Source organism: Paucilactobacillus wasatchensis (assembly GCF_000876205.1).
GTDB lineage: Bacteria > Bacillota > Bacilli > Lactobacillales > Lactobacillaceae > Paucilactobacillus > Paucilactobacillus wasatchensis.
On record NZ_AWTT01000010.1, the window covers coordinates 1 to 46,523 of the forward strand.

At 39.7% G+C, this 46,523-nt stretch carries 39 protein-coding genes, 5 tRNA genes and 1 pseudogene; 42 read left to right on the forward strand and 3 right to left on the reverse strand.

Annotation, left to right across the window (positions count from 1 at the left end; genetic code table 11):
* Positions 1–5: 5 nt before the first annotated feature.
* The 30 genes and pseudogenes from WDC_RS02810 to WDC_RS02955 all read left to right on the forward strand — a co-directional run bounded on the left by WDC_RS02810 (position 6) and on the right by WDC_RS02955 (position 31,031).
* A tRNA-Asn gene (locus tag WDC_RS02810) sits at positions 6–78 on the forward strand.
* Positions 79–123: 45 nt separating this feature from the next.
* Positions 124–196: transfer RNA gene (locus tag WDC_RS02815), tRNA-Thr, on the forward strand.
* A 264-nt stretch (positions 197–460) separates the two neighbouring features.
* Positions 461–1,960: a peptide MFS transporter gene (locus WDC_RS02820; protein WP_044010302.1), complete on the forward strand. Its 1,500-nt coding sequence runs from the start codon at positions 461–463 to the stop codon at positions 1,958–1,960.
* 55 nt (positions 1,961–2,015) lie between these two features.
* Positions 2,016–2,837, forward strand: coding sequence for a metallophosphoesterase (locus WDC_RS02825; protein WP_044010303.1), 822 nt, complete (start codon positions 2,016–2,018; stop codon positions 2,835–2,837).
* A gap of 68 nt (positions 2,838–2,905) precedes the next feature.
* Positions 2,906–2,988 (forward strand) — tRNA-Tyr (locus tag WDC_RS02830).
* Positions 2,989–2,995: 7 nt separating this feature from the next.
* Positions 2,996–3,067 (forward strand) — tRNA-Gln (locus tag WDC_RS02835).
* 186 nt (positions 3,068–3,253) lie between these two features.
* Positions 3,254–4,006 (forward strand): IclR family transcriptional regulator, encoded by a 753-nt coding sequence (locus WDC_RS02840; protein WP_044010304.1) that lies wholly within the window; start codon positions 3,254–3,256, stop codon positions 4,004–4,006.
* A 469-nt stretch (positions 4,007–4,475) separates the two neighbouring features.
* Positions 4,476–6,032: an MFS transporter gene (locus WDC_RS02845; protein ID WP_044010305.1), complete on the forward strand. Its 1,557-nt coding sequence runs from the start codon at positions 4,476–4,478 to the stop codon at positions 6,030–6,032.
* Between the two features lie 105 nt (positions 6,033–6,137).
* A complete protein-coding gene (locus WDC_RS02850; RefSeq protein ID WP_044010306.1) occupies positions 6,138–7,079 on the forward strand; it encodes a pectinesterase family protein in 942 nt (313 codons plus the stop codon).
* Between the two features lie 29 nt (positions 7,080–7,108).
* Positions 7,109–8,932, forward strand: coding sequence for a GDSL-type esterase/lipase family protein (locus tag WDC_RS02855; protein ID WP_044010307.1), 1,824 nt, complete (start codon positions 7,109–7,111; stop codon positions 8,930–8,932).
* A 225-nt stretch (positions 8,933–9,157) separates the two neighbouring features.
* The gene (proC, locus tag WDC_RS02860; RefSeq protein WP_191978635.1) at positions 9,158–9,952 is read left to right on the forward strand and encodes a pyrroline-5-carboxylate reductase; all 795 of its coding nucleotides are present in this window, start codon (positions 9,158–9,160) and stop codon (positions 9,950–9,952) included.
* A 70-nt stretch (positions 9,953–10,022) separates the two neighbouring features.
* Positions 10,023–11,156 (forward strand): N-acetylglucosamine-6-phosphate deacetylase, encoded by a 1,134-nt coding sequence (nagA, locus tag WDC_RS02865; protein WP_044010309.1) that lies wholly within the window; start codon positions 10,023–10,025, stop codon positions 11,154–11,156.
* 53 nt (positions 11,157–11,209) lie between these two features.
* Positions 11,210–11,911: a GntR family transcriptional regulator gene (locus WDC_RS02870; RefSeq protein ID WP_044010310.1), complete on the forward strand. Its 702-nt coding sequence runs from the start codon at positions 11,210–11,212 to the stop codon at positions 11,909–11,911.
* Positions 11,912–12,218: 307 nt separating this feature from the next.
* A complete protein-coding gene (locus tag WDC_RS02875; protein ID WP_044010311.1) occupies positions 12,219–13,685 on the forward strand; it encodes a nicotinate phosphoribosyltransferase in 1,467 nt (488 codons plus the stop codon).
* A gap of 15 nt (positions 13,686–13,700) precedes the next feature.
* Positions 13,701–14,528 carry an ammonia-dependent NAD(+) synthetase gene (gene nadE, locus WDC_RS02880; RefSeq protein ID WP_044010312.1) on the forward strand — a complete coding sequence of 276 codons (828 nt, stop codon included), beginning with the start codon at positions 13,701–13,703 and terminating at the stop codon, positions 14,526–14,528.
* Positions 14,529–14,732: 204 nt separating this feature from the next.
* Positions 14,733–17,396 (forward strand): calcium-translocating P-type ATPase, PMCA-type, encoded by a 2,664-nt coding sequence (locus WDC_RS02885; RefSeq protein ID WP_044010313.1) that lies wholly within the window; start codon positions 14,733–14,735, stop codon positions 17,394–17,396.
* 151 nt (positions 17,397–17,547) lie between these two features.
* Positions 17,548–19,740 carry a Tex family protein gene (locus tag WDC_RS02890; RefSeq protein WP_044010314.1) on the forward strand — a complete coding sequence of 731 codons (2,193 nt, stop codon included), beginning with the start codon at positions 17,548–17,550 and terminating at the stop codon, positions 19,738–19,740.
* Positions 19,733–20,191 (forward strand): annotated as a pseudogene (locus WDC_RS02895) (SprT family protein). The gene WDC_RS02890 and the pseudogene WDC_RS02895 overlap by 8 nt, the downstream one beginning before the upstream one ends.
* A 90-nt stretch (positions 20,192–20,281) precedes the next feature.
* Positions 20,282–20,367: transfer RNA gene (locus WDC_RS02900), tRNA-Leu, on the forward strand.
* A 230-nt stretch (positions 20,368–20,597) separates the two neighbouring features.
* Positions 20,598–21,575: a beta-ketoacyl-ACP synthase III gene (locus WDC_RS02905; RefSeq protein WP_044010315.1), complete on the forward strand. Its 978-nt coding sequence runs from the start codon at positions 20,598–20,600 to the stop codon at positions 21,573–21,575.
* Positions 21,576–21,583: 8 nt separating this feature from the next.
* On the forward strand, positions 21,584–21,958 hold the full coding sequence (locus WDC_RS09365) for an acetyl-CoA carboxylase biotin carboxyl carrier protein (RefSeq protein ID WP_191978636.1): 375 nt from the start codon (positions 21,584–21,586) through the stop codon (positions 21,956–21,958).
* On the forward strand, positions 21,958–23,289 hold the full coding sequence (locus WDC_RS02915; protein WP_044010316.1) for an acetyl-CoA carboxylase biotin carboxylase subunit: 1,332 nt from the start codon (positions 21,958–21,960) through the stop codon (positions 23,287–23,289). Before WDC_RS09365 ends, WDC_RS02915 begins: the two co-directional genes overlap by 1 nt.
* Positions 23,270–24,058 (forward strand): acetyl-CoA carboxylase carboxyltransferase subunit beta, encoded by a 789-nt coding sequence (locus tag WDC_RS02920; protein ID WP_044010317.1) that lies wholly within the window; start codon positions 23,270–23,272, stop codon positions 24,056–24,058. The genes WDC_RS02915 and WDC_RS02920 overlap by 20 nt, the downstream gene beginning before the upstream one ends.
* Before the next feature lie 4 nt (positions 24,059–24,062).
* The gene (accA, locus tag WDC_RS02925; RefSeq protein ID WP_044010318.1) at positions 24,063–24,821 is read left to right on the forward strand and encodes a carboxyltransferase subunit alpha; all 759 of its coding nucleotides are present in this window, start codon (positions 24,063–24,065) and stop codon (positions 24,819–24,821) included.
* Between the two features lie 241 nt (positions 24,822–25,062).
* Positions 25,063–26,010, forward strand: coding sequence for an AEC family transporter (locus tag WDC_RS02930; RefSeq protein ID WP_044010319.1), 948 nt, complete (start codon positions 25,063–25,065; stop codon positions 26,008–26,010).
* An 11-nt stretch (positions 26,011–26,021) separates the two neighbouring features.
* A complete protein-coding gene (locus tag WDC_RS02935) occupies positions 26,022–26,978 on the forward strand; it encodes a DMT family transporter (RefSeq protein WP_044010320.1) in 957 nt (318 codons plus the stop codon).
* Positions 26,979–27,209: 231 nt separating this feature from the next.
* Positions 27,210–28,061: a C40 family peptidase gene (locus tag WDC_RS02940; RefSeq protein ID WP_225349610.1), complete on the forward strand. Its 852-nt coding sequence runs from the start codon at positions 27,210–27,212 to the stop codon at positions 28,059–28,061.
* 149 nt (positions 28,062–28,210) lie between these two features.
* Complete coding sequence (locus WDC_RS02945) at positions 28,211–29,152, forward strand: serine hydrolase (RefSeq protein ID WP_044010321.1); 942 nt, start codon at positions 28,211–28,213, stop codon at positions 29,150–29,152.
* A 70-nt stretch (positions 29,153–29,222) separates the two neighbouring features.
* A complete protein-coding gene (locus tag WDC_RS02950) occupies positions 29,223–29,894 on the forward strand; it encodes a 2,3-bisphosphoglycerate-dependent phosphoglycerate mutase (RefSeq protein WP_044010322.1) in 672 nt (223 codons plus the stop codon).
* Between the two features lie 180 nt (positions 29,895–30,074).
* Entirely contained in the window at positions 30,075–31,031 is a 957-nt protein-coding gene (locus WDC_RS02955; protein WP_044010323.1) for a ketopantoate reductase family protein, read from the forward strand.
* A gap of 493 nt (positions 31,032–31,524) precedes the next feature.
* Here WDC_RS02955 and WDC_RS02960 read toward each other — a convergent pair whose 3' ends face one another.
* From WDC_RS02960 to WDC_RS02970, 3 genes are all read right to left on the reverse strand, one after another.
* Entirely contained in the window at positions 31,525–32,856 is a 1,332-nt protein-coding gene (locus WDC_RS02960) for a C1 family peptidase (RefSeq protein ID WP_044010324.1), read from the reverse strand.
* Between the two features lie 153 nt (positions 32,857–33,009).
* Positions 33,010–33,693: a ribose-5-phosphate isomerase RpiA gene (gene rpiA, locus WDC_RS02965; RefSeq protein WP_044010325.1), complete on the reverse strand. Its 684-nt coding sequence runs from the start codon at positions 33,691–33,693 to the stop codon at positions 33,010–33,012.
* 18 nt (positions 33,694–33,711) lie between these two features.
* On the reverse strand, positions 33,712–34,005 hold the full coding sequence (locus tag WDC_RS02970) for a GNAT family N-acetyltransferase (RefSeq protein WP_044010326.1): 294 nt from the start codon (positions 34,003–34,005) through the stop codon (positions 33,712–33,714).
* 143 nt (positions 34,006–34,148) lie between these two features.
* Here WDC_RS02970 and WDC_RS02975 point away from each other — a divergent pair, with 143 nt between their 5' ends.
* The 12 genes from WDC_RS02975 to WDC_RS09370 all read left to right on the forward strand — a co-directional run bounded on the left by WDC_RS02975 (position 34,149) and on the right by WDC_RS09370 (position 46,456).
* The gene (locus WDC_RS02975) at positions 34,149–34,685 is read left to right on the forward strand and encodes a dCTP deaminase/dUTPase family protein (RefSeq protein WP_044010327.1); all 537 of its coding nucleotides are present in this window, start codon (positions 34,149–34,151) and stop codon (positions 34,683–34,685) included.
* An 88-nt stretch (positions 34,686–34,773) separates the two neighbouring features.
* Entirely contained in the window at positions 34,774–36,141 is a 1,368-nt protein-coding gene (gene radA, locus WDC_RS02980; protein ID WP_044010328.1) for a DNA repair protein RadA, read from the forward strand.
* A gap of 22 nt (positions 36,142–36,163) precedes the next feature.
* Complete coding sequence (locus WDC_RS02985; protein ID WP_044010329.1) at positions 36,164–37,309, forward strand: PIN/TRAM domain-containing protein; 1,146 nt, start codon at positions 36,164–36,166, stop codon at positions 37,307–37,309.
* 86 nt (positions 37,310–37,395) lie between these two features.
* On the forward strand, positions 37,396–38,886 hold the full coding sequence (gltX, locus tag WDC_RS02990; RefSeq protein ID WP_044010330.1) for a glutamate--tRNA ligase: 1,491 nt from the start codon (positions 37,396–37,398) through the stop codon (positions 38,884–38,886).
* Positions 38,887–39,018: 132 nt separating this feature from the next.
* Positions 39,019–40,425, forward strand: coding sequence for a cysteine--tRNA ligase (cysS, locus tag WDC_RS02995; protein ID WP_044010331.1), 1,407 nt, complete (start codon positions 39,019–39,021; stop codon positions 40,423–40,425).
* A gap of 1 nt (position 40,426) precedes the next feature.
* Positions 40,427–40,846, forward strand: coding sequence for a Mini-ribonuclease 3 (locus WDC_RS03000; RefSeq protein WP_044010332.1), 420 nt, complete (start codon positions 40,427–40,429; stop codon positions 40,844–40,846).
* A complete protein-coding gene (gene rlmB, locus WDC_RS03005; protein WP_044010333.1) occupies positions 40,830–41,585 on the forward strand; it encodes a 23S rRNA (guanosine(2251)-2'-O)-methyltransferase RlmB in 756 nt (251 codons plus the stop codon). The genes WDC_RS03000 and rlmB overlap by 17 nt, the downstream gene beginning before the upstream one ends.
* A 153-nt stretch (positions 41,586–41,738) precedes the next feature.
* Complete coding sequence (gene rbsD, locus WDC_RS03010; RefSeq protein WP_044010334.1) at positions 41,739–42,134, forward strand: D-ribose pyranase; 396 nt, start codon at positions 41,739–41,741, stop codon at positions 42,132–42,134.
* A gap of 22 nt (positions 42,135–42,156) precedes the next feature.
* The gene (locus tag WDC_RS03015) at positions 42,157–43,647 is read left to right on the forward strand and encodes a sugar ABC transporter ATP-binding protein (protein WP_044010335.1); all 1,491 of its coding nucleotides are present in this window, start codon (positions 42,157–42,159) and stop codon (positions 43,645–43,647) included.
* Positions 43,640–44,608, forward strand: a complete 969-nt coding sequence (locus tag WDC_RS03020; protein ID WP_044010336.1) for an ABC transporter permease — start codon at positions 43,640–43,642, stop codon at positions 44,606–44,608. The genes WDC_RS03015 and WDC_RS03020 overlap by 8 nt, the downstream gene beginning before the upstream one ends.
* A gap of 15 nt (positions 44,609–44,623) precedes the next feature.
* A complete protein-coding gene (locus tag WDC_RS03025; protein WP_044010337.1) occupies positions 44,624–45,571 on the forward strand; it encodes a substrate-binding domain-containing protein in 948 nt (315 codons plus the stop codon).
* Between the two features lie 309 nt (positions 45,572–45,880).
* On the forward strand, positions 45,881–46,456 hold the full coding sequence (locus tag WDC_RS09370; RefSeq protein WP_052497776.1) for an RNA polymerase sigma factor: 576 nt from the start codon (positions 45,881–45,883) through the stop codon (positions 46,454–46,456).
* The last annotated feature ends 67 nt before the right edge of the window (positions 46,457–46,523 follow it).

Consider the following 46,523-nt stretch of genomic DNA (forward strand, 5'->3'; position numbering starts at 1 on the left):
AATATTCCGGCATAGCTCAGTTGGTAGAGCGTCTGACTGTTAATCAGAGTGTCGACGGTTCGAGCCCGCCTGCCGGAGTTATGCTTTTGATGTTAGCTGAATGGTTGACATCTTTTTGTTTATGCCGACTTAGCTCAGCTGGTAGAGCATCGGTGTCGTAATCCGGGGGTCACAGGTTCAAATCCTGCAGTCGGCAATACCAATCGATAAAAAAGTTTATAAAATAGTGTTTTTTGCTATTTTTATAAACTTTTTTTCTATGTAAAATAACCATGAATTGACATTATTTTTTTTAGTTAAGTGATAGCTAAAACTGGTGAATATTTAATCATTTGTTGACGACCATAGATTTACCGGGGTATAACAGTTGTCATACTTCATTACTAGATGAAGCAATTTTAATTTATTCAAACTATTTTGATAATAAGTTGAAAGATTCATATGATTCGGAGGAAAAGTTTTGGAAAATAAAAGCAATGCAGATAAATTTTTTTTAGGGCAACCTAGGGGATTATCCACATTATTCTTTACTGAAATGTGGGAGCGGTTTAGCTATTATGGTATGCGAGCCATTTTATTATTTTACATGTATTATGCTGTATCAAAGGGTGGCTTAGGCTTTGACCAAGGTACTGCAGCCTCAATTATGTCGATTTATGGTTCCTTAGTTTACATGTCAGGAGTTGTTGGCGGCTGGTTGAGTGATCGTGTTTGGGGTAGTCGAAGGACAGTTTTCATTGGTGGGATTTTGATCATGTTTGGTCATATTGCGTTGTCTTTACCTTTTGGATCTTCAGCACTGTTTGCATCAATAGCTTTAATTGTAGTTGGTACAGGGCTATTGAAACCAAATGTTTCCGAAATGGTTGGTGGTTTGTACTCAGAAACCGATCATCGTCGTGATGCTGGTTTTAGTATGTTTGTGTTCGGTATTAACTTGGGTGCTGCTGTTTCACCCTGGGCTGTACCGTTTGCAGCCAATGGATTTGGTTTTCACGCGTTTGGTAATGAAATGAATTTCCATGCTGGTTTTTCGCTTGCCGCAATCGGGATGTTTTTGGGATTACTCCAATACTATTTCGATGGTAAGAAATATTTATCTAAAGAAAGTTTATATCCACAAGATCCAATTGAAAAAGAAAACTTGCGTCCAATCATTACTTGGAGTGTAATTGGAGTTATTGCCCTGGCAGTTGTCATTGCGTTAATGGGTGTGACAGGTAATTTGGATATCAATAATATTATTTGGATTATCACAATTGTGGTGATTGCATTGCCGATTATTTATTTTGTGATGATGTTGAGTAGTAAAAAGGTCAATAAGGTTGAACGCTCACGTGTTTGGGCTTATGTGCCACTATTTATCGCAGCTGCAATCTTTTGGGCAATTGAAGAATCTGGTTCAGTTGTGCTGGCCCTCTTTGCCGCTGATCGAACTGTGTTACACATTGGCGGTTGGCACTTCGCAGCTGCTAACTTTCAGACGTTAAATCCTTTATTTATCATGATTTTAACTCCTTTCTTTGTTTGGCTTTGGAGCTCATGGAAGAAACAACCAAGTTCACCAGGTAAGTTTTCTGTTGGACTTGTCTTCGCTGGTGCGTCATATTTATTCATGGCATTGCCGGGAATTATCAATGGTACAACATCAGGTCGTGTTAGCCCATGGTGGTTGGTTGGTTCTTGGTTCATCGTCGAAATTGCTGAAATGTTAATTTCGCCAATTGGCCTTTCAGTTACGACTAAATTAGCGCCAAAAGCTTTCCAGTCTCAGATGATGAGTATGTGGTTCTTGGCAGATGCAGCTGGACAAGCCGTAAATGCGCAAATTGTTAAATTGTATAGTGCCAACACTGAAGTAGCTTACTTTTTGATTGTTGGATTGGTTAGTGTAGCATTTGGTATCTTATTGCTGTTCTTTGTAAAACCAATTCACCGATTAATGGATGGTGTTGATTAAAAAAAGAAAGACTAAGCCGTTTGGGTTTGGTCTTTTTATTTAGGGAAGTGACAAAATGATAAAGGTAGCAATGAGCAGTGATAACCATTTTGATATTAATCGAGTTGATGTTGCTAAGATGATGCAAAAGCAAGCTGAATACTTGTGGGCTAATCAAGTTGATTATTATTTGATTGCCGGTGATTTATTTAATGACTTCGAGAAAAGTGTGGCCTACGTTAAAAATTTATCTCAATTGTTAGCTGGGCTGGTCCAGGTGCGGTTTATTGCAGGTAACCACGACATGCTACGTGGCATCTCGTTTCAGGAACTTGAAACTCTGCAGCAGCCCAATTACCTCCATCACCAATTTGAGGACGTAGTGGGCACAAACTGGCGTCTAATTGGCAATAATGGTTGGTATGATTATTCATTATCTAACCAAAACGTCTCGAGTACCGATTTTGCTCGCTGGAAGAATGCGTACTGGGTTGATCAAACGATTGTCCAGCCAGGTAGTGATCGGGATCGACTAGAACTGGTATTACAGCAAGTGGAAAGCCAATTGAAACAGGCGAAAAAGGATCACAAAAATGTTTTATTCATGACGCATTTTGTTCCTAAAAAAAATTTTATTATTGACTCGCCTGATCAGAGAATGTGGAATATGAGTAACGCAATGATGGGCAGCGTTAAAATGGGAGAATTATTAGAAAAATATGAGGTCGCTTACGTTTTATTTGGGCATTTGCATATTCATCCAGCGCCCTTGAAAAGTAATCAAACAAGCTACTATAATCAATCAGTGGGCTATCATAACAAGCATAGCAATGAATGGCTTGAACCTGATTTTTTTGCTCAATGGAAGCGCCGGTTAGGGATGCTTTTATTAGAATAATAATTTTTTTCAATAATTCTCTTGCACTTTTAATTTGATTTAGGTATCATATAATAGTTGATTGTTATGGAGGGGTAGCGAAGTCTGGCTAAACGCGGTGGACTGTAAATCCACTCCTTCGGGTTCGGTGGTTCGAATCCACTCCCCTCCATTGTTATTGGGCTATAGCCAAGCGGTAAGGCAACAGGTTTTGATCCTGTCATGCGCTGGTTCGATCCCAGCTAGCCCAATTGTTACGCCTTTCGAAGTCGCTACCGACGATAAATCGTTGAAGTAGGGGCTTTTTATTTGGTATAAATTGTGTTATTTTTCACGATGTGTTATCTTTGAATGTAACCGATAACATTATGTAATCACGACAGACGAGCAATTTATTGATATTCTGCTCACCTTTTATTTTAGGAGTATACATAGTAATGGAAAAAAAGATGTATGGAACAGTTTTACTGAAGGCAAACAAAATCTTAGATTGTTTGGCAGATGGTAAAAGTAGGTTGGTACAAGAAATAGCGCAAGAAACTGACATCACTGCGCCGACTGTTTCTAAGATATTAACTACATTGCAATACATTAATTATGTTTCAAGGACTGCATTTACCAAGGAATACTACCTTGGTTCTAAAATAATAGGCTATGGAAACATCAATACTGGGGCCACTAGCCTGATTGAAACGACAAGAAGTTATTTAAACCAACTTCAAAGTGATGTCAACGAAACAATCCATTTGTCGGTTCCAGAAAACGACAGATTTGTTTATGTAAGAAAGATTATTCCCAAAAATCCAAGTATTTACCTGTCTTCTGAAGTCGGGCTTGCTCGGCCACTATACTGTTCAGGAATGGGCAAGGCAATTTTGAGCTCGTGTTCTGATCGGTGGATTGAAGGGTATTTAAACCGAACCAAGCTCAAACCATATACAGACCACACGATAACAACTCCAAAAGAGCTAAAAGACAACATTAAAATAATTAGGGAAAAGGGCTACGCAACTGATATCGAGGAGCAAGAAAACGATTGCTGCTGTATTGCCACAAGTTTAACAAAAGAAGACAGGATTATTAGTGCCTTAAGCGTCAGCTTGCCAAAAGGAAAACTAACTCCTGAATATAGTCAGTTTATTATTAACAAGGTGCTGACTACCAAAAAAGAAATTGAAATAGTTTTGTAAATCTGACGTTAATGAGAAACCTAGTAACTTAGTTGCTAGGCTTTTTCGTATTCATTTTTAAACACTATAAGGTCCAATTGGCCAATTAATAAAGATTAGTGACTAAGTAGACTTGGACAGCAGAGTTGGACTGGCAAATTTTAAAAATGGAAACGTTGACATTGTGATGTTTTTGCTCTGAGACCAATGATTGGTGAGCAAGATGCAAATTAGTTCCAGATTTGTAGCATAGTATAAAAAATATAAAACGCCAGATAAGAACATAAATTTTACGAACATTCCTATTTGGAAATTATTTATTCAAAAAAAATTAAAACCAATTGAAAGCGGTTACTTTGCGTGATATTGTAATCTTGTTGAATATGTTAGCGCTAACATATATCTTTTATTGAGAAGCTGGTGATCAAAACTTACTTAACTACACATAATTCAGAATATTTATTTTTCAAATTTAATTGGAGGTATTCTCATGGAAAACGCGATTACACCAAAGGCTCCAAGAAAAGTTACACTTATTAATCGACTTGGTTATGGGATGGGTAATTTCATTGGTGGCGGTGCATTGTCAATTAGTTCAGCATGGCGAATGTTTTTTTACACTACGTATTGTGGTTTGAAAATTTGGCAGGCAACATTAATTTTTGCAATTGGAACGTATATGGATGTATTTGATAACCCAATTATGGGATTCATTACTGATAATTTTAATGCAACGAAGTTAGGCCAAAAATTTGGGCGACGTCGTTTCTTCATTGCAATTAGCATTCCGTTGATGCTATTTTATCCAATCCTTTGGATCCGTGGTCAATCATTTATTTACTATATTTTAACGTATATTATGTATGAACTTATTTATACGGTGTTTAACGTGCCTTATAAGACATTACCTGTTGAAATGACTGAAGATTATGAAACCCGTCAATATTTATCAGGCTACATGTCAGTGTTCGGCAAAGTGGCCGGTTTTGTCACAGCAGCATTACCTGGTCTTTGCTTTATGTGGTTAGGTAAAACAAACCCATTTGCTTATCAAGCTGCGGTTATTACATACGCAATTTTAATGGCAATTTCAGCAGCCTGCGTTTATTTTACCAGCTGGGAAAAAGACAAATCGGAAGTCAAAATTGAAAACGATACTGAAGGTAGCGTATTTCAGGCACTCAAGAAAATGTTTATTGATGTTTTCTCAACTTTGAGAATTCGAAGTTTCAGATGGCATCTAGGAATGTATCTATTCGGCTTTGGTGGCGAATGGTTATACTCTGCAATTAATACTTACTTCTTTATTTTTGTTCTTAATCGCTCCAACACTTTTGTTTCTGGGATTAATAGTTTATCAAACATCTGTCAACTTGTCTCCACGTTTGTTTTCATGTGGATTTGTGCCAGATTAGGTCGAACCTCAGGTGCATATTCAATTGCACTATGTGTCTCGATTGGAACGATGATCGCTTACGTGGTTGTCTGGGCTACTGGCCTAACTGGCGTAACCTGGTTAATCTTAGGTATTTCTGCTATTTATGGTTTCGTAACTGGTGGTGTCTACTATATCCCTTGGGCTAACTACGGGTACATGGCCGATGTTGATGAGATTGTTACCAATCGTCGTCGTGAGGGGATCTATTCTGGTGCTCAAACGATGGCAGGTAAATTAATTCGTGCTTCTAGTCTTGTTGTTCTTGGCTGGGTGTTGTCTGCAACACACCTTGTTGAAGATGCTACTGTTCAGCCAATGTCAGCTAAATATGGTTTAATCGGACTACTGCTTGTTGGTGTTTGTGGGCTCCAGTTATTAGGTATGTGGGCTTCCAAACATATGAAGGTAAATGAAAAAACGCAAGGTATCATTGTTGATGAAGTTGCCCGTGTTAGAAATGGTGGTTCTAAAGCAGATGTTAAACCAGAAGTTAAAGCAGTTGTTGAAGAACTCACTGGTTTCAAGTACGAAGATTGCTTTGGCAATAATAATGTTGGCTACCATAACAAACATAAAAAGAACGATAAACTTAACTTAAAGAGTGTCTAATAATTACTTTAACAGTAGTATAAAATAATTTTAACTTTCAGTTTGTAACTGACAAATGAGTTAGAATTATTTTTAATTTAATCAAACTAGGATGGTTGTGATAATTTGCTAATATCTTACCCAAATAAACGTGAATATAATTCCTTTCAAGAAACATTTGCCAATTTAGACTTAGAGTCTGACGAGCTCAAAGTTATTATTGTCACACCAGGTGTTTACCAAGAACGAGTAACTTTGAGAGGGAAACATATTCGCATTATTGGGATTGGTGATGTGATTGTGGATGGAGCGGCCTATGCGCGACAGCTAGGACCGGATCACCAGCCAATTAATACTTTTCAAACAGCAACCTTCTATTGCGAAGGCGAAGATATCGTGTTGGACAATTTGACGATTAAAAATTCAGCCGGGCTAGGTAAAGATGTGGGGCAAGCAGTTGCTTTTTATGGTAATGGTGATAATATTTTTCTCCAAAAATGTACTATTGATGCGTTTCAAGATACTTTATTTTTGGCACCATTGCCACCTGCAACTAAAGAGGGACGTCCCTTCAATGCTCCGATAAATCAGCATGAATACTTACAATGTCACCGCTATACATTTGAAAATTGTGAAATTGCTGGTAATGTTGATTATATTTTTGGCGGAGGAACTGCCGTCTTTTATCGGTGTATTTTAAAAACAAAATTAGGCACTGAAAATGGGAACGCATTTATTGCAGCCCCGAGCACCTATCCAGATACATTATTTGGCTTTGTGTTTATCGATTGTGAACTAACAAAAGATGATCATGACGTTTCCAATGTCTACCTGGCTAGACCGTGGCGCCCATATGGGAAAGCTTACTATATCTCTTGCAAAATCGGTTCTCATATCATTACTAAAGGTTGGGATAATTGGAATGGTGATGTTGGTCGGGAGAGAACTAGTGACTTTAGAGAATATGATTCAAACCAATACATTGCAGGCCGAGCAAGCTGGGTCGTCAATAAAAAACAAATTGATGAGTTCCTAATGGTTAAAATATTTAAGTATATGAAAATATAATAAAACCAGTATGTTGAGAGATGATAAAGATGGAAATTGATTTTTTTAACTTTAACAATGATTGTGATATTTACGTACAAACCTATTCACAAAAAGCGATTGGGTGGCGCAACGGAATTTACCACGGTAGAAAAGAATCAAAGGATAAAATATCACCCTCAATTGGTCCACTTAGGTGCGAGTTAAATAAGATTGAGGAAGACTGTACTGCTTTGGAAGGGGACAAAGCGACCATAAGTCCGTTTAGGTACTTAGGTGGAACTCATTTGGTGGTCGCAGCAACAAATTCAAATTATCAGATTCAGGTAATTATCAGGCAGACACAGACTAGACCGCAAGACTACGAAATTTTTGTCAATAATATTAAAAACTGTGAATTCAAGTTAAGTGACAATCGCTACCATTTGATTAAATTTGACGCAAATATAGCTGAAGAAGTTCTTGATATTAATTTTCAGCTAGCAGGTAATAGTCAGGAACACCATGTGTTGCTGATGGACAGTATTAATATAGCTGAATTCAAGCTCAAACCACGACCGCTGAAAGATAAAAGAATTTATATTCTATCGGATTCAACGGCGCAAACGTACAGTAAAAACGAACATCCACAGGCTGGTTGGGGCCAGTACTTACCGGAATTTGTGCTACAGCACGACTCGATAACTAGCTATCATGATCAGCATGATAAAAATGTTTATTCCATGTTTTATGAAGCGAAAGGGACTTCGATTGTTAATCAATCCATTGGTGGTCGAAGTGCTAAATCGTTTCTTCAAGAGGGGTGGTTACCAGCGGTTTTAGGGAAACTAAGACCCAGAGATGTTGTCTTGGTGCAGTGGGGTCACAATGATTCTAATGCACGTAGACCATCAAGATATGCTGGACCAAAAGAGTTTCGCGGTTATTTAAAAAAATATGTTGCCAGCATTTTAAGTAGGAAGGCACACCCAATCCTGGTAACTGCACCACCGCGGTATGACGAGATTCTAAATAACGCTCAAAATGAGATTTTACAATTGTACCGGCAAATGACTATTCGGGTTGCACATCAATATTCAATTCCTGTTATTGACTTGTATCGGCTGGCGTTACAGAAAATTAAAATGTTGCGGGGGGAGCAGCCTGAAATATTGTATATGCACCTGCCAAAGTGGCAATATCAAAAGTTTCCAGATGGATTATCAGATTCGACTCATTTTACGAATGTTGGCGCACAATTCATTGCTAATATAATTGCGGCCGAATTAGTACGAATTCAACCAAAATTTAAATATAAAAATCTGTCCGAAGAAGCAAATTGTGTGCTTGCAGCCCCCGCCAAGATTCGAGTTAATTTTGATGCTAACAAATTGGGTCACTTACAATTGACATGGGACCACGTCACAAATGCCCAATATTATGAAGTGCAATGCAAAGGCCACAGTTACTTTGTGACTGATAATCATTTTAATGATGTGGTGGACGCAGTGGACCTGCGAAAAAAATATTCGGTTCGCGCTGTGAATTTGAGGGCAGTTTCCGAGTTTAGTTCGATCACAGCCACTTACCATTTTACACATATCGCTGCTGCCAACGAACGGGCCGTTAAGCTTCAACTGTATGAAGTGAATCGTGGAACCTATCGAGACAAAATTAGTTTTTCTGCCAAAATTAAGCACTCTGACAATTTTGATTATTACAGTATCGTGGCTGTCAATGATAACCAAGATAAAAATATTATCGATCAAATAGCACTCCAAGATTTGCCAAAACGCCACAGTTATCAGCTTAAAAAAGGTCAGTGTAGGTATCTATTTGTGGAAGCATACTCAAATACAGGGCAAAAAGTCTGCAGTAATAAAGTTATATGTTAGCGGCACATGAGAGAAAAAACGTGGCAAGGTAAATCAACACTATTAAATGGGAATAAAAAACTATTGCAGTCGTAACCGTGAACTTGCAGTAGTTTTTTGTGTAATAATAATGATTTAGCTGCGCTAAGCATAAACTTATTTAAAATTAAACCATTAACGGCACTGCAGCAGCGGTAATATTAATGTTAAAATGAAATCAACAAAAACTGCAAGGGACTGATCAAAGTGAAAATCGGGTTTATCGGTGTTGGCGCAATGGCGCGAGCAATTATTAAAGGGTTGTTAGCAAGTGAAGCTGTTAGTGCTGAGGATGTCAGCATCCACAGCGCACATAAAGGACGTTACTCAAAATTTGCTCAGGATAATAGTGTGGTAGCATGTGAGTCTAACATACAGGTTGTGCAGCAAAGTGATGTTGTTGTTTTGGCAGTGACACCTGATCAAGCAGAACTTGTTCTACAAGAAATTCGTGATGAATTGACTACCAAAACACTAATTTCAATCGTTGGTGGTATGAGTATTAACCGGCTAGAAGAATTGGCGGGTTATAACTTACCAATCCTGCGGGCATTACCGAATATTAATGTTGAAATTATGGCTGGAATGACAGCACTAGCAGCAAATGATCAGCTAATCGAAACTAGTCGTAAACAACTTGGAGAGCTATTCCAGTCGCTTGGTGAAATCAGCTGGCAACCAGAAACTTCATTTGGCATTTTTAGCGCATTGGCTGGTAGCTCGCCTGCCTACGTCGATTTTTTCATCGATTCACTCAGTCGCGTTGGAGTAAAATATGGGCTCACTAAAGATGCAGCAACTAAGATTGCAGCTCAGGCAGTCCAAGGCTCTGCCAAGATGGTGTTGCAATCAAGTCAAACACCATTCGAATTAATTGATCAAGTGTCCTCACCCGGTGGTAGCACTGTTGCCGGATTACTAGCAATGGAAGAAGCCGGTTTTATGACGGCGGTTGTTAAGGGCATTGATGCGACTGTAAAAAAGGATAGTCAGGTAGATTAGGTTTACTTTTTGGTATAGTCCAATTATAATGAGGTAAATCACAATAATTTATTAAAGGGAGTGCGGGTAAGTGAGTGTTGTATTGAAGCATGCTGAAATTTTTACGGGTGACGGTAAGATTTATGATGGCTACGTCAGATTTGATCGGGCTATTAGCGCAATTGGACCGATGAATGAATATGTGGCCCAAGCAAATGATCAAGTTGAATTTGTGAATGGGCGTAAATTAGTTCCTGGCTTTATTGATGTTCATTCGCATGGCGGTTATGGATTTGATACGATGGACGGTGATCCAAAGCAAATTGATGCAATGGTTAATAAAATGATTCATGAAGGAATTACGTCGATTTTCCCCACCACGATGACTCAATCAAATGAAAATATTGCACATGCGATGACTGGAATTGCACAAGCAGCACAAAAAAATCCTGTAATTCAAGGAACTCATTTGGAGGGTCCTTTTATTGCTGCAATCTACAAAGGGGCACAACCTGAAAAGTATATTAAGGATCCGGATGCTAAATTGCTCGATCATTGGAATCAACTGTCAGGAAATCGGGTTAAACTGATTACCTATGCGCCGGAAGACAAAGGTGCTCGTGAGTTTGAGGATTACTGCCTAGCAAACGGGATTGTTCCCTCTGTTGGTCACAGCAATGCAACTAGGGCGCAGATGTTAGCTAGCCGGGCTACGCACGTTACTCATTTATACAATGCTCAACGCGAATTTAAACACCGCGAACCTGGTGTAACTGGGCATGCCATGCTTGAAGATAATATGTACTGTGAATTAATTTGCGATGGGTTTCATATTGTGCCAGATATGATTAAGTTGGCGTTCGAACAAAAGGGTGCGCACAAGATTGAATTAGTTACGGATTCAATGCGTGCTAAGGGAATGCCAGAAGGAATCAGTGAACTTGGTGGCCAAAAGGTGATTGTCAAGGATAAGCAGGCGCGGTTGGAATCTGGCAATTTAGCTGGGTCCGTCTTAACGTTTGAGGATGCATTCAAAAATGCAATTGCGTTCACTAATTGCTCGATTGAGGACGCCGTCTTAATGTCATCAGTTAATCAGTCAATCGAATTTGGTTTAACCCAAAAAGGGACTCTTGAAGTTGGCAAGGATGCTGATATTAATGTTTTTGATGGCAACTTAAATTTACAACGAGTTTACAGCTTAGGACGGCGCTTTGACAATTAAGTTAAATTGGTTTAGATTTGGTAAAACACGTAATTTGTGAAAGGGGCAGTGAAATGGCTTCACCGGTCTACATTCAAATTCATAATCAAATTAAACAGGAGATTGAAAATGGTAAGTGGCAGGTTGGAGCCAAAATTCCGGCCGAACGAGAACTGGCACTCAGTTTTGGTGTTAGTAGAATGACATTGAGACAAGCAATTCAAACACTGGTTGATGAAGGAATTTTGGAACGACATGTCGGTTCAGGAACTTTTGTAGCTAACCGCAAAGTGCAAGAAAAGATGTCTGGTGTAACTAGTTTTACAGATCTGATGATTGCAGCTGGCAAGGTGCCATCAAGTAAAACAATTTCGTATCATATTACAACACCGTCTGAAAGTGAAACGGAGCTATTAGAGTTAAAACCAGATGTTAAAGTGTTACGAATGGAACGAATTCGATATGGCAGTGGTGTCCCGATTTGTTTTGAAATTGCGACAGTGCCAGCTAATTTAATCAATAATTTTAGTAAAGAAGAAATTACAACGTCACTATATAAGGCATTAGAGAAAAAGGCTAATCTGTTCCCAGGTAGAGCGATTCAAACTGTGTCTGCGATGTCAGCGTCTGAGCGAATTGCAGAATATCTAGGCATCAAGCGTGGGGCGGCACTGTTACGATTACGGCAGCTATCTTATCTACAGGATGGTCGTCCATTTGAATATGTGCACACGCAGTATGTTGGTGATCGGTTTGAGTTTGTGTTGGAAAAATAACAGAGTTAAAAATATTCAGGTTTTTGAGGATAGCTATGCTTCACGTAAAGATACGTTATTGTATCGTCAGTGGTGCTGCTAGGCGAAAAGACCTGCTTTTTTCACTCTTTTGCAATGAAAATTAGTAAAAAATTTTTTTCAATTTTTTAGTTATTAAGGCTATTTTAAAAGATTTGCATAAGCTAAATAGTATTCTATTGCTTTATTCCAATTGGAACCGTTTACAGGTGCGATTTTTATGACGGATGGTCTAATTAATGCTAAAATACTTGTGATTTAAATAAAAATATGGTGGAGGAGTAACCAAATGAGTTACCGATTTCCAGATGATAGTATCGCACTGCACACTGATGCTTATGAATTAAGTATGATGCAAACGTATTGGCAAAAAGGAATGGCACAACGACGATCGGTGTTTGAATTATACTTTCGTAACATGCCGTTTGGCAACGGGTATGCGGTCTTTGCTGGCTTACAACGAGTCGTTTCGTATATTCAGCAACTTAAATTTTCTGATAGCGATATTGATTACCTTAAACAAACAGGTCAGTTTGATGCTGACTTTTTAGAGTATTTACGTGACTTTAAATTTACAGGGTCAATTAATAGTACGGTTGAGGGAGATCTAGTCTTTAACAATGAACCAATTTTACAAGTCGACGCGCCCTTAATCGGTGCTCAATTAGTTGAAACAGCATTATTAAATATTATTAACTATCAAACACTAATTGCCACTAAGGCGGCTCGCATTAAATCAGTTGTTGGTGATGATCCATTATTAGAATTTGGGACACGCCGAGCACAGGAAATGGATGCTGCTATTTGGGGCACCCGTGCGGCGTATATTGGTGGTTTCGATGCCACCAGCAACGTAAGGGCCGGTAAACTATTTGGTATTCCAATCAGTGGTACTCATGCTCATGCTTTAGTTCAAACGTATATGAATGATTATGATGCGTTTAAAGCTTACGCAGAAACCCACAAAGACTGTGTTTTCTTAGTTGATACCTTTGATACTTTAAAGAGTGGTGTGCCAAACGCAATTCGAGTTGCAAAAGAAATGGGTGACAAAATCAATTTCCAAGGTGTCCGCATAGATAGTGGTGATATTGCCTATATTTCTAAGCGAGTTCGTGAAATGCTCGATGAAGCTGGGTTCAAGGATGCGAAGGTATATGCTTCTAATGACCTCGATGAAAAAACCATCATGAATTTGAAAATGCAAAAAGCTAAAATTGACGTTTGGGGCGTCGGCACCAAATTGATTACAGCATTTGACCAGCCTGCATTAGGCGCAGTTTATAAGTTAGTTTCATTTGAAGATGAGCACGGTCAGATGATTGACTCGATTAAAATATCGAGCAACGTAACAAAGGTTTCAACACCCGGGAAAAAGCAGGTTTGGCGTATTACTGATCAATCAGATGGCAAAACCGAGGGCGATTATGTCACACTGTGGGATGAAAAACCACAAGACAAAGAATCATTGTATATGTTTAATCCAGATTACACATACATCAACAAAACACTGCATAACTTTGCCGCTCGCCCAATTCTTCAACCAATTTTTACAAATGGAAAATTGGTTTATGACTTACCCGAGTTGGACGAAATCAAATTATTTTCTAAGCGTCACCTAGATATGTTGTGGGATGAATACAAGCGAGACTTAAATCCTCAAGTCTACCCAGTGGACTTGTCACAAGAATGTTTTGATAATAAAATGAAAATTATCAAACAAGTTCGTGATTACGTGAATCAATTAAAATTTTAAAGTAGGTGAAAGAAAATGCGACAGTTACAACAAGAAATTATCAATGCATTAAGGGTTAAACCGACAATTGACGTGGATGAGGAAATTAAACGCAGCGTTGACTTTCTCCAACAGTATTTATTAAAAACTGGGTTGCAGACACTTGTGCTTGGTATTTCTGGTGGTCAGGATTCAACTTTGGCGGGAAAACTGTCTCAGATGGCGATTACTGGATTGCAAAAAGAATATAGCGATAAACACTACCAGTTCGTGGCTGTACGATTGCCTTATGGTAATCAATCCGATGAGGCAGATGCGATGACAGCAATTGAATTTATGCAAGCTGACCAAGTAATGCGAGTTGATATCAAGCCGGCAACTGATGCTACCGTTGCAGCATTGGAAGCAAATGGCATCAAAGTGAGTGATTTTAATAAGGGTAATATTAAGGCACGGCAACGGATGATTGCACAATTTGGAATTGCTGGTCAATTACGGGGCGCCGTCGTAGGAACTGATCATGCTAGTGAGGCGGTGACTGGTTTTTACACTAAATTCGGTGATGGTGCTGCAGACGTTACCCCAATTTGGCGGCTCAACAAGCGACAAGGAAAACAATTACTTGCAAAATTAGGTGCCCCAGAGCACCTCTATGTTAAGGTGCCAACCGCTGACCTTGAGGATGATCGCCCCTCGTTACCCGATGAGGTGGCACTAGGCGTTAGTTATTCACAAATTGATGACTACCTTGAAGGTCAAGAGATTGATAATGCTGTGGCAGATAAAATTGAAGATTGGTATCAAAAGACTGGTCATAAGCGTCATTTACCAATTAATGTTTACGATCAGTGGTGGAAGAGCTAATGGTTTATTTTTAAATTAAAGTAAGTTATAATTAATCATATTCATAAGGGAGTAACTAGCAGAATATTCTGCGGTAATTTCGTCAACAAGAAGATCTTTCCGGAATTATCATAATTAGTGAGACTTATGTGTGCACACAATGAATTTGCGACGCATACGTAGGTCTCTTTTTCTAGCGTATGGTGGCATTACGAGGAGGAACTAATGAAACAGCTATTTTATAATCAATCAATTGAGCAGGTGTTTGAATCCGTTGACACTAACCAAGAAGGACTGACACAACAAGCAGTTCAGACCAAAAGAAGTCAGTTTGGTACAAATGAATTAGAACAAAAACGGCAAACATCTCTACTTGAAAAATTTCTCAATCAATTTAAAGATTTGATGATTATTGTGTTGATGGTAGCGGCATTGATAGCGGCATTTTCTGGTGAACTAGTTGACGCTATTATCATTATGTTGGTGGTTATCTTAAACGCTTTGTTCGGCGTTTTTCAGGAAGCTAAAGCAGAAAATGCCATTAACGCTTTAAAAGAAATGTCAGCACCAGATGCACATGTGCGTCGTGATGGGCAGGTAATAACTGTTAAAAGTGATGAACTGGTACCGGGTGATATCGTGTTATTAGAAGCAGGAGACATTGTGCCGGCTGATTTACGGCTAATTGAAGGTGCCGCTTTAAAAATCGAAGAGGCTGCATTGACGGGTGAATCTGTTGCTACGGAAAAACAGTTCCAGCAGTTAGCCGATGACACGCTTGGTATTGGCGATCGTTCAAATATGGCGTATATGAATACCAATGTAACGTATGGCCGAGCAACTGGTGTGGTTGTGGCCACTGGAATGCAAACAGAGATGGGCCGCATTGCGGGGATGCTTAATAAGACCGCCGAATCGCAAACACCACTCCAAGCAAACTTGCAACAGTTAGGCAAAATGCTAACGATTTTAATTCTAATTATTGCAGCAGTTGTGTTTGTAATTGGTTTAATTCGTGGACAAGAAACGCTGCTCAATATGTTGCTCACTGCAATTTCACTGGCAGTAGCAGCAATTCCTGAAGGTCTACCAGCAATTGTAACGATCACATTAGCCCTGGGAACACAACGAATGGTAAAGCGGCATGCATTAATTCGAAAATTACCAGCGGTTGAAACCTTGGGTAGTACTGATGTGATTGCCTCTGATAAAACCGGTACGTTAACTCAAAATAAAATGACGGTTGAGCGTTTATATACTAATGATCAAGTAATTGAAGCAACTTCGAAGCATGATAACACAACTGAATTATTAACCAAAATCATGAGTTTGGCCAATGATACCAAGCAAACACCAGATGGGCTCCAAGGGGATCCAACAGAAACGGCACTGGTTCAGTTTGCCATTGATCATAACGCAGTTGTTGACAAGGTAATTGCTGATAATCAACGAGTTGCTGAAATTCCATTTGACTCGGAACGCAAGTTGATGACTACGATTAATCAATCTAGTGATGGTTTTTTTGCGGCAAGTAAGGGTGCACCAGATGTATTATTGGAGCGGGCTTCTAAGATCGAAATCAATGGAGATATTCAACCATTAAGCGATCAGGTGCGTCAGCAAATTTTGGCGCAAAATCACGAATTAGCCAAGCAGGCATTGCGTGTATTGGCATTTGCATACAAGCCACTGGATAGCGTACCAGCTGAACCGACCAGCGCGGCAATTGAAAATGATATGATTTTCGTGGGCCTAACTGGGATGATTGATCCAGAACGACCAGAGGCAGCCGAATCAGTTGCAAAAGCGCATCAAGCTGGCATCAAGACGGTGATGATTACTGGCGATCACCGCGACACAGCCCAGGCAATTGCCACGCGGTTGGGTATTTTGACGCCAGATGATGAGGATGCGGTGATTACTGGTGCTCAACTAGACGAACAAGATGATGCGACATTTGCTAAAAATGTTAAACGTTATCGGGTATATGCGCGAGTGGCTCCTGAACATAAGGTCCGAATTGTCAAAGCTTGGCAAAAACATGGCAAGGTTGTTGCCATGACGGGCGACGGTGTGAACGATGCACCGGCGTTAAAAACAGCTGATATTGGTGTTGGCATGGGGATTACGGGTACCGAGGTTTCAAAGGGTGCCAGTGAAATGGTGTTGGCCGACGATAACTTTGCCACGATTGTAGTTGCGGTTGAAGAAGGTCGAAAGGTGTTTGCCAATATTCAAAAATCGGTTCAGTATTTACTTTCGGCCAATTTAGGCGAAGTATTAACTCTATTTATGATGACTCTGCTTGGCTGGCAAATTTTGGCGCCGGTGCAAATTTTATGGATTAATTTGGTGACAGATACATTTCCGGCGATTGCACTAGGAGTTGAGCCGACTGAAAAAAACATTATGAAACGGCCGCCACGGGGACGTAAGTCTAATTTTCTTTCGGGTGGAGTTTTCTCCAGCATCATCTATCAGGGAATTTTGGAAGGATTGCTGACATTGGGCGTTTATGCATATGCATTGTGGCAACCGTTGCACAATACAGATGCACAAATTCATGCGGACGCACTGACAATGGCGTTTGCAACATTAGGATTAATTCAGCTATTCCATGCGTTTAACTCGAAGTCAATTCACCAATCACTCTTTACGGTTGGGTTTTGGAAGAATAAATATTTTAATCTAGCGATTTTGGTGGCGTTCTTGTTGCTAGCAATGACAATTTGGTTACCAGGATTCAACCAATTATTCCATGTTACCCACTTAGAATTAAGCCAGTGGAGAGCCGTGGCGGTCGCAGGCGCACTGATGATTGCAATTGTTGAAATTGTTAAGCTGATTCAACGTAAATTGTGGTATCAGAATGCGAAGAACGACGATTAAGAATCCTCAAAATTAAAAATGATAATTAAGAAAAAATTACTTTCTTCTCAGCGGCGGTTGTTTAGTGTTAAAATTGAAACGTTGATGAACGAGACCAGAACAAGGGATATTGTCATGTTCTGGTCTATTTTTATGAGGAGTATTGATATATATGAGTGAACAAGTCACTACATTAGTTAAAAAGAATCTACCCGATATTGCTACCCGTCAAGTTGATGCAGTACTGAGTTTGCTGGACGAAGGTAATACGATTCCATTTATTGCCCGGTATCGAAAAGAAATGACGGGTAGTTTGGATGAGGTCCAAATTCTAGCAATTCAGGATGAATTCAAACGAGTTACTGCATTGCAAGAGCGAAAAACCGCAGTGCTTAAGAGCATTACTGAGCAAGGTCAGTTATCGGCGCAGTTACAAGCCCAAATTAACCAAGCGGAAAAATTGCAGGATGTCGAAGATCTATATTTACCATACAAGCAAAAACGGCAAACCAAGGCAATGATTGCCAAGCAACATGGTCTTGAACCACTGGCTAATTGGCTATTATCGTTTCCAACAACTGACTTAACAGAGCAGGCCCAAAAATATATTAATCTGGCAAATGAATTACCAGATACTGAAACTGTTTTAGCTGGCGCACACGAAATTTTGGCTGAGGCTTTCAGCGAGATTGCGGCAGTTAGAAACTGGATCAGAAATTTTTCCACCCAACATGGAACTTTAGTAACAAAGGTCAAAACAAATGGTAAAAGCCTTGATGAGCTCGGCGTTTACCAACAATATTATGAGTTTGAAACGGCTGTCAGTAAGCTAAATTCATACCGTGTCTTAGCGATTAATCGTGGTGAAAAAGAGAAGGTAATTAATGTTAAAGTGCAGATCGATGCTGAGCCGATTAATAATTACTTACATTTTCGCCTAATTGGTCAACATCCAAATACTAACGCCACTGAATTTATTCAAGCAGCGTATGTAGACGCGTATAAGCGGTTTATTGCACCAGCTATTGAGCGCGAAATTCGGCATGAGTTGACTGAGTCAGCGCAAACACAGGCGATCAAAGTTTTTGGCCAGAATTTGTATAATTTATTAATGCAAGCGCCAATGAAAGGTAAAGTTGTGCTAGGATTTGATCCTGCTTACCGGACCGGTTGTAAATTAGCTGTGATTGATGAAAATGGAAAATTCTTGACCAAAACAGTGATCTACCCACATAAGCCAGCTTCCGAAGCTAAACGGGTAGCTGCGCAACCCGAGTTAATCGATTTAATTGAGAAGTATCAAGTTGAGATGATTGCAATTGGCAACGGAACGGCTAGCCGTGAATCCGAACAGTTTGTGGCGGATACTTTAACCAAAATTAAACGTCCAGTATATTATGTCATCGTTAATGAAGCTGGTGCCTCAGTTTATTCAGCTAGTCAAGCAGCTCGTGATGAGTTTCCCGATTTACATGTTGAACAGCGAAGTGCCATCAGTATTGGCCGTCGCCTGCAAGATCCACTGGCTGAGTTAGTTAAAATTAATCCAGAGTCAGTTGGGGTGGGCCAATACCAACATGATTTACCCAAAAAAGATTTAAGCGGTGAACTCGATGCGGTTGTTGAACGAGCTGTAAACCGGGTGGGTGTAAACCTGAACACAGCAAGTTATCAGTTATTGGCACACATTTCAGGTTTATCAAACACAATTGCTACTAACATTGTTAAATATAGGGACGAAAATGGACGTTATGACAGTCGCAGTCAGCTCAAAAAGGTTCCACGATTGGGACCAAAAGCATTCGAACAGGCAGTTGGCTTTTTGCGCATTGTTGACGGTAAAAATCCGCTGGACAATACTGATATTCATCCTGAAAGCTATCCAGTGGCAAAACTAGTCTTGACAGAGGCGGGGGTTAAACCGGGCCAATTAGGTGATGAACAAAGTAAGCAAAAAATCAGCAGTCTTAATTTCAAACCAATTTTAGTTGAGCAGTCAATTGGTGTTGAAACGCTAAATGATATCGTTGCAAGTTTGCAGGCGCCCGGACGAGATTTGCGAGATAATATGCCCGCGCCATTGTTGCGTAAGGATGTTCTGACAATGGAAGATTTAAAAGTGGGGATGAAGTTGCAGGGAACTGTGCGCAATGTGGTTGATTTTGGTGCATTTGTTGATATTGGCGTTAAGCATGATGGCTTAGTCCATGTATCCAAATTAAGCCATCGGTTTGTTAGTGACCCGAAAAAAGTGGTGGCAGTTGGTGATATTGTCACAGTTTGGATTGACACGGTTGATTTGAATCGACAACGAATCCAACTGACAATGGTCGATCCACAGGAAAGTGAACGAGATAGTGACTAATGAGCAATTACAAAATTTAACCCAGTAATGGTCACAGGATTATTTTCAGCGACCATTTAAACATCAGGTATATTTCAATCGTCGATTGCAGACAACTGGTGGGCGCTACCATCCACAGGACCATCATATTGATATCAATCCTAAAATGTTGGACGAATTTGATGTGGACAATTTACGCCAAGTGGTACTACATGAGCTATGTCACTATCATTTGCATCTTAATGGGCAAGACTATCACCATCGCAGTCATGCATTTAAGGTGTTGTTACAACAAGTTGGTGGTAAAAGATATGCTCCAACGACGAGTGCTCGACGAATAAGTAGTGCCAATAGATTAATTTATCAGTGTACCAAATGCCAGGCAATTATCAGCCGGAAACAACATTTTAATACAGTCCGGTACGTTTGTGCCCGGTGTGGCGGTCATTTTAAATTAATTTCAACTAGTTAAAAACTAGTTGCGACCTGGTTCGATCAAGCTACCAGGATATTTTTGGTGTTGTCATCAGCGCGATAATTTGCTATGATATTATTCGTTGATGCGGCCGTGGCGGAACTGGCAGACGCGCAAGATTAAGGATCTTGTGGTCAATTATGACCGTGGAGGTTCAAGTCCTCTCAGCCGCATTTTAAAAGAGTGGGAAATAAGACGTTAAGGTTCTCAGAACCTGCCTTATTTCCCACATTTTTGTTGTTCAGACATCAAATAAATTAAAAGAGTGGAAAAAATATTTTTCCTTAACCAGTGATCCATTTTGCAAAGTTAAAGGTGCGATTAACATCGAGCATAATCACTAGTAATTTAACGGCCGCTGAATTAAAATAAAATGGTTAAAATATGAAAGTGAGCGAAAAAAATGACTTATTTTGCCAAGTTGACAACGACTGCCAGTTATTTACCAGAGCGGGTTGTCACTAATGAGGAATTAGCCCAGGTGATGCCCACAAGTGATGAATGGATTGTGGCACATACTGGAATCAAGACGCGGCACTATGCCCAAAATGATGAAAATACTTCTGATTTAGCGACGGAGGTTGGTCGCAAACTGCTGCAAAAATCAAATTTATCAGCTGATCAAGTTGATTTACTAATTGTAACCACCATTACTCCTGATGCTTTGACCCCTGCGACAGCTAGTGTTGTACAAGGTAAACTGCAGGCCATAAATGCGATTGCTTTCGATGTTAGTGCTGCTTGTGCAGGTTTTGTGTTCGGCCTTAGCATTGCGGATAAAATGATGCGTAGCGGGCAGTACCGCCATGCCATGGTAATTAGTGCAGAAGTTAACTCGAAAATGATGGATTTCACGGATCGAACTTCTACCGTGTTTTTTGGTGATGGCGCTGGGGGCGCATTATTAAGTCGCACAAATTCTTCAGATGAAGAATTTTTAATTGCAGAAAAACTGGCAACTGATGGCTCCCAGGCCCAAACAATTCATAGTGGCAGAATCAACCCGATTACAGAAATTGCGAGCACCAATTATCCCACTGCCGATGCATTTTATCAGGATGGTCGTGCTGTGTTTGAGTTTGCCACAACGGCGGTTCCCAAGCAAATTGAGCAATTACTAGCAGAGGCTAAGATAAAATTAGCTGATATTCGAATGGTTGTTTGTCACCAAGCTAATTTGAGGATCATTGAAACAATTTGTGCAAAATTAAAAATGCCATTTGATAAATTTCCTCATACAGTAGAAAAATATGGCAACATGTCGTCAGCTGGCATTCCGGTAACACTGGATCGATTAGTTACATCAGCTAATCGGCAGCCAATCTTATTAAGTGGTTTCGGCGCTGGATTAAATTACGGTAGTATGTTAATCAGAATGTAGGGATGACAATGAACGAAAAACAGATTCAAACGTTAATCGAACAACTGGCGAAGTTCGATTTTGTACACGCCAAAATTAAAATTGATGAGTTTGAGCTAGATTTGGATCGCGACCAATTGGCTGCACAGTCGCAACCAGAAGATGCCCAAATACAAACTATTAATAGTCCCATGATTGGTATTTTTCATACTAATGAACATCCGATTCAGGTCGGGTCTGTTATTACACCGAAGACGGTTGTTGGTCAGATTGAAAGCATGAAATTGTTTAACGATATTAGTGCTTCAATGACAGGTAAAGTCGAGGCGGTATTATGTGAGGACGGGCAGGCGGTTGACTATGCACAACCGTTATTCAGAGTTATCCTAGGAGCGGCTGAATAATGTTTAAAAAAATTTTGATTGCTAACCGTGGAGAAATTGCCTGTCGTATTATCCGTGCTTGTCAGCGGTTAAATATAACGACTGTGGCTGTTTATTCAACCGCAGATAAAGAGGCCTTATTTGTCAAACAAGCAGACGAGACTTATTGCATTGGCCCTGCTGCAGCCAAAGATTCATATTTAAATCGAGAAACTATTTTGATGGCTGGCATAATTGCTAACGTGGATGCTATTCATCCGGGATATGGTTTTTTAGCAGAGGATAGTTTATTTGCACAGATGTGCGCTCAATGTGATATTACCTGGCTTGGCCCAAGCGCTAAACTAATATCATTAATGGGAAATAAATCGGCCGCCCGCAAGTTTGCAGCTGGTCGTGGCATTGCCATTATTCCTGGAACGTTTGTATTAAATGATGTTACACAAGCAAAGGTGGCTGCAAATAAAATTGGTTATCCACTGCTCATCAAAGCAAGTCAAGGCGGTGGCGGTAAAGGTATTAGACAGGCTGATGATGAAAAACAATTGCTCAGTCAGCTAGTAATCGCCAAACAAGAGGCAGAGTTTGCGTTTGATAATAGTGCTATTTATTTAGAAAAAGTCTTAGCAGATATTCGCCATATTGAGGTACAGGTGATTGGTGATCAGGCAGGGACAATTCAAATTTTGGGTGACCGAGACTGTACTTTACAACATCGACGACAAAAAGTGGTTGAGGAAAGTCCTGCTTCATTTATCACTGAGGCACAGCGACGTGAACTGACTCAAACCGTTCATCAACTGTTAGATCACGTTGGTTATCAAGGATTAGGAACAGTTGAATTTTTATTTAGTCAGGACCGGTTCTATTTTCTCGAAATGAATACGCGCTTGCAGGTTGAACATGGCGTGACGGAAACAACCACTGGACTAGATATTGTACTGTTACAGTTGCAGTTGGCCGCTAACGAGGGTAAATTACCGGATTGTGTTCCGATGAGTGATGGTGTTGCAATTGAGTGTCGGCTCCAGTTAACGGGCACGGCTAAAATAAATCAACTGACTAGTTTTAGTTTTCCAGACAGCATGCGCGTCGATACTGGCTACCAACAAGGTGATTATATTCCACCCTATTATGATGCATTGCTGGCGAAAATGATCATCAGTGCTGACACACGCACAGCTGCAATTGCCAAAATGAGTAAGGCACTGGCCGAAGTTGAGATTGATGGTGTGCCCAATAATTTGTCTCAATTGGAAGCTGTTGTTTCAAGCAATTGGTTTTTAAGTAATGAATTTTCAGTAACAACATTAGATGCGAGGAAAAAAGCAAATGAGTCAACAACCAACTAGGGGAACCTGGACTAAATGTCCTCATTGTGGGGGTCACGTCAATCAATTGGAGTGGGGCGAGTATTGTCAATGTCCACATTGCCATCAGTATTTGCGGTTAACAGCACAGCAACGCCTAAAAATAACTGTTGATACGAATTCATTTGTGCCATTAGAGTTTCAACGAAAGACAAACAGTCAGCTACAGGTGCCTGGGTATGCTGAAAAGTTGACGGAAAATCAGCAGCGAACGAAATTGAAAGAAGCAGTTCTTGCTGGCCAAGCAACAATCAATGGGGTATCACTAATGATTGGTGTGATGGATAGCCACTTCATGATGGGGACCTTAAATACTGAGGTTGGTCGGGTTATCAGGGTGCTTTATACGACGGCTAAACAACGAAAATTGCCATTGATCATGTTTATTGCATCCGGAGGTGCCAGAATGCAGGAGGGCATCTTTTCACTACTGCAGATGAATACCATCCTGATGGCTAAACGCGAATTTGATGCCACAAAGCAAGTATCAATTAGCGTGTTAACGGATCCGACAATGGGCGGGGTGTCAGCCAGTTTTGCATTTAAAAATGATCTTGTAATTGCCGAAAAAAATGCACAAATTGGCTTTGCTGGTCAACGGGTGATTAAGGCGACTTCAGCAGATAAACTGCCTGCTAATTTTCAAACGGCAGAGGATTTATTGCAACATGGATTGGTTGATGATGTTGTAGCACGTGAGCATCTTCGAGGCTATTTAGCTACTTTACTGAAATTGCACCAGAGAGGTTAGATTGATGTTATCAGACCAACTAAAACAAATTAGAAGTCAGAACCGAATCAGCAGTCGCACTGTGTTGAATTACCTGTTCCATGATTTTGTGGCGATTCACGGTGATCGAGTTTTGGGTGATGACGCTGCTTTGACCGGTGGCGTTGCATTGTTTAACGACCAACCAGTGACGGTATTGGCCGTCAATCGCGGTCATAATGCTGTACAACGGCAGCACTTTAATGGTGGCATGGTGAGTGTGAGTGGCTATTGCAAAGCATTACGACTAATCAAGGCGGCGCAACGGTTTAACCGGCCAGTGATTAGTTTGATTGACATGCCAGGAGCTGATGCCAGTGCGTATTCTGAACATCATGGTCAAAGTCAGGCAATTGCAGAGATGCTTGCGGAAATGGGAGAATTATCAAGCCCCAACATGGCCATTTTTTTAGGAGAAGGTCATAGTGGTGGAGCACTAGCATTTGCCAATACTAATCGCATTATCATGTTAGAAAATGCACTTTTTTCAGTGGCTTCCCCCGAGGCAGTGGCTGCAATTGTAAATACTGATACCGATATAAATGAATATTTACCAATGACTGCAACAGCGCTGAAGCGAATTGGTTTGGTCGATGATGTAGTTCGTGAGGGCCCAAAAGTTTTAGAAAATATTGAACGAGCGGTGGCAAAACAATTGTCAGCGTTAAACCAGTTGAATGAACAAGAATTAATAAATCAACGACAAAAAAAATATTTGAAAGTTTTAGAGGCTGGAAGAGAGTAAAACTTTTCCGGCTTCATTTATAGTACTGCCTATTTTAGTGAAAATTGGTCAGCAAGCTGGCTTAATTCTTTGGTCAACGTAGTATGTTCCAAAAGTTTTTATTTTTTTGATAGAAATGTGAGAAAGCTAATAACTTATTTTTAACTCTTCCATAATGAAAACGGTATCATGAATAATTCCTGATTTAGCAGCATTTTCGTGTGCTATAATCAAATCATTACATATTTTGGAGGCTAGATTAATGGCTGTATTTCTATCTAGTGTTTCCGGCGTTTTCATCATTTTAGTTATGGTGGCGATTGGATACATATTAACAGAACGAGGTTGGTTTGACGAAAGTTCATCAAAACTGATTTCGCGGTTGGTGACACAAATTGCATTACCGGCGTATATGATTACAACGATTATGCATGATTTCACTGCAAATGAACTTAAGACATTATTGCCCGATCTTCGTTATCCTGTAATTTCAATGTTGATTTTATTTGCGTTTTCATTTGCCGTAATTCGTGTATTACGAATTAAGCAAGCACATGCGGGACTGTTTTCATCAATGTTTTTCAACTCGAACACGGTGTTTGTCGGGTTACCGATCAACCTAGCGCTCTTTGGTGATAAGTCATTACCATATGTTTTAGTTTATTACATGGCTAATACAACGTTTTTCTGGACGTTGGGAGTATGGCTAATTCAGCGCGATGGAATGGGCAGTGCCAAGATTAATTTGTGGACAACCTTGAAAAAGGTTTTTTCACCACCACTTTTGGGCTTTATTGTTGGTGTTATTTTGGTAATGCTACATATTTCGTTACCCAAGTTTTTAATGAGTGATCTCAGCTATATTGGCGGGTTAACTATTCCATTGTCAATGTTTTTCATTGGAATGGCGGTTTCAAATGCGGGGTTGTCGCGGATGCGATTGGATGTGGATGCGATTGGAATTTTACTAGGTCGGTTCCTCTTCTCACCATTTTTAATGGCGGTTTTGGTGTTGCCAAGCAGTATGCCAATTTTGATGAAACAAGTATTTATTTTACAAGCAGCGATGCCAGTAATGACAAATGCGCCAGTTGTGTCAAAATTGTACGGTGCCGATGCAGATTATGCAGCAATTATGGTTACTGAAACGACATTAATTAGTGTTGTGATGGTACCAATTTTGATGGTTATTATTAAGGCGTTAGTTTAAAGGAGTTCAGATTGAAAAAGACAGTATTATATATTTTATTTTCGACCGTCATGTTTAGTTTGATGGAAATCGTGCTTAAATCAACCGGGGATGCGTTTAATCCGATTCAAATTAATTGGATTCGTTTTACCATTGGTGGCATTGTGTTGTTGCCGTTTGCTATTTCTTCATTACGAATTCAAGGGATTATGCTGCGTTGGTCGGATTTAAAGTTATTTGCGACAACTGGGTTCATGTGTTTGTTGGTTAGCATGACTCTATTCCAGTTGGCAATTATGTACGATCAGGCCTCTACAGTGGCGGTAGTGTTCAGTTCTAATCCTGTCTTTGCATTAATTTTTTCATATATTATTTTGCATGAACGACTGGGTCGGGCCAACTTAATTGCTGTAATTTTATCGATTATTGGTTTGTTGGTTATTGTTAATCCAACACATTTAAACAATGCGCTAGGGTTAGTATTATCGATTAGTTCAGCGTTAACCTTTGGCCTTTATAGTATTATCTCACGCTATGGTTCGATCAAACGAGGTTTTAACGGTATTGTGATGACGTGTTTTACATTCCTAGTGGGAGCCATTGAACTGTATGTCATCATGCTGATAACCCATATTTCTGCCGTCGCTGATAAGATGAAACAAGTGTCATGGTTACGACAGTTTAGCAACATTCCAGTATTAACTAACGTTAATGGCCATTTCTTTTGGACATTATTCTTTATTGGCGTTTGTGTGACCGGTGGTGGGTTTGCATTTTATTTTTTGGCAATGGAACGGTCAAATGTTTCCACAGCCTCCTTGGTGTTTTTCATCAAACCAGGACTAGCTCCAATTTTAGCTGCACTACTAATTGGTGATAAAATTGCGATGACAACCATTATTGGCATTGTGATTATTATTGCCGGTTCAGTGGTTACATTTATGGGAAATCAACGTCGTGAATCTGGCGGCTCAATGCAAGAATCCTAAACCAATTGAAAAAAAGATTAGCAAAAATGAAATTTGTTAATCTTTTTTTAATTGTTAAGAATACCTTAAGAACAGCGATTGGAGCTGATCGTGAAATCTAACTGTAATAATTGCAAAGATTTGTAATGTTAATGCTATTGGATTGCAATCTTATAGCGATACAATGACACTCGTAATTAGGACGTGGAAATTACATATCAAAGACAAAATTGACTAAATCAAACTACAGGAGTGATTATTATTAAATCAGCAGCAAAGAAAACATTAATTGGAACATTGGGTGCAGCTAGTTTATTGGTTGCCGGTACACAAGTAGCACATGCAGATACTGTTAAAGTTCAAAGTGGTGACACTGTTTGGGCATATTCACAAAAGTATCACGTATCAATCGATTCAATTGTTAAGGCAAACAAATTGGCTGATGCCAACTTGATTCTTGCTGGTCATTCTTTAAACATTCCTGGCGTTAATACTAGTGATGCCAGCCAAACATCTACTGCAGCTGCATCAACTGCTACAACTTCAACAGCTACTTCAGCTGCTAGCCAAGCAACTACACAAAGTAGCGCTGCTAGTTCAGTTGCTTCATCGAGCGCTGTAAGTTCAAGCTCAGCTGCTACAAGCACTACATCAGCCGCAAGTGCGACTGCTAATACAAATGCTTCAAATTCAAACAGTAGCCAAGCAACTGCTCAAAGTAGCCAAGCTGCTACAAGTTACGATAGTGCAATTAGTGTTCGTGGCGGTGGTGTTTCTCAAGCCCTGGCAATTGCTAACGGCAGCACACCATATGTTTATGGTGGTTCTTCATTGTCAGGCTTTGACTGCTCAGGTTTCGTTCAATATGTCTACGGTCTAAGTGCTCGTACAACTACTCAACAAGCTAAATTAGTGACACATCATTCTGATGTTCAAAACGCTCCTTATGGTGCCTTGTTATTCTGGGGTTCTGACAGCGCTCCTTATCATGTTGGTATTTCACTTGGTAACGGAACTTATGTTGCTGCTCAAAACTCACAAAAGGGCATTGGCGAGTTTAGCCAAACTTACTACAAAGCAAGTTTCTACGTTAACGTAAAGTAATTTTATAACAATTAGAAAAAGTCTCTTAGGAGGCTTTTTTATTTTGTCTGAATATTCGTGCATATTGCAGTAAATTCATTTAAAGTTCTCGCTTTAATCAAATAAACTTAACTATCAGCTCAAATTTTTTGATTAAGGTTAGAGACATTATGAAAACAAAAAAAATAAATGCACATACAGTTAGAATTATTACAGTCGCGGTGTTGTTAATCGGGCTTGTTTTAATTTGGGTACATCATTTTAGTGGTGGCACGACCAGCGCAAAATCATCGGATGTCAACAGTGCTTCAATTGCCAAAAAACGTAAAATTATCAAAACCAATTTGACTAATTATCTAAAAACGGTCACTAAAGACGGGACGGTCAGCGTCAGTTTCTATAGTTTAGGCGCAAAAGCTGGTAGCACTTCAGCTAATAGCACAGCGGCGACACTTTATAAAAAAGGTAGTTTGCAAGTTGAATCAAATGCGCATACACCGGAAACGGCAGCTAGCACGTATAAATTGTTTATCACTGCTTACTTGATGCAACAGAAGTTATCAGGTAACTTTACGTGGACAACTACCAATACTGATGGCTTTTATCGGATGATTGTCAATAGTGAAAATGATTTTGCTGAAACGGAGCTTGCTAGTTACGGTAAGTCCTCAATTAACAGCTTTATCAAAAAACAAGGATGGTATTCGCCGGTATTTCAAGATGGCGTCGATGCCACTACAACAAGCTATAGTTTGCAGTTACTGCTGGAGCAATTGGATGCCGGAACAGGGCCGTTCAAAAACAGCAGTGACCGCGCTAAGATTTTAAAATTGATGGGTAAGCAAATTTACCGTACCGGGATTCCAACCGGTGTTAATGCGGCTACTAAAGGAACAACTGTTACCGATAAAGTCGGATTTCTCAATGATACTAATAACGATGCTGCGATTGTGACGTTACCGAATGGACAGAAATATATTTTGGTAATTATGACACATGGTCACGGGCAAAGTGGTTTTAGTGGTTTTTCTAAGATTGCCAAGATTGCCAAAAATGTCCAGACAATTGTTTATGGTAAAAACGCTGGTAGCAAGATTGAAACATACAATTAATTCCATTTTCCCTCTACCTGTTCAAGATTTAATTTATGCGCTATGATAATAAATAGGTGGGGGAAGATAAATGGCATTATTAATAATAACAAGACACGGCGAAAGCCAGGCAAATCGGGATAACATTTTTACAGGTTGGACTGATGTGCCGCTAACAGATAAGGGTATTTCACAAGCTAGAGTTGCTGCACAGCAAATTATGCAACTAGGTGTATATTTTCATGATGTTCACACTTCAATGCTGCAACGAGCCATTTTAACTGCAAATTTAATTTGTGATGAGATTGGTCAAGCATATGTTCCGATTCATAAATCGTGGCGTTTAAACGAACGCCATTACGGGGCCCTGCGAGGGTGTAACAAGGATGTAGTAAAAAAACAATATGGCGCACAGCAGGTGGCTAAATGGCGGCGCGGTTTCAGTGCACTACCTCCGCAATTGACACAGGCGGACCATGAACGCAGATATGATCGGCTGGGTGTTAAAATTCCATTGAGCGAAAGCCTAGCGATGACCCAGAATCGTTTGTTACCATACTGGAACAATCAAATTGTGCCACAATTATTGAATGGTAAAAATCAATTAATTGTGGCACATGGTAGTACGCTAAGAGCACTAATTAAGTATTTAGACCAAATACCGGATGACCAAATTGACCAAGTTGAAGTTGCTAATGGGCAGCCAATTGTATATCGATTTGATGAACATTTACGTGTGCAGAGTAAGAAATCTCTTCATTAATATTAAAACTTGATTATAAAACGATTTGACTTCTCACATTTTTAAGTTACAATTAATTGTAACTTGATCATGCCAGTTTTTAGGAAGTGAAGTCGTTTTTTTTGGTTGAGTCCTTAAATAAAATGGGGATTGTTCATCAAGTACACATAGAAAAACAGATAAATAAGGAGCGTAATACATATGAAATTTACAGTTGTTGGTTCAGGAGCTATGGGGCTGCGTTATGGTGTTTTATTGCAGGATGCAGGTAATGAAGTTGATTTTGTTGATCCATGGGAACCACATGTCGAAAAGATGCGTGAGCAAGGTGGCGTTTATGTTTCACGTGACCATGAAGCCAAACATTTAGTACCTGTAAATGTTTTTTACCCTGAGGAATATCAAGGCGAGCCAGATTGTTATATCTTCTTTACCAAGCAAATGCAATTGGCTGACGTTTTGGCGCGGTGTGCACACTTTTTCAAACCTAATCAGTATGCTTTTACATGTATGAATGGCATGGGGCATGTTGAAAAATTATTGCAATATTTCAAACCAGAAAAATTAATCGCAGGAACTGCGTTAGTTGCAACTGTACTGAATGGTCCTGGTGATGTCGATTTTATTGGTGCTCGTGGCGCCGGTACGATGAATTTAGCCAACTACACTGAAAAACCGGATGAATTCACGCATCAATTAGTTGCTGAACTGGACAAAGCCCAATTTAATCCTAATTTAACCACTAATTTTCGTGGCACATTAATGGCAAAAGTTGTCTTTAATTCTGTGGTCAACACTTTGTGCACTATGTTTGAAATGACAATGGGTGAGTATGCTGCTTATGAAGGCGCAGATGAAATGAGCCGGCAGTTAATTGACGAGGCATATGATGCTTGTGAGCGCGATGGCGTCAAGATGATCAACAGCAGACAAGAGGAATTGGACAGTGTTAATTACGTCAGCAAGGTGGCTAATCCACTACATTATCCATCGATGTATCAGGATATGCATAATTACCGCCGGACAGAAGTCGATTACATCAATGGGTACTTAGTAAAGATGGGCCGCAAACATGGTTATGAAGCTAAAACGCATGCGTTCTTAACACATGAAGTTCATTTGGCTGAGTTACAGAAGCAAAAAGAAAAACAAAAATAGTGAGAGCAACCACGTTATGATGTCGTGGCATAAAGCAAATAACCCCGTTACTTCGATCTACGAAGTAACAGGGTTATTTGCTTTATGCAATAGACATCAGTGGTTGCGAACACATGTCGGCAATAAAAAAAGAGAGAGCACTTCGAAACTACGAAGTAACGGGGTTATTTGCTTTATGCAATAGACATCAGTGGTTGCGAACACATGTCGGCAATAAAAAAAGAGAGAGCACTTCGATCTACGAAGTAACGGGGTTATTTGCTTTATGCAATAGACACCAGTGGTTGCGAACACGTGTCGGCAATAAAAAAAGAGAGAGCTCTTCGGACCTACGAAGTAACGGGGTTATTTGCTTTATGCAATAGACATCAGTGGTTGCGAACACGTGTCGGCAATTATGATTGTAAATAATAGCTACGTCAACCGCCAATGAAGAAAGAGGATTTCATTAAAAAAGTTTGAAAAGGAAATTTTCGCTTCAAACTCAGTCAAATTATGCTAAAGCGCCCATCGGATCCCAAGGCTTCAATAACACAGGTTCTTGCTCTTGGGCAGCTTTTAATTCAGGTGATAAAAATTGTTTTTTTACAACAATCTGATAACAAAACTCATCCATCCAGGTGTCACTCATGACAAAATAACCTTTGGTACCAACTTTTGGTCCCCAGGAATTTTCGACTTTCCATTTGGTTGGTTTGTCATCAACTAAATCAACTCCGGTTAAAACCATGGCGTGCGTCATCATGCTATCGCCGTAATCAAGCCGCTGTGCCTTCGTCATTGAAAATGGTGTGTCAAATAGTTCAGTTTCATTATAAATATTTGTGTCCATGATCCCTTTTTGACGATCAGAGCTTTGTCCGACATCACAACCAAACCAAACACTTTCACCGGCTTTTAATTGGGTAATAGCAAGTTTTTTGAAGTCTGCCATCGTAACATTTAAATGTTTAACCGGACGACCACCAACAACATTACCCAACATATCAATAGTGTATGTTTGATTGTATGGCTTATCAGCTGTGGGTGAATTAATAATTGAAACATAGTCATCCAAATTCCAACCGACATATTTTTGGAAAAACGTTTGCGGTGTTAAATCGGCATCACGATGATAATTTTTTTGCTCATCACGATATTCAAAATCAAACTTAACGGGTGGCTGGCCAAAACTGTATGTCAAAACACGATAAATGGCATTGAGCATTTCGTTTCTGGTCTGGTCAATTTGAGTTTCACTAGCATTGTCCGTTACCAGTTTGCGCAAAGTAATTGCGTCTTGACGTAATTTCCGGTTTAAGGTTGTATTGATTTCATTGGACTTGGAGCTGTTGTAAGTTTCTGGCATTGCAGATTGTGGTACGACGCCGTACTTTTCAATCAAAGCACAGAGCATATCCCACTGGCCGCCATCTTGCTGTGGTGTTTCCATTAACCAAGCAACTTCTCGGCTGCCAGCTGGTTGATGGGCTGTTTTTAAAACATTTTCATAAAAATAATTTGCTTTTTCAAATTTATCCCAGAAAAAAGTATATGACTGAGATAGTTCAAATTTAGTAAGGCCAAATTTTTGTGCCATATCATGACGCATCGTGTTCAACGCGGCAAACATCCAGCAACGACCTGATTGCTTTTGATTTGACACATCACCTGTGTTGAGGTCAATTGAAAACACTGGCTCCGATTTACTAACAGCATGCCAATCATAACTGCTTGCTAGAATTCCGTTCTTAGTAACTGCACGTTCAATTACGGTAGCTGCAGGTTGGTTATTGAGTTCTTTTTTAAATTGGTTCAATTGTTCAGTTGTAATTTCATGACTCACATCGACCACGCTCCTTTAATATTTATCCTTCTATTGTACTCAAGTTTTGAAAGACAGTAAAATGATTGCTTTATTTTTACCAATTGGAAATAAAAAAAAGCAATCAGAGTGCGATTGCACAGCTGATTGAATCTTTTAATGCTTAACTTTTGTTTAGTCACGCCCGTGCAAAACTTCGGGGCCGCTTTCTCGGCCAACGATCACAGTATTAACCATATTGAGAAAGAATCCGTGTTCAACTACGCCAACCATTTTAACTAAGTCATCAGCTAAACCAAATGGATCGCCAATCCGATTTAATTGAAGGTCAATGATATAGTTTTTTTGATCTGTTAAAAACTTAGTGTCATTGGTCATGCGAAATTCGGGGTTGTAGCCTTTTTGCTGCAATTCATGAAATACATGTGCACTGCCAAAAGGGATTACTTCCACGGGCAATGGGAACTTACCGAGTTGATGGACCATTTTGCTTTCATCAACGATCCACATAATTTTGCTTGAATTGATGGCAACAATTTTTTCCCACAAAAGGGCACCACCGCCACCTTTGATCCCTTGAAAATTATCATCAACTTCATCAGCGCCATCGATCGTCAGGTCGATATGATCAACTTCGTCAATATTTTTAATTGTGATACCTAGGTCTTGAGCTTGTTTTGTGGTCCGGTTTGATGTAGTGACACCGACAATATTCAGCTGTTCTTCTTGCACTCGTTTACCAAGCGCATCAACCATATAGCGAACTGTCGAACCAGTACCGAGACCAACCGTCATTCCATCTTCTATATATTTAACGGCTTCTTGGCCAACTTGTTGCTTTAATTCATTTTGATCCATTTAATTTTCTCCCCCTAGTTAAAAACGATCTTCTGGTGCCAATAACTGCTGATACTCGCTGTGTTGACCAAATTCTTTCTTAGCAAATGGACATAAAAGTTTAACTTTTAGACTATTTTTACTAGCATAGCAGACAAATTCAGCCACTAATTGCGCCGCCAGCCCTTGTCCCCGAGCTACCGGGTTAACAAATGTTCGCTCAACAACCACTAAATTTTTACCATCTGCAACAGTCGGAAAAACAATTTCTCCTAGCAATTGTCCTGTTCCATCTTCCGCGAAAATTCGGCCGGGCGCATATTGAAATTGCATTTCATCACCTAGTTTTCATCTTTTCTAATCATATAAATTTAACCGTTTTCAGTGGTGATTGTCAACCTAGCCGATAAAGTAGTATTAAAAACGAGTTTGCTCCCGTATAATTAGAGAAATAAGGGAAAAGGGGATATGGATTAATGAAACGTGGATTTGAAATTATCACAGCTAAACAAGATCTACAAATTAATTTACCAAAACGCCAAACCAAAAATGCTGCCGGGTATGATTTTGAATGCGCAGAGGATTTTATTTTACCATCGATTTGGAAACTTAATTTTATTAAGATATTTAAATTATTGCATCAAACAAAGGAAATTACCGTAACAGATTATCAACAAGCAAATGCGGTATTGAAACCGTTATTAGTTCCAACAGGGATTAAAGCATATATGCAACCAGATGAATTTTTGCTATTGGCCAATCGATCTAGCAATCCGTTAAAAAGACGATTAGTGCTACCAAATGGTGTTGGAGTGGTTGACGCAGATTATTATAATAATGACAGCAATGAGGGAGAGATATTTTTCCAACTCCTTAATTTTGGTGTCACTGACGTCTCAATTAAAAAGGGCGAAAGAATTGGTCAGGGTATTTTTATGCCATATTTGGTAGCAGACGATGAACAAGCACCAAAAAACAAGCGCAATGGTGGGTTTGGTTCAACTAAAAAGTAATTGTAAGATATGATTAAGGTTATCATGAACCGTAGATTTATCAGTGGTTATGATACAATAGTGTAGACCAATCCAAGGAGGTTAGTAGATGGCAAAAGTAAAAACACAGTTTGTGTGTCAAAATTGTGGGTATAGTTCTCCCCGTTTTTTGGGACGCTGTCCAAATTGTGGTGAATGGAACACGTTGGTGGAAGAAAAAGTTCAATCTAGTGTTGACCGTAAATCACGAGTCAGCATGAATGGAACGACCGTCAAACCAACTAAAATTGGCGAAATTAAAATGGGGCAGACACCTCGGGTTAAAACAAATATGAGGGAATTAAACCGTGTGTTAGGCGGTGGCATTGTCCCTGGTTCCCTGATTTTGATTGGTGGTGATCCAGGGATTGGTAAGTCAACACTGTTACTTCAAGTGTCTGGCCAACTGAATCAAACTGGCGGCAGCGTGTTGTATGTTTCTGGTGAAGAGAGTGCTACGCAAATTAAGATGCGAGCAGACCGATTACATGTAGCTGGTGATCAATTTTACGTATATCCCGAAACGGACATGAGCAGCATTCGCGCTACGATTGAAGAGTTAAAACCTGATTATGTGGTGATTGATTCAGTTCAAACAATGTCAGAGCCAGATGTCGCGTCAGCAATTGGAAGTGTGGCTCAAATTCGTGAAGTGACGGCAGAATTAATGCAGATTGGTAAAACCAATAACATCACCATCTTTATTGTGGGCCATGTTACCAAAGGTGGAGCCATCGCGGGGCCTAAAATTTTGGAGCACATGGTAGATACTGTTTTGTATTTTGAAGGTGATTTACACCATACGTATCGAATCCTACGATCACAGAAAAATCGCTTTGGTTCTACTAACGAGTTGGGCATTTTTGAAATGCGAGAAAATGGGCTGCAAGAGGTTGCTAATCCTTCAGAAATATTCTTAGAGGAGCGACTAAAGGATGCAACCGGTTCGGCTGTTGTTGTATCAATGGAAGGAACCCGACCAATTTTGGTTGAAATCCAAGCCTTAATTACGCCGACAGTGTTTGGTAATGCACAACGTACTGCGACTGGTTTGAATCGTAACAGAGTGTCATTGTTAATGGCCGTATTAGAAAAACGGGCTAATTTGATGCTACAAAATCAGGATGCCTACTTGAAAGCTGCTGGTGGCGTCAAATTGGACGAGCCAGCGATTGATTTGACAATCTCAGTCAGTATTGCATCTAGTTATCGGGACAAGGGAACTCAACCAACCGACGCATTTGTTGGCGAAGTTGGGCTGACTGGTGAAATCAGACGGGTTAACCGGATTGAACAACGAGTGGCAGAAGCGCAAAAACTAGGATTCAAACGAATCTTTATTCCAAAAAATAACTTGCAAGGATGGACGCCACCAACCGGTATCAAAGTTATTGGTGTGGCAACGTTGGGTGAGGCATTGAAAAAGGCGTTGAATTAATTTTTGAAAGGAGGAGATTTACATGAGAAAACATATTATTAGGCTCTTGTTCGTTATTTTGGGCGCAGCAGTCGGATTTTACTATTTACCATTATTATGGGATGTAGTTGGCTTAAATATCACCGGAATTAGTTTATTATTTATTGATCTGTTTATCGGAGCAATTGTTTTTTGGCTATTATCATATGCACTAGCTACTTCCGTTGAGCACCTTGTCAATCGAGCTGAGTCTTATTTAACCAAGCAAAGTCCAATTTATTTATTGTTTGGCAGTTTGCTGACGATTGTGGGACTCGTATTGGCTGTTTTATTATCAATTCCACTTTGGAACTCACATGTACCTGTTTTAGATAACATTGTCCCAGTTATTTTGATGTTGTTGTTTGGTTACATGGGATTTCGTTTGGGCACCACGAGATTAGATGATTGGCGCACTTTATTTCAATTTAGAAGACAAAACAAAGAAGCGCCGCAAGATAGTGATGGCAACTTGTTGAAGAAGCAAGATGATAATTATCACCATTATAAAATTTTGGACACAAACATTTTGATTGATGGCCGCATTTATGACATTGTGAAAACTGGCTTCATCGAAGGAACATTGCTAGTTCCCAATTTTGTGTTGTATGAACTGCAATACATTGCGGATTCTAGTGATAGCATCAAACGGGTTCGTGGTCGTCGTGGCCTCGATATTTTGAATAAATTACAGAGTGAGAAAATCGTTCCAATTGAAATGTACGAGGGTGATTTTGAGGATGTCTCTGAGGTTGACAGCAAGTTGATTCGATTAGCGAAACAGGTGGATGGCGTGATTGTAACGAATGATTACAATTTGAATAAAGTCATTCAATTTCAAAACGTACAGGTTATGAATATAAACGGACTAGCTAAGTCACTGAAGCCACGTGTCATTCCAGGTGAAACCATGAATGTGATGGTTGTCAAAAACGGAACTGAACGACAACAAGGGGTGGCATATTTGGATGATGGCACAATGGTTGTTGTTGAAGATGGTCGCTACTATATGAACGAACATATTGATGTGGAAGTAACTAGTGCACTGCAGACTGATGCAGGTCGAATGATTTTTGCCCGCCCCGTTCATTCAACTAAGGGCATCAACGAACATCACACAGCCGATAAGGACAATTCAGCTAGTAAATGAGACTAGCTCCTTGGAATTTATGACCGATACCTGTACACTAGACAGTGAAATCTAATGATGGAATTTAATGAAAGAGGCGTAAAGTTTTGGCAAAAAATAACATACGTGTTCGCTATGCTCCCAGTCCGACTGGACATTTGCATATTGGCAACGCGCGAACGGCATTATTCAATTACTTATTTGCTCGGCACAACAAGGGTAAGTTTATTATCCGAATTGAAGATACCGACACCAAACGCAACATTGTGGACGGCGAAAAAAGTCAGTTAGAAAATCTAAAATGGTTAGGGCTGGATTGGGATGAAGGTCCTGATGTTGGTGGTGATTTTGGTCCGTACCGACAATCTGAACGAAAAGATATTTACGTTAAGTTAATTCAACAGTTGCAAGACGAGGGATTAGCATACAAATCTTACCGCACAGAAGAAGAACTGGAATCAGATCGTGAAGCACAAAAAGCGCGCAAAGAAATGCCACACTATGTTTATGAATATGCAGGAATGTCCGCTGAGCAAATTAAGCAAACTCAAGCAGAAGCGGAAGCTAAAGGGCTTGAACCGGTTGTTCGTTTCAGGATTCCACAAGAGAAAACTTATACTTGGCAAGACTTGGTCAAAGGTGAGATCTCCTTTGCTGCAGATACAATTGGTGGCGACTTTGTCATTCAGAAACGTGATGGAATGCCGACTTATAACTTCGCAGTGGTCGTTGATGATCATTTGATGAAAATCAGCCACGTTTTTCGGGGCGACGACCATGTTGCTAACACTCCGAAACAGTTGATGATTTACGAAGCATTTGGCTGGGATGCACCTCAATTTGGGCATATGAGCTTGATTATCAACACAGAAACCGGGAAAAAGTTAAGTAAACGGGATGAGTCGGTTCTTCAGTTTATTGAACAATACCGCGAACTAGGCTATTTGCCTGCTGCAATGCTGAATTTTATTGTGTTATTGGGCTGGTCTCCAGTTGGTGAAGATGAAATTTTTACGCGGCAAGATTTTATTAAAATGTACGATGAAAACCGTTTAAGTAAGTCACCTGCATCATTTGATGGTAAAAAACTAGAATGGATTAATAATCAGTACATGAAAAATGCTGATGAGGACGAAGTGTTTGATTTAGCCTTACCACAATTAATTGAGGCAGGGTTGTTGGAAAAACGACCAGATGCCAAAACGATGGAGTGGACGAGAAAACTAGTCAGCGTCTTCAAGCGTGAAATTAGTTATGCTCGTGAAATTGTGCCATTGACCAAGCCGTTCTTCCATGGTCCAGCTGAAATTGATGCTGAAGCGAGAGAAGAATTGCATGCTGATACTGCTGTGACAGTATTACAGGAATTTCATGATCGAATAGAAAAATTGGATTATCTGAACACAGCTCAGATTTTGAAGACAATCAAAAGTATTCAAAAAGATACTAAGATTAAAGGTCGTAAGTTGTGGATGCCAATTCGGATTGCAGTTACTCATGAAATGCACGGACCAGAATTGCCTGAAAGCATTGAATTGATTGGCTATGAAACAACGTTAGCTAATTTAACTGAAATGATTCAAGAGTTAACAGCATAAATTTAATAAATAACCATGTAAGGTTGCGACAAAACTTGGGTTTGTCGCAACCTTTTTATGTCGCTTACAAAGGATGCAGGCTAAATGTGGTAAACTATTATTACTATAACGAGTTGAAATGAGGTTAGTTGAATGCTAAAAGTTTATAACACGCTGACACGACAAAAAGAGATTTTTAAATCAATTAAGCCTGGTACGATTAATATGTATGTCTGTGGTCCAACTGTCTATAATTATATTCACATTGGGAATGCGCGGAGTGCAATTGCATTTGACACGATTCGGCGTTACTTTGAATTTCGTGGTTATCAGGTCAACTATGTTTCTAATTTTACTGATGTTGACGATAAAATGATTAAAGCAGCTAATGAACAGAGGATTACCGTCCCCCAATTAGCGGATAAATTTATTGCAGCGTTTATGGAGGATACACAAGCCGTCAATATTGAACCAGCCACCAAACATCCGCGGGCAACCGAAAACATTCCAGAGATTATTGCGTTTATTCAAGTTTTAATTGATAAAGGATATGCGTACGAGTCTGAGGGGGACGTGTATTATCGGGCACGTAAGTTTAAACATTATGGTGACTTATCCGCTCAACCGATTGATGAGCTTGAAGTTGGTGCTAGTCAGCATGTCGATGATCAAGAGTTTGACCGCAAAGAAGACCCAATTGATTTTGCATTATGGAAAGCAGCCAAGCCCCATGAAATTAACTGGGAATCGCCGTGGGGTGCTGGCCGACCAGGCTGGCATATTGAATGTTCTGTGATGTCGACTAAATATTTAGGCGATACTTTCGATATACATGGTGGCGGGCAAGATTTAGAGTTTCCCCATCATGAAAATGAAATTGCGCAGAGTGAAGCTAAGACTGGAAAAAAATTTGCTAATTATTGGCTCCACAATGGATTTGTCACTGTTGGCGATGAAAACGAAAAAATGAGCAAATCGTTAGGTAATTTTGTGACTGTTCATGACATTATTAAAACCCTAGACCCACAAATTCTCCGGTTTTTAATGGCCACCACCCAGTACCGCCGGCCCATTCAGTATAGTCAAAAAAATATTATTGATGCTACTAACAACTTGCAGCATATTCAGACGGCATTTACGAACCTTTCATACCGGCTAAAAGATGCTGTCACTGGTCCAAATGAGGCAGAATTGGTAGACGTAGCTCAGTTAAAAAATCAGTTTATTGCGGCTATGGATGATGATTTCAACGCCCAAAATGGGATTGCCACTGTTTATGAATTGGTTAAATTAAGTAATATCTATGCTCAAAAAAAGCAAGTTGCTCAAGAAACATTACAGGTGATGTTGAACACGTTGCAGGAACTGATGGCAATTTTTGGCATTCGACTCCAGACAAATACATTGGACGATACCAAGATTGAAGCACTAATTGCAAAACGAAATGCGGCACGTGACAACAAAGATTTTCAATTGAGCGACCAAATTCGCGATGAACTTAAGAAACAGGGGATTGTCTTAGAGGACACACCCCAAGGAACAAGGTACAGAAAGGAATAGTATGGCACAGTTTGATTATCAACAGGTTAACGGCATTGCATTGGCCTATTTAGGGGATGCAGCCTATGAAATTTATATTCGAGAACATTTAATAAAACAAGGATTAACAAAACCTACTAAGTTACACCATTCAGCCACTCATTTTGTTTCAGCTAAGGCACAAGCTGCTTTAATTAATCTGATGGAACAAGACCAATTATTAACCGAGGAAGAATGGAACTTTTACAAACGTGGGCGAAACGCAAATAGTCACACCCATGCCAAGAACACCTCGGTGCTAACTTATCGAATTTCAACTGGATTTGAAGCACTGATGGGCTACTTAAAGTTAAGTCAACAAGACGCACGCCTCGCCGAGTTGGCTAATTGGTGTATTGATCAAGTTGAAGCGAGGAGAACTGAAAATGGCACAGACAAATAGTGAAATGGATTTTGTGATTGGCCGCCACCCTGCAGTAGCAGCATTGAAATCGGACCAAGAAATTAATAAGGTCTTTTTGCAGGAAGGCCTTAAGTCAGATTCCATCAAGGAAATTGTGGATTTAGCCAAAAAACGACGGTTAGTAATCTCAACGGTACCTAAAAATAAGTTAGACCAAATGACGGACCGACAAAATCACCAAGGTGTGGTTTTAGCAGTGGCCGCATTTCAGTATGCTGAAATTGATGATTTATTTGCCAATGCAAAAGCAAAAAATGAAGCACCGTTTTTCATCATTTTAGATGAACTCGAAGATCCCCATAATTTAGGCTCTATTTTGCGAACTGCCGATGCGGCGGGTGTTCATGGTGTCATTATTCCTAAAAGAAGGGCGGTTGGGTTAACCTCTGTGGTGGCTAAAACCTCGACCGGGGCGATTGAACATGTTCCTGTTGCTCGTGTTACTAATTTGGTTCAAACAGCTAAACTATTACAAAAAGAGGGTGTCTGGTTGTTCGGAACTGACATGAATGGCACAGATTACCGCAAGTGGGACGCAACTGGTGCAGTTACGTTGGTAATTGGTAATGAGGGTAAGGGTATTTCTGAGTTACTCAAAAAAACGGTTGATGAAATGTTGACTATTCCAATGGTGGGCCATGTGCAAAGCTTAAATGCAAGTGTAGCGGCTAGCTTGCTGATTTACCAAGGGTTTAATTCACGCCATCCACTTGGATAATTTTTTAATAAAAGAGTTAAATAACTAAAAAAAATTTGAAATTAGTTGTAAGCCCTTTCAGTTTGTGGTAAATTTATAAATGTAGCAGGAAAGGAATATTAAGTAAAACGCTTTACTTAATAAATTTACAGGCAAGGGGGGCTTGAGATTCACATGAAAAAAACAACGGTGATTAATTCTGATTTATCAAGAGTTATTAGCGATATGGGGCATTTTGATACTCTAGCGATTGGCGACGCTGGGATGCCTGTTCCAGTTGGGACAGAAAAAATCGATTTAGCGGTATCAAAAAATTTACCCAGTTTCATCTCTGTGTTAGAAAACGTTTTGAGTGAATTACAGGTACAAGAAATTATTTTGGCTGACGAAATTAGAACAGTCAATCCAAAACAATTATCTGCTGTTGAGGCATTGTTGCCTGACACCAAAATATCGTTTATCCCACATGAGCGGATGAAAAAAGATTTAAGCAAAGCCAAAGCTTTTGTGAGAACTGGAGAGATGTCTTCATTTTCGAACATTATTTTGGTCAGTGGCGTTACTTTTTGAGAAAGAGAGGTGTTAAAAAATAATGCAAATTGAATTAAAAAACATTTCCAAGGCTTTCGGTCCAAACAAAGTGTTGCGAGGAGTCGATTTTTCTATTCAAAGTGGTGAAGTTCATGCGTTAATGGGTGAAAACGGAGCTGGGAAATCTACTTTGATGAATATTTTGACTGGGTTGCTTGATTTTGACGGTGGTAATATCCTCGTCGATGGCAAAGAAACACGTTTCAACAACGCCCTAGACGCTGAACAACACGGGGTTGCGTTTATTCACCAAGAAATGAACAACTTTGCTGAAATGTCAGTTGTTGAAAACATGTTTTTGAACCGCGAAATAAAAAAAAGTTTTGGCATGCTCGACATGGCTGAAATGCGTAAACAAGCTAAAGCAGCCCTGGACCGATTGGGAGCGGACATTCCAGTTGGTGTGCCTGTCGGATCGTTGAGTGTTGGTCGCCAGCAGATGATTGAAATTGCTAAATCATTGATGAACAAAACACAGGTTTTAATCATGGATGAGCCAACTGCTGCGCTTACCGAAAATGAAATCGCTAAGCTATTTGACATCATTCGAACATTGAAAAAACAGGGTGTTGCTATTATTTATATTTCCCATCGAATGGAAGAAATCTTTCAAATTAGTGATCGAGTTACCGTGATGCGTGACGGCGTTTCCGTCAACACATACAAAACTGAGGATACAGATGTTAAGCAAATTGTGCATGACATGGTTGGACGTGATATGGGTGATTTTTATCCAGATCGCAATCCTAAGTTTGGCGAATCGTATCTAAAAGTTGAAAATCTAACGAGTGATGGTGTCTTTAAAGACGTCAACTTCGAGGTTCGCTCAGGTGAAGTATTAGCCTTTTCTGGTTTAATGGGTGCCGGTCGAACTGAAATCATGCGGGCAATTTTCGGTATTGATAAGTTTAATAGCGGTAAAATTTTCATCAAAGGTAAAGAAGTCCATATTAGTAGCCCGGAACATGCTATTCAACATAATATTGGCTTTCTGACTGAAGACCGTAAAGATGAGGGGCTCATTTTAGATGCCTCACTAGCCGATAACATTGATTTGCCAAGTATAGATGGTTTTGCAAAACATGGCTTCATTGATAAAAAAGCCGATAAAGATTTTGTGGACATGTTAATGAAACGGTTAGGAGTTAAAGCACAAAGCGCCAAAGACGCCGCTGCCAGTCTTTCTGGTGGTAACCAGCAAAAAGTTGTATTGGCAAAATGGGTTGGTTCAGGTTCACAGGTATTGATTCTTGATGAACCAACACGTGGGGTTGACGTTGGTGCTAAACGCGAAATTTATGATTTGATGAATGAACTAACTGACCGTGGCACTGCCATTATCATGGTTTCAAGTGACTTAGATGAAGTGCTTGGGTTCAGCGATAATATCGCGGTTGTGTACGAAGGAAAAATTCAAGGAGAAATTGCTACTAAGGATGCTACACAAGATAAAGTAATGACTCTGGCAACAGGAGGAAAGCTTGATGAATAATACCGAAACTAAAAAGAAATTTAATATGGGTGAGTTTTACTCCAAGTTGGGGCCGCTCGCTGCGCTACTAATCCTAGTTATTTTCGTAAGTATCATGAATAGTTCGTTTTTAAACGTTAATAACTTAATGAACCTGTTTCAACAGGTTTCAGTTAATGCCTTAATTGCTTTTGGGATGCAATTCGTTATTCTAACTGCGGGAATTGACTTATCTGTTGGTTCCATTTTGGCCTTGAGTGGTGCATTTGCTGCTCAAATGATTTTGATGGGGATGCCCCCATTATTAGCCTTTCTAATTGGCGTTGTTATGGGTGCCATCTTTGGGGCCTTTAACGGAGCTTTGATTGCTTATGGGAAAGCCGCTCCATTTATCGTTACGTTGGCTACAATGTCAGTTTTCCGTGGTGCAACTTATGTGCTGACTAATGGTAACCCAATTACTGGGCCAAAAATGAATAATAGTCTTTCATTCCAGTTCTTAGGTCAAGGATATTTATTTGGTATTCCATTCCAAGTTTATATTATGATTATCTTTTATGTTATCGCTTACCTACTGTTGCACAAGACAACATTTGGCCGCAAGACGTATGCACTTGGTGGAAACGAGAAGGCAGCTTTCGTTGCTGGTGTTAACACCAAGAAGTTAATCATTTTAATCTATACAATTGCTGGTTTTCTTTCAGCAGTTGGTGGGATGATTTTAACTTCGCAATTGGCATCTGCCCAACCCGATGCAGGGACGGGATATGAAATGGACGCCATTGCTGCTGTTGTTTTAGGAGGAACTTCTCTTGCCGGAGGAAAAGGAAAAATGTTTGGGACTCTGGTTGGTGCCTTGATTATCGGGGTACTGAACAACGGTATGAATTTACTTGGTATTTCTAGTTTTTATCAACAAATTGTTAAAGGTATCGTAATCTTAACTGCTGTCTTACTTGATCGTAAGCAGTCACAAAATTAACGGGGGTTTTTCAAGATGAAAAAAAGTACTAAACGGTTACTCAGTTTATTTACAGTGTTTTCAGCATTCTTAATGGTTGTGTCAGGTTGTGGGGCCGCTTCAGTTGGTAACAACAAGAGTAGTTCTAAGGTTACAAAAAAAGCAGCCAAAAATGTCAAAATTGGGGTTTCACTTTCAACACTCAGTAACCCATTCTTCGTGAATGTTAAAAAGGGTATTGATAACGAAGCTAAAGCAAACGGTTCAAAGGTTGAAACTTTTGATGCTCAAAATGATAGTTCAAAACAAAACAACCAAATTTCTGATTTAATTACTAAAAAGGTCGATGTTATTATTGTAAATCCGGTTGATTCTGATGCTATTGTGCCATCTGTTAAAAAGGCTAATCAGGCCGGGATCCCAGTCATTGCTTGTGACCGTGGTTCAAATGGTGGTAAAGTTGTAACGACCGTTGCTTCTGATAACGTTAAAGCTGGTAAAATGGCTGCCCAATTCTTAGCAGACCAAGTTGGTAGTAATGCTAAAGTTGCTGAACTAGAAGGTACACCAGGTGCCGATGCTGCTGTGCAACGTGGAAAAGGGTTTGATGCTGCTATCAAGGGTAATCTTGATTTAGTTACAAAGCAAAGTGCTAACTTTGACCGTGCTAAAGGATTGAGCACAATGCAAAACATTCTACAAGCACATTCTGACATTAAGGGTGTCTTCGCTCAAAATGATGAAATGGCTTTAGGTGCCGCTAAGGCAATTAAGAACCAAGACATCAAGATTGTTTCAATTGACGGAACACCTGATGGGTTAGCTGCTGTTAAGAGTGGACAAATTGATGGTATCGTAGCACAACAACCTAAGACTGAAGGTAAACTTGCTGTTAAGGCTGCTTACAAGTACTATCAAGGTAAGAAGGTATCAAAGACTACTGCCTCACCAATTCACTTGGTAAAGTCTTCTGACGCAAAATAGTCATCAATAATGGTATTTGTTAAAAACTAGAAATGAAGCTCAGGGCGAGCAATCACCCTGAGCTTTTTATATTGCTGTAGACCGGTGGAGATAGTTAATAGCCTTGAAATACCGCGGTTGTATATAATGAGCAAACAGTTAAATTTGCCCATTAAATTTTTATAATGCTCATCAAACATTCATAAACAAGGCCAATATGCACGCTTTTTTGCATAATAAACATACGTTCCCTTGTACCTTAAATGTAGTTATGTATATTTAATAGTGATAATAACTTATATCAAATAATTTATTTTATTGGGAGGACTTATGATTATTACTGCAGAGCAATCTGATTCTGACATGGAATTACTCACGCGATTTATCGCCGGAGATTCAGTCAGCTTTACAGTCTTATTTGCGAGATATTTACCATTGGTACACAAGTTTGGTCGACATTACTATTTTCAAGATGTGGATCAACAAGACTGGGAACAGGAAGCAAGGATCGTGATGTTAAAGACTATTCGGTGCTACAAAACTGATTTGCACGTTGATTTTGGCTATTTTTTTAAAGTTAATTTGAAACACCGGGCCTTTGATATTATCAGAAAAGAAAACGCTTTCAAACGAGTTCATGTGACCAAAAGAATTAACCTGGAAGAAGATGATTTTGGTAATTTATTGGTTGATTATCATCATAGCGCACCGGATGACTGTACGATGTGTCATGAAAACATGAAGGAATTTCTCGCACAATGTTCACCGTTTGAAATCAAGGTTTTTAGTTTACTGCATTCGGGATCGTCGCAAGAAATGATAGCAAAAACGTTAAACTGCAATGCACGTAAGGTCACTAGCGCTTTAGACCGATGTCAAAAAAAGATGAATGTGATACTAAAGTAGAGCGCAAACGACCACGTTAAGAAGTCGTAGTATAAGAGCACTCCGGCCCCATGATTAGCACTAGAAT

Coding starts and splice junctions, on each gene's coding strand:
- WDC_RS02825 (WP_044010303.1), top strand. CDS start 2,016: ATGATAAAGGTAGCAATGAGCAGTGATAACCATTTTGATATTAATCGA.
- WDC_RS02840 (WP_044010304.1), top strand. CDS start 3,254: ATGGAAAAAAAGATGTATGGAACAGTTTTACTGAAGGCAAACAAAATC.
- WDC_RS02845 (WP_044010305.1), top strand. CDS start 4,476: ATGGAAAACGCGATTACACCAAAGGCTCCAAGAAAAGTTACACTTATT.
- WDC_RS02855 (WP_044010307.1), top strand. CDS start 7,109: ATGGAAATTGATTTTTTTAACTTTAACAATGATTGTGATATTTACGTA.
- WDC_RS02870 (WP_044010310.1), top strand. CDS start 11,210: ATGGCTTCACCGGTCTACATTCAAATTCATAATCAAATTAAACAGGAG.
- WDC_RS02875 (WP_044010311.1), top strand. CDS start 12,219: ATGAGTTACCGATTTCCAGATGATAGTATCGCACTGCACACTGATGCT.
- nadE (WP_044010312.1), top strand. CDS start 13,701: ATGCGACAGTTACAACAAGAAATTATCAATGCATTAAGGGTTAAACCG.
- WDC_RS02885 (WP_044010313.1), top strand. CDS start 14,733: ATGAAACAGCTATTTTATAATCAATCAATTGAGCAGGTGTTTGAATCC.
- WDC_RS02890 (WP_044010314.1), top strand. CDS start 17,548: ATGAGTGAACAAGTCACTACATTAGTTAAAAAGAATCTACCCGATATT.
- WDC_RS02905 (WP_044010315.1), top strand. CDS start 20,598: ATGACTTATTTTGCCAAGTTGACAACGACTGCCAGTTATTTACCAGAG.
- WDC_RS09365 (WP_191978636.1), top strand. CDS start 21,584: ATGAACGAAAAACAGATTCAAACGTTAATCGAACAACTGGCGAAGTTC.
- WDC_RS02915 (WP_044010316.1), top strand. CDS start 21,958: ATGTTTAAAAAAATTTTGATTGCTAACCGTGGAGAAATTGCCTGTCGT.
- WDC_RS02920 (WP_044010317.1), top strand. CDS start 23,270: ATGAGTCAACAACCAACTAGGGGAACCTGGACTAAATGTCCTCATTGT.
- accA (WP_044010318.1), top strand. CDS start 24,063: ATGTTATCAGACCAACTAAAACAAATTAGAAGTCAGAACCGAATCAGC.
- WDC_RS02930 (WP_044010319.1), top strand. CDS start 25,063: ATGGCTGTATTTCTATCTAGTGTTTCCGGCGTTTTCATCATTTTAGTT.
- WDC_RS02945 (WP_044010321.1), top strand. CDS start 28,211: ATGAAAACAAAAAAAATAAATGCACATACAGTTAGAATTATTACAGTC.
- WDC_RS02950 (WP_044010322.1), top strand. CDS start 29,223: ATGGCATTATTAATAATAACAAGACACGGCGAAAGCCAGGCAAATCGG.
- WDC_RS02955 (WP_044010323.1), top strand. CDS start 30,075: ATGAAATTTACAGTTGTTGGTTCAGGAGCTATGGGGCTGCGTTATGGT.
- rpiA (WP_044010325.1), bottom strand. CDS start 33,693: ATGGATCAAAATGAATTAAAGCAACAAGTTGGCCAAGAAGCCGTTAAA.
- WDC_RS02970 (WP_044010326.1), bottom strand. CDS start 34,005: ATGCAATTTCAATATGCGCCCGGCCGAATTTTCGCGGAAGATGGAACA.
- WDC_RS02975 (WP_044010327.1), top strand. CDS start 34,149: ATGAAACGTGGATTTGAAATTATCACAGCTAAACAAGATCTACAAATT.
- radA (WP_044010328.1), top strand. CDS start 34,774: ATGGCAAAAGTAAAAACACAGTTTGTGTGTCAAAATTGTGGGTATAGT.
- WDC_RS02985 (WP_044010329.1), top strand. CDS start 36,164: ATGAGAAAACATATTATTAGGCTCTTGTTCGTTATTTTGGGCGCAGCA.
- cysS (WP_044010331.1), top strand. CDS start 39,019: ATGCTAAAAGTTTATAACACGCTGACACGACAAAAAGAGATTTTTAAA.
- WDC_RS03000 (WP_044010332.1), top strand. CDS start 40,427: ATGGCACAGTTTGATTATCAACAGGTTAACGGCATTGCATTGGCCTAT.
- rlmB (WP_044010333.1), top strand. CDS start 40,830: ATGGCACAGACAAATAGTGAAATGGATTTTGTGATTGGCCGCCACCCT.
- rbsD (WP_044010334.1), top strand. CDS start 41,739: ATGAAAAAAACAACGGTGATTAATTCTGATTTATCAAGAGTTATTAGC.
- WDC_RS03015 (WP_044010335.1), top strand. CDS start 42,157: ATGCAAATTGAATTAAAAAACATTTCCAAGGCTTTCGGTCCAAACAAA.
- WDC_RS03020 (WP_044010336.1), top strand. CDS start 43,640: ATGAATAATACCGAAACTAAAAAGAAATTTAATATGGGTGAGTTTTAC.
- WDC_RS03025 (WP_044010337.1), top strand. CDS start 44,624: ATGAAAAAAAGTACTAAACGGTTACTCAGTTTATTTACAGTGTTTTCA.
- WDC_RS09370 (WP_052497776.1), top strand. CDS start 45,881: ATGATTATTACTGCAGAGCAATCTGATTCTGACATGGAATTACTCACG.